The organism is Flavobacterium sp. NPDC079362 (assembly GCF_050267765.1).
GTDB lineage: Bacteria > Bacteroidota > Bacteroidia > Flavobacteriales > Flavobacteriaceae > Flavobacterium > Flavobacterium azizsancarii.
This window is the reverse complement of record NZ_JBNNFM010000007.1, coordinates 115,343-173,013: the sequence shown is the minus strand read 5'-3', so window position 1 is coordinate 173,013 and position 57,671 is coordinate 115,343. Positions and strand designations below refer to the sequence as shown.

At 33.8% G+C, this 57,671-nt stretch carries 52 protein-coding genes and 1 pseudogene (2 of these 53 running past the window's edge); 39 read left to right on the top strand and 14 right to left on the bottom strand.

Features of this window, described 5'->3' with window-relative positions; translation table 11 throughout:
- From gltB to ACQKCJ_RS09280, 11 genes are all read left to right on the top strand, one after another.
- On the top strand, nucleotides 1–1,189 hold the end of the coding sequence (gene gltB / locus ACQKCJ_RS09330) for a glutamate synthase large subunit (protein WP_271335449.1). The gene continues 3,329 nt to the left of window position 1, outside the view; 1,189 of the gene's 4,518 nt are visible here — the last part of the coding sequence; its start codon lies beyond the left edge, outside the window; the stop codon is at nucleotides 1,187–1,189.
- 185 nt (nucleotides 1,190–1,374) lie between these two features.
- Entirely contained in the window at nucleotides 1,375–2,829 is a 1,455-nt protein-coding gene (locus tag ACQKCJ_RS09325; RefSeq protein ID WP_271335450.1) for a glutamate synthase subunit beta, read from the top strand.
- An 814-nt stretch (nucleotides 2,830–3,643) separates the two neighbouring features.
- Nucleotides 3,644–4,867, top strand: coding sequence for a diaminopimelate decarboxylase (gene lysA / locus ACQKCJ_RS09320; protein WP_271335451.1), 1,224 nt, complete (start codon nucleotides 3,644–3,646; stop codon nucleotides 4,865–4,867).
- A gap of 622 nt (nucleotides 4,868–5,489) precedes the next feature.
- Nucleotides 5,490–5,939, top strand: coding sequence for a hypothetical protein (locus ACQKCJ_RS09315; protein ID WP_271335452.1), 450 nt, complete (start codon nucleotides 5,490–5,492; stop codon nucleotides 5,937–5,939).
- 18 nt (nucleotides 5,940–5,957) lie between these two features.
- A complete protein-coding gene (locus ACQKCJ_RS09310; protein WP_271335453.1) occupies nucleotides 5,958–6,119 on the top strand; it encodes a hypothetical protein in 162 nt (53 codons plus the stop codon).
- Between the two features lie 3 nt (nucleotides 6,120–6,122).
- Nucleotides 6,123–6,413, top strand: coding sequence for an RDD family protein (locus ACQKCJ_RS09305; protein ID WP_271335533.1), 291 nt, complete (start codon nucleotides 6,123–6,125; stop codon nucleotides 6,411–6,413).
- A gap of 105 nt (nucleotides 6,414–6,518) precedes the next feature.
- A complete protein-coding gene (locus ACQKCJ_RS09300) occupies nucleotides 6,519–6,887 on the top strand; it encodes a hypothetical protein (protein WP_271335454.1) in 369 nt (122 codons plus the stop codon).
- Nucleotides 6,888–6,910: 23 nt separating this feature from the next.
- The gene (locus ACQKCJ_RS09295; RefSeq protein ID WP_427401901.1) at nucleotides 6,911–7,699 is read left to right on the top strand and encodes a hypothetical protein; all 789 of its coding nucleotides are present in this window, start codon (nucleotides 6,911–6,913) and stop codon (nucleotides 7,697–7,699) included.
- Nucleotides 7,700–7,843: 144 nt separating this feature from the next.
- Nucleotides 7,844–8,563 (top strand): hypothetical protein, encoded by a 720-nt coding sequence (locus ACQKCJ_RS09290; RefSeq protein ID WP_271335456.1) that lies wholly within the window; start codon nucleotides 7,844–7,846, stop codon nucleotides 8,561–8,563.
- Between the two features lie 8 nt (nucleotides 8,564–8,571).
- A complete protein-coding gene (locus tag ACQKCJ_RS09285) occupies nucleotides 8,572–9,291 on the top strand; it encodes a hypothetical protein (protein WP_271335457.1) in 720 nt (239 codons plus the stop codon).
- A 37-nt stretch (nucleotides 9,292–9,328) separates the two neighbouring features.
- On the top strand, nucleotides 9,329–10,414 hold the full coding sequence (locus ACQKCJ_RS09280; protein WP_427401900.1) for a DUF6688 domain-containing protein: 1,086 nt from the start codon (nucleotides 9,329–9,331) through the stop codon (nucleotides 10,412–10,414).
- 118 nt (nucleotides 10,415–10,532) lie between these two features.
- On the opposite strand, the gene ACQKCJ_RS09275 is transcribed toward ACQKCJ_RS09280, so the two are convergent.
- A complete protein-coding gene (locus ACQKCJ_RS09275; RefSeq protein ID WP_271335459.1) occupies nucleotides 10,533–10,838 on the bottom strand; it encodes a MazG nucleotide pyrophosphohydrolase domain-containing protein in 306 nt (101 codons plus the stop codon).
- A gap of 332 nt (nucleotides 10,839–11,170) precedes the next feature.
- Here ACQKCJ_RS09275 and ACQKCJ_RS09270 point away from each other — a divergent pair, with 332 nt between their 5' ends.
- The 12 genes from ACQKCJ_RS09270 to ACQKCJ_RS09215 all read left to right on the top strand — a co-directional run bounded on the left by ACQKCJ_RS09270 (nucleotide 11,171) and on the right by ACQKCJ_RS09215 (nucleotide 19,917).
- The gene (locus ACQKCJ_RS09270; protein ID WP_427401899.1) at nucleotides 11,171–11,728 is read left to right on the top strand and encodes a hypothetical protein; all 558 of its coding nucleotides are present in this window, start codon (nucleotides 11,171–11,173) and stop codon (nucleotides 11,726–11,728) included.
- Between the two features lie 129 nt (nucleotides 11,729–11,857).
- On the top strand, nucleotides 11,858–12,247 hold the full coding sequence (locus ACQKCJ_RS09265; RefSeq protein WP_271335461.1) for a VOC family protein: 390 nt from the start codon (nucleotides 11,858–11,860) through the stop codon (nucleotides 12,245–12,247).
- A 258-nt stretch (nucleotides 12,248–12,505) separates the two neighbouring features.
- On the top strand, nucleotides 12,506–13,693 hold the full coding sequence (locus ACQKCJ_RS09260) for a hypothetical protein (protein WP_427401898.1): 1,188 nt from the start codon (nucleotides 12,506–12,508) through the stop codon (nucleotides 13,691–13,693).
- A gap of 38 nt (nucleotides 13,694–13,731) precedes the next feature.
- On the top strand, nucleotides 13,732–14,220 hold the full coding sequence (locus ACQKCJ_RS09255; RefSeq protein WP_427401897.1) for a YegJ family protein: 489 nt from the start codon (nucleotides 13,732–13,734) through the stop codon (nucleotides 14,218–14,220).
- 75 nt (nucleotides 14,221–14,295) lie between these two features.
- Nucleotides 14,296–15,006, top strand: a complete 711-nt coding sequence (locus ACQKCJ_RS09250; protein ID WP_427401905.1) for a M949_RS01915 family surface polysaccharide biosynthesis protein — start codon at nucleotides 14,296–14,298, stop codon at nucleotides 15,004–15,006.
- Nucleotides 15,007–15,169: 163 nt separating this feature from the next.
- Complete coding sequence (locus tag ACQKCJ_RS09245; protein WP_271335466.1) at nucleotides 15,170–15,496, top strand: ArsR/SmtB family transcription factor; 327 nt, start codon at nucleotides 15,170–15,172, stop codon at nucleotides 15,494–15,496.
- Nucleotides 15,486–15,986 carry an SRPBCC family protein gene (locus tag ACQKCJ_RS09240; protein WP_427401896.1) on the top strand — a complete coding sequence of 167 codons (501 nt, stop codon included), beginning with the start codon at nucleotides 15,486–15,488 and terminating at the stop codon, nucleotides 15,984–15,986. The genes ACQKCJ_RS09245 and ACQKCJ_RS09240 overlap by 11 nt, the downstream gene beginning before the upstream one ends.
- 29 nt (nucleotides 15,987–16,015) lie before the next feature.
- Entirely contained in the window at nucleotides 16,016–16,537 is a 522-nt protein-coding gene (locus ACQKCJ_RS09235; protein WP_427401895.1) for an SRPBCC family protein, read from the top strand.
- 117 nt (nucleotides 16,538–16,654) lie between these two features.
- A complete protein-coding gene (locus ACQKCJ_RS09230) occupies nucleotides 16,655–17,884 on the top strand; it encodes a tRNA modification GTPase (RefSeq protein WP_427401894.1) in 1,230 nt (409 codons plus the stop codon).
- Between the two features lie 184 nt (nucleotides 17,885–18,068).
- Nucleotides 18,069–18,938: an alpha/beta hydrolase gene (locus ACQKCJ_RS09225; protein ID WP_427401893.1), complete on the top strand. Its 870-nt coding sequence runs from the start codon at nucleotides 18,069–18,071 to the stop codon at nucleotides 18,936–18,938.
- A 38-nt stretch (nucleotides 18,939–18,976) separates the two neighbouring features.
- Nucleotides 18,977–19,663 carry a GNAT family N-acetyltransferase gene (locus ACQKCJ_RS09220; protein WP_271335471.1) on the top strand — a complete coding sequence of 229 codons (687 nt, stop codon included), beginning with the start codon at nucleotides 18,977–18,979 and terminating at the stop codon, nucleotides 19,661–19,663.
- Nucleotides 19,664–19,695: 32 nt separating this feature from the next.
- Nucleotides 19,696–19,917, top strand: a complete 222-nt coding sequence (locus ACQKCJ_RS09215; RefSeq protein ID WP_271335472.1) for a hypothetical protein — start codon at nucleotides 19,696–19,698, stop codon at nucleotides 19,915–19,917.
- A 355-nt stretch (nucleotides 19,918–20,272) separates the two neighbouring features.
- Here ACQKCJ_RS09215 and ACQKCJ_RS09210 read toward each other — a convergent pair.
- Nucleotides 20,273–21,366: pseudogene (locus tag ACQKCJ_RS09210) on the bottom strand (YifB family Mg chelatase-like AAA ATPase).
- Between the two features lie 296 nt (nucleotides 21,367–21,662).
- Here ACQKCJ_RS09210 and ACQKCJ_RS09205 point away from each other — a divergent pair.
- The 3 genes from ACQKCJ_RS09205 (at nucleotide 21,663) to ACQKCJ_RS09195 (ending at nucleotide 24,037) form a co-directional block, all read left to right on the top strand.
- The gene (locus ACQKCJ_RS09205; RefSeq protein ID WP_427401892.1) at nucleotides 21,663–22,097 is read left to right on the top strand and encodes a GNAT family N-acetyltransferase; all 435 of its coding nucleotides are present in this window, start codon (nucleotides 21,663–21,665) and stop codon (nucleotides 22,095–22,097) included.
- A 36-nt stretch (nucleotides 22,098–22,133) separates the two neighbouring features.
- A complete protein-coding gene (locus tag ACQKCJ_RS09200) occupies nucleotides 22,134–23,207 on the top strand; it encodes an alanine/ornithine racemase family PLP-dependent enzyme (protein ID WP_271335474.1) in 1,074 nt (357 codons plus the stop codon).
- A 134-nt stretch (nucleotides 23,208–23,341) separates the two neighbouring features.
- Entirely contained in the window at nucleotides 23,342–24,037 is a 696-nt protein-coding gene (locus ACQKCJ_RS09195; RefSeq protein ID WP_427401891.1) for a DUF1963 domain-containing protein, read from the top strand.
- A gap of 13 nt (nucleotides 24,038–24,050) precedes the next feature.
- Here ACQKCJ_RS09195 and ACQKCJ_RS09190 read toward each other — a convergent pair whose 3' ends face one another.
- On the bottom strand, nucleotides 24,051–25,028 hold the full coding sequence (locus tag ACQKCJ_RS09190; RefSeq protein ID WP_427401890.1) for a Gfo/Idh/MocA family protein: 978 nt from the start codon (nucleotides 25,026–25,028) through the stop codon (nucleotides 24,051–24,053).
- A gap of 129 nt (nucleotides 25,029–25,157) precedes the next feature.
- Here ACQKCJ_RS09190 and ACQKCJ_RS09185 point away from each other — a divergent pair, with 129 nt between their 5' ends.
- From ACQKCJ_RS09185 to ACQKCJ_RS09175, 3 genes are all read left to right on the top strand, one after another.
- Nucleotides 25,158–28,154, top strand: a complete 2,997-nt coding sequence (locus ACQKCJ_RS09185; RefSeq protein ID WP_271335477.1) for an amidohydrolase family protein — start codon at nucleotides 25,158–25,160, stop codon at nucleotides 28,152–28,154.
- Between the two features lie 40 nt (nucleotides 28,155–28,194).
- Nucleotides 28,195–29,502 (top strand): amidohydrolase family protein, encoded by a 1,308-nt coding sequence (locus ACQKCJ_RS09180; protein WP_427401889.1) that lies wholly within the window; start codon nucleotides 28,195–28,197, stop codon nucleotides 29,500–29,502.
- 339 nt (nucleotides 29,503–29,841) lie between these two features.
- On the top strand, nucleotides 29,842–31,158 hold the full coding sequence (locus ACQKCJ_RS09175) for an ammonium transporter (protein ID WP_271335479.1): 1,317 nt from the start codon (nucleotides 29,842–29,844) through the stop codon (nucleotides 31,156–31,158).
- 372 nt (nucleotides 31,159–31,530) lie between these two features.
- Here ACQKCJ_RS09175 and ACQKCJ_RS09170 read toward each other — a convergent pair whose 3' ends face one another.
- From ACQKCJ_RS09170 to ACQKCJ_RS09160, 3 genes are all read right to left on the bottom strand, one after another.
- Entirely contained in the window at nucleotides 31,531–33,630 is a 2,100-nt protein-coding gene (locus ACQKCJ_RS09170; RefSeq protein WP_427401888.1) for a cytochrome c biogenesis protein CcdA, read from the bottom strand.
- Entirely contained in the window at nucleotides 33,627–34,940 is a 1,314-nt protein-coding gene (tilS, locus tag ACQKCJ_RS09165; RefSeq protein WP_427401887.1) for a tRNA lysidine(34) synthetase TilS, read from the bottom strand. Before tilS ends, ACQKCJ_RS09170 begins: the two co-directional genes overlap by 4 nt.
- Nucleotides 34,941–35,296: 356 nt before the next feature.
- Nucleotides 35,297–36,583 (bottom strand): anthranilate synthase component I family protein, encoded by a 1,287-nt coding sequence (locus tag ACQKCJ_RS09160; RefSeq protein ID WP_271335484.1) that lies wholly within the window; start codon nucleotides 36,581–36,583, stop codon nucleotides 35,297–35,299.
- 403 nt (nucleotides 36,584–36,986) lie between these two features.
- Between ACQKCJ_RS09160 and ACQKCJ_RS09155 the strand changes: the two genes are divergently transcribed.
- Nucleotides 36,987–37,364, top strand: a complete 378-nt coding sequence (locus tag ACQKCJ_RS09155) for a DoxX family membrane protein (RefSeq protein WP_271335486.1) — start codon at nucleotides 36,987–36,989, stop codon at nucleotides 37,362–37,364.
- Between the two features lie 129 nt (nucleotides 37,365–37,493).
- Here ACQKCJ_RS09155 and ACQKCJ_RS09150 read toward each other — a convergent pair whose 3' ends face one another.
- Nucleotides 37,494–38,036, bottom strand: a complete 543-nt coding sequence (locus ACQKCJ_RS09150; protein WP_271335487.1) for a lipocalin family protein — start codon at nucleotides 38,034–38,036, stop codon at nucleotides 37,494–37,496.
- 144 nt (nucleotides 38,037–38,180) lie between these two features.
- On the opposite strand from ACQKCJ_RS09150, the gene ACQKCJ_RS09145 reads away from it, so the two are divergent.
- Nucleotides 38,181–38,834, top strand: a complete 654-nt coding sequence (locus tag ACQKCJ_RS09145) for a hypothetical protein (RefSeq protein ID WP_271335488.1) — start codon at nucleotides 38,181–38,183, stop codon at nucleotides 38,832–38,834.
- Between the two features lie 62 nt (nucleotides 38,835–38,896).
- On the opposite strand, the gene lpdA is transcribed toward ACQKCJ_RS09145, so the two are convergent.
- Nucleotides 38,897–40,300, bottom strand: a complete 1,404-nt coding sequence (gene lpdA, locus ACQKCJ_RS09140; RefSeq protein ID WP_427401886.1) for a dihydrolipoyl dehydrogenase — start codon at nucleotides 40,298–40,300, stop codon at nucleotides 38,897–38,899.
- Nucleotides 40,301–40,795: 495 nt separating this feature from the next.
- Nucleotides 40,796–41,251 carry an Lrp/AsnC family transcriptional regulator gene (locus ACQKCJ_RS09135; RefSeq protein WP_427401885.1) on the bottom strand — a complete coding sequence of 152 codons (456 nt, stop codon included), beginning with the start codon at nucleotides 41,249–41,251 and terminating at the stop codon, nucleotides 40,796–40,798.
- A gap of 421 nt (nucleotides 41,252–41,672) precedes the next feature.
- On the opposite strand from ACQKCJ_RS09135, the gene ACQKCJ_RS09130 reads away from it, so the two are divergent.
- A complete protein-coding gene (locus tag ACQKCJ_RS09130) occupies nucleotides 41,673–42,875 on the top strand; it encodes an aminotransferase class I/II-fold pyridoxal phosphate-dependent enzyme (protein WP_271335491.1) in 1,203 nt (400 codons plus the stop codon).
- A 204-nt stretch (nucleotides 42,876–43,079) separates the two neighbouring features.
- On the opposite strand, the gene ACQKCJ_RS09125 is transcribed toward ACQKCJ_RS09130, so the two are convergent.
- Both ACQKCJ_RS09125 and ACQKCJ_RS09120 read right to left on the bottom strand, forming a co-directional pair.
- A complete protein-coding gene (locus tag ACQKCJ_RS09125; RefSeq protein WP_427401884.1) occupies nucleotides 43,080–44,174 on the bottom strand; it encodes a DUF695 domain-containing protein in 1,095 nt (364 codons plus the stop codon).
- Nucleotides 44,175–44,453: 279 nt separating this feature from the next.
- Nucleotides 44,454–46,385, bottom strand: coding sequence for an amino acid permease (locus ACQKCJ_RS09120; RefSeq protein WP_271335493.1), 1,932 nt, complete (start codon nucleotides 46,383–46,385; stop codon nucleotides 44,454–44,456).
- A 282-nt stretch (nucleotides 46,386–46,667) separates the two neighbouring features.
- On the opposite strand from ACQKCJ_RS09120, the gene gndA reads away from it, so the two are divergent.
- The 3 genes from gndA (at nucleotide 46,668) to pgl (ending at nucleotide 50,423) form a co-directional block, all read left to right on the top strand.
- Entirely contained in the window at nucleotides 46,668–48,074 is a 1,407-nt protein-coding gene (gene gndA / locus ACQKCJ_RS09115) for an NADP-dependent phosphogluconate dehydrogenase (protein ID WP_271335494.1), read from the top strand.
- A gap of 39 nt (nucleotides 48,075–48,113) precedes the next feature.
- Complete coding sequence (gene zwf / locus ACQKCJ_RS09110; RefSeq protein ID WP_427401883.1) at nucleotides 48,114–49,625, top strand: glucose-6-phosphate dehydrogenase; 1,512 nt, start codon at nucleotides 48,114–48,116, stop codon at nucleotides 49,623–49,625.
- A gap of 78 nt (nucleotides 49,626–49,703) precedes the next feature.
- On the top strand, nucleotides 49,704–50,423 hold the full coding sequence (gene pgl, locus ACQKCJ_RS09105) for a 6-phosphogluconolactonase (protein WP_271335496.1): 720 nt from the start codon (nucleotides 49,704–49,706) through the stop codon (nucleotides 50,421–50,423).
- 491 nt (nucleotides 50,424–50,914) lie between these two features.
- On the opposite strand, the gene ACQKCJ_RS09100 is transcribed toward pgl, so the two are convergent.
- Nucleotides 50,915–53,821: an FAD-binding and (Fe-S)-binding domain-containing protein gene (locus ACQKCJ_RS09100; RefSeq protein ID WP_427401882.1), complete on the bottom strand. Its 2,907-nt coding sequence runs from the start codon at nucleotides 53,819–53,821 to the stop codon at nucleotides 50,915–50,917.
- A 533-nt stretch (nucleotides 53,822–54,354) separates the two neighbouring features.
- On the opposite strand from ACQKCJ_RS09100, the gene ACQKCJ_RS09095 reads away from it, so the two are divergent.
- The 4 genes from ACQKCJ_RS09095 (at nucleotide 54,355) to ACQKCJ_RS09080 (ending at nucleotide 56,497) form a co-directional block, all read left to right on the top strand.
- Nucleotides 54,355–54,495 carry a hypothetical protein gene (locus tag ACQKCJ_RS09095; protein WP_427401881.1) on the top strand — a complete coding sequence of 47 codons (141 nt, stop codon included), beginning with the start codon at nucleotides 54,355–54,357 and terminating at the stop codon, nucleotides 54,493–54,495.
- 65 nt (nucleotides 54,496–54,560) lie between these two features.
- The gene (locus ACQKCJ_RS09090; RefSeq protein ID WP_427401880.1) at nucleotides 54,561–54,701 is read left to right on the top strand and encodes a hypothetical protein; all 141 of its coding nucleotides are present in this window, start codon (nucleotides 54,561–54,563) and stop codon (nucleotides 54,699–54,701) included.
- Nucleotides 54,702–55,069: 368 nt separating this feature from the next.
- Nucleotides 55,070–55,522 (top strand): hypothetical protein, encoded by a 453-nt coding sequence (locus tag ACQKCJ_RS09085; RefSeq protein ID WP_427401879.1) that lies wholly within the window; start codon nucleotides 55,070–55,072, stop codon nucleotides 55,520–55,522.
- A gap of 78 nt (nucleotides 55,523–55,600) precedes the next feature.
- Nucleotides 55,601–56,497 (top strand): hypothetical protein, encoded by an 897-nt coding sequence (locus ACQKCJ_RS09080; RefSeq protein ID WP_427401878.1) that lies wholly within the window; start codon nucleotides 55,601–55,603, stop codon nucleotides 56,495–56,497.
- A 15-nt stretch (nucleotides 56,498–56,512) separates the two neighbouring features.
- Here ACQKCJ_RS09080 and ACQKCJ_RS09075 read toward each other — a convergent pair whose 3' ends face one another.
- Nucleotides 56,513–57,469 (bottom strand): DUF3137 domain-containing protein, encoded by a 957-nt coding sequence (locus ACQKCJ_RS09075; RefSeq protein WP_271335503.1) that lies wholly within the window; start codon nucleotides 57,467–57,469, stop codon nucleotides 56,513–56,515.
- Nucleotides 57,469–57,671, bottom strand: the 3' portion of a protein-coding gene (locus ACQKCJ_RS09070) for a LemA family protein (RefSeq protein WP_271335504.1). It continues 355 nt past the right edge of the window; the window shows 203 of its 558 coding nt (coding positions 356–558); its start codon lies beyond the right edge, outside the window; the stop codon is at nucleotides 57,469–57,471. The genes ACQKCJ_RS09075 and ACQKCJ_RS09070 overlap by 1 nt, the downstream gene beginning before the upstream one ends.

Here is a 57,671-nt window from a genome sequence, read left to right as displayed (position 1 = left end):
AGAATTTGGTTTTGCTACTGCACCGCTTGTTGCATCAGGATGTATCATGATGAGAGCTTGTCACTTAAATACTTGCCCGGTTGGTATTGCAACTCAGGATCCTGAATTGAGAAAAAATTTCAAAGGAACTCCGGAGCACGTTATCAACTTCATGTATTTTATTGCTGAAGAGTTAAGAGGAATCATGGCGCAATTAGGTTTCAGAACCTTAAAAGAAATGGTGGGTCAGTCACAAAAATTAAATGTGAACAAAGCGATCAAACATTATAAAGCAAATGGTTTAGATTTATCATCGATTCTATACAAACCGGAAAAAGCTAAAACAGTTCCAAATCACAATACAACTGAACAAGATCACAATCTTGAAAACGTATTGGATTTCGAAATTATCAAAGAAGCTATTCCTTCTATTTATAGAAAAGAGAAAACAAGAGTTACATTTAAAATTAAAAATACAGACCGTTCTGTAGGTGCTATTTTGAGTAATGAAATCTCAAAAATATATGGCGCACAAGGTTTACCTGAAGACACTATTTTAGTTGATTTTGAAGGTTCTGCCGGACAAAGTTTTGGTGCTTTTGCAACAAACGGATTGTCGTTTAAAATTCACGGAAACTGTAATGATTATTTAGGAAAAGGATTGTCCGGAGGAAAATTGATTATCAAAGTCCCTCCTACTGCAACTTTCAAACCTGAAGAAAATATCATTATTGGTAACGTTGCCCTTTACGGAGCTATTACCGGAGAGGCTTATATTAATGGAATGGCTGGTGAGCGTTTTGGCGTGAGAAATTCTGGAGCAACCGCAGTTGTTGAAGGAATTGGAGATCACGGATGCGAATACATGACCGGTGGTACAGTGGTTGTTTTAGGAAAAACAGGAAGAAACTTCGCAGCTGGTATGAGCGGTGGTGTAGCTTATGTCTACGACCCTAAACAACAATTTGATGCGACATTATGCAACATGGAAATGGTTGCTTTTGATCCTGTCGAAGAAGAAGATGTGACTAAATTGAGAAAACTAATCAAAAATCACTCTTTGTATACCAACAGTCCATTAGCAAAAAGAATTTTAGCAGACTGGGAAAATGAACAAAACAATTTCGTGAAAGTAATGCCAACTGATTACAAGAAAGCATTACAACGAATTGCAGAAGAGAAAAAAATAGAAGAATTAATTGCGGGTTAAATGATTTTAGAATTCTGATTTTAGATTTTCGATTATTGAAATTTTGACCACAAAGCTTTGCGAACTTAAAACACTCAAAAAAGCAAAAACAAAGACCTTGGGCTCTTTGCGGTTAAAAAAATTGGAATTTGGAATTTAAAAAATTGGAATTTAAAATTGATCATTTAAATTTTAATCAAAATGTCATGGGTAAAATAGGCGGATTTAAAGAATATAACAGAGCCGACGAAAGTAATTTAGCAGTTGTAGAACGTGTTTCGAACTACAGCGAATTTACAATACCGTTAGCAGAAGATAAGAAAAAAGAACAAGGTTCAAGATGTATGGATTGTGGTATTCCTTTTTGCCACAGTGCTTGTCCGTTAGGAAATTTAATTCCTGACTTCAACGACATGGTACATCAGGAAGAATGGCAGAGTGCATTAAATATTTTGCAGTCTACTAATAACTTTCCGGAGTTTACAGGTCGATTATGCCCTGCTCCATGTGAGAAATCATGTGTATTAGGAATCATCAAAGAACCGGTTGCTATCGAAAACATCGAGAAAAACATCATCGAAAGAGGTTTTGCTGAAGGATGGATCAAACCACAAGCACCAAAAACCAGAACAGGAAAAACCGTAGCCGTTATTGGTTCAGGTCCTGCAGGTTTGGCAGCAGCTCAACAATTAAACAGAGCCGGTCACACGGTAACTGTTTTTGAAAGAGACAATGCTATTGGAGGTTTATTGCGTTACGGAATTCCGAATTTCAAATTAGAAAAAGGAATCATCGACAGACGTGTTTTAATTCTTGAAGCTGAAGGAATCACTTTTAAAACGAATGTAAATGTTGGTGTTAACTTTAGCGTAGAAGAACTAAATGCTTTTGATTCTATCGTATTATGCGGTGGAGCAACCGAAAGAAGAAGTTTGCCAACTAAAGGAATCGAAAGCAAAGGCGTTGTTCAGGCAATGGATTTCCTTACTCAACAAACAAAAGTTTTATACGGAGAATCGATTCCGGACCAGGTTAAAGCAACTGGAAAAGATGTAATTGTAATTGGTGGTGGTGACACTGGATCTGACTGCGTTGGAACATCAAACAGACACGGAGCAAAATCAGTAACTAATTTTGAAATTTTGCCAAAACCTCCGGTTGGAAGAAGCGAATCTACGCCTTGGCCTTTCTGGCCTTTGCAGTTGAAAACGTCTTCATCTCACGAAGAAGGTTGCAGCAGAAACTGGTTAATAAATACTAAAGAATTCATTTCTAACGACAAAGGAGAATTAACAGGATTAAAAACCGTTGAAGTTCAATGGAAAATGACTCCTGGTCAACGTCCTGAATTAATCGAAAAAGAAGGTTCAGAGAAAATCTGGCCGTGTGATCTCGCCTTATTGGCTTTAGGATTTACAGGTCCGGAGAAAACTTTAAGCGAGCAATTAGGTATTGAACTTGACATGAGAAGCAACTATCAGGCAAAAAATTATCAAACGAATGTACCTCATATTTTCACTGCCGGAGATATGCGTCGTGGACAATCATTAATCGTATGGGCTATTTCAGAAGGTCGCGAAGCAGCAAGAGAAGTAGATTTGTTCTTAATGGGCTCTACTAACTTGCCAACCAAAGGAAACGGAGACTTACCAAGTCTATAATTTTTTAAGGTTCTGAGATACTAAGTTGCTAAGGGACTACGTTTTTTACTTTCTTAAATCTTTAGAACATCAAAAAAATTATAACGTCTTTATTCTTATAAACAACACACAACAAAAAGCCTTGACTAACGTCAGGGCTTTTTAGGTTTAAAGACCAAGAGAAACAAAGGAACAAAGATTTAAAAAACCCAAAAATCTTAATGCATAGCCCGAGGTTTCAACTTTGGAAAACGTATTGTAATCATATATTGCGTTCCCAAGGTTGAAACCTCGGGCTATGGTTTTGAAAAATTTTGAAAAAATATCCTAAATAAAAATTTCGCGAAAATTGGTGTAATTCGTGGCAAAAAACAGCAAACATTCAACAATCTATGCGAAAAACTTAGTACCCAAGGTTAAAACTTCGGGCCATGGTTTTGAAAAGTTCTGAAAAAACAACCAAAATAAAAATTAGCGAAAATTGGTGTAATTCGTGGCAAAAAAAGCAAACATTCGACAAACTATGCAAAAAACTTAGTTCCAAAGGTTGAAACCTCGGGCTATGGTTTTGCAAAGTTTTAAAAAAACAACCAAAATAAAAATTAGCGAAAATTCGTGAAATTCGTGGCAAAAAAAGCAAGCATTCGACAATCTATGCAAAAAACTTAGTAACTTAGAACCTTAGCAACTTAGAGGCTAAAAAGAATTTTATAAAAATCTAAAATAAACGACTTTTTGTTTAAAAACAAACAATTTGTTACAATTTGTTATTTTTCTACAATTAATTTGTCGTTAGTCAAAAGTGTAATAACTTTGCTTAAAATAAGTTAAAAAAATGCAAGCAAAAGATTTACTGCAGTTAGCAGACCAATTTGGAAGTCCATTATATGTTTATGATGCCGAAAAAATCCAATCACAGTACAATAGGTTAACTAAAGCTTTCTCTAAGGTAGAAAACTTAAGAGTTAATTACGCCATGAAGGCATTGTCAAACGTTGCGATTCTTCAGTTATTAAAGAACATGGGGTCTGGTTTAGATACTGTATCAATTCAAGAAGTTTTATTGGGACTTCATGCTGGCTATGAACCTGAAAAAATCTTTTTTACACCAAACGGAGTTTCTCTTGAAGAGATCGAAGAAGTTGCCGCAATGGGTGTACAAATCAATATTGACAACTTATCTATTCTGGAGCAATTCGGGACAAAATATCCACAAATTCCGGTATGTATTCGTATCAATCCGCACGTAATGGCGGGAGGAAATGCAAATATATCAGTAGGACATATCGATAGTAAATTCGGAATCTCTGTTCACCAAATTCCGCATATATTACGAATTGTAGAGAACACAAAAATGAGCATCGTAGGTATTCACATGCACACAGGATCTGATATTCTTGATATCGAAGTATTCTTGTATGCTGCTGAAATCTTGTTTGATACCGCAAAACACTTCAAAGATCTTGAATTTTTAGATTTCGGAAGCGGATTCAAAGTACCTTACAAAAAAGACGATATCGAAACTGACATTGAAGAATTAGGTAAAAAATTATCAAAAAGATTCAACTCTTTCTGTACAGAATATGGTAGAGATTTAACGTTGATTTTCGAACCAGGGAAATTCCTCGTGAGCGAAGCAGGTTTCTTCTTAGCAAAAGTAAACGTAGTAAAACAAACAACTTCAACAGTTTTCGCCGGAGTCGATAGTGGTTTCAACCACTTAATTCGTCCTATGTTTTACGGTTCACAACACCATATCGAAAATATCTCTAACCCAAAAGGAAAAGAGCGTTTTTACTCTGTAGTAGGATACATTTGTGAGACAGATACGTTTGCCAACAACCGTAGAATTTCAGAAATTACTGAGGGTGATATTCTTGCTTTCAGAAATGCCGGTGCATACTGTTTCTCCATGGCATCAAACTACAATTCAAGATACAAACCAGCCGAAGTTTTATGGATGGACGGAAAAGGAATCTTAATTCGCCAACACGAAACATTCGAAGATTTGCTTAAAAATCAAATTCCGTTGCCACAAGAAGTTGCTGCAACAGTTTAAAATAAAAAAAAGAGAATATCAATTGTAGAAATCCCGTTTCATTTTGAAGCGGGATTTTTTTATTTTAGATTGCTGCTTTTATATTTTAGATTGGCAAACGCATGTCAGGCTGAGCGAAGTCGAAGCCCCGCCAAGCAAATCGCCAATACTGAACGCAGATGACGCGGATTTGCTTTGCAAAAACGCGGATTAAAAAGGATTTTTATCATGATATTCCAGACTCAACTTTATCAGACTGGACTGAAGTCCAGCCTTACAAAATAATACGTTCCTCCGGAACTTTTTTAGAGAACCGGAGGTTCGGGACATATTGAAGCGAGGGATTTTAATCCCTTGAAGCGCAAAGTAACCCCAAAGTTTGTCATTTCGACCGAAGGGAGAAATCACATCCAATATCCCGTAATCAGAATCCTCAATCTTTGTCAAGTTTCTTGTGTGATCTCTCCTTCGTCGAGATGACAAGATTGCGGATTCTGATAGAATTATTGATACAGAAATAGTTAATCCTCATTCAAAAATCTCTTAACTTAATGACATTGCAGGCTAACCTGCTAATATTTTTTTCTCTACAAAAACTCAAATAAAAAAACTATTTTAGCAAGCCCAACTAAACCTTAAACCCATGAAAATTACGATTCCCCTATCGCTATTATTTCTGTTACTTACTACCAATATATTCAGTCAAACCATTGCTGATCTAAAACTAAAACCAAAAGAAATCCCTAAAACATATACTTCAAACGACGGTAATATTTGTGTTACTCCTGCCGCTTGTAATTTTTATACTGATATTGAAACCTATAGCACCATTGTTGGAACTTTAAAAAGTAAAGCGATTCAAAGTTTTAAAAGTAAAACCGATCGTGGATCTATCATGTATTTTGAATTTGAACACACTTTTAAAGGGGATAGATTTCTGCAAGGTTTGCTTTGGGGAAAAGACGGTCAGCCAACAGATGAACATCCCGAAGAATATCTTGCAAAAGGAAGATTTCTCGTAATCTGGAGTTTTCATCCGGACAGTGTTCTTAAAGAAAAATCAGAAACTAAAATAGAGACGATTTTAAAATAACTAAATACTACACAACAAATGGAAAAAATTGCTACGAAACCAAATCTTCGAAAAAGAATATTTGCGGGATTAATTGACTATTCGCTAATGTCTGGAATGCTATATATTATGTTCGTCTATTATGGAGAAAAAACTTTAACAGGATACAAACTAGAAGGATTTCCTGCATTAACAACATAATTAATTTGGGGTTTTTATATGATTGGATTCGAATTAAAATTTGGAGGCACTCTTGGTAATCTGGTATTTGATTTAAAAGTTGTTTCCATACGGGATAACAACACTTCAAGTTTAACTTTTGGACAATCCTTTAAAAGACATTTGGTAGATATATTAGACATTTGGTTTTTTGGACTACTGGGAATATTATTGATAAAAAACACAAAATACAATCAAAGACTTGGAGATTTGTGGGCGAAAACAATTGTCATTGATTCTACAGATAGTGAGCAATTTTATAAACGTTTTGTTTAAACTCGAATTTATATCATTTAAATAACAAAAACCGTTTTTTAAATCTACCTTAATTACAGCTTCATTTTTAATTCGTAATTTCGTCAAATTAAAAAAAACATCAAAATGAAACCACAAATAAGAATCCTAATTTACTCCATTCTATTTTTTCTATACCTTTCTACAACTTCACTTTTACTTTCGTTAGGCGAAGTATTAAAAACAGATCCGTATATCACTTTAGGCTGTGGTTTTGCAGTTCTGAACCTGATGTATACTTTCTTCGCCCTCAAGTGGACACTGTTCCTAAATATAATTTGTTCTATTGCTATTGCTGCTTTAAGTTTATTTTTGGCTGTACAATTTGCAAATTTACATCTGCTTGTCAATTATGATCCTTATTTAGTAAAAACAGCAATATTTACAAATGCTATTTTATCTATTTTGTTTTGGGAAATTGTATATCAGATAAAAAGTAGACTAGAATTAAAGTAAAAGCGCTTTATAAATCAATTTCAATGAAGCAAATTCTTCTATCGTTTATATTCCTTTCGTTTATTTCCTGTATCAAGCAAAAGAAGAATGATGCAAATATAAAAACAGCATCTAAAACCGAAATAACATCCGAAAACAAAGCTTCTAAAACAGAAAAAACGGTTCTCGATACTACCAAAAAAACAGATCTTGGCTACGCTGACAAGTACGAAAAACTTCCGAGATTAGCTGTAGACACTATTACCGAAACAGAATTTAACCAACTTAAATCATTTGCTTCTTTAGAAAAAGTCAAAACTGAAAAAAATGGCAATTTTTTCTATATTCAAACTGAACATACAAAACACCAATTTAAAAAATACAAAGATTACGGCGGAGAAGAAAGCTGGAGCGGCTATGATTTATTAGGATATTATACAAACTTGAAATTGTTTGCGATTACCAACAGCTCCACATCTGAATCTCTGGGATTTGGAGAACTCTTTTTATTAGATGATACTAATGATTATGAATACAATATTGTTTCATTTGGCGATAGAAGGGTAGAGTTACCAATTCCGTCTGTAAATAATAAATATCTAGTTTATTATTACAACTCTGCTTACGAAAGTCAAAATTGTGATATTGGAATATTAAAAATAAATGATAAAAAAAAGCCAAAAACGTATCTAACAGAGACTGCGACTTATCACTCAGATGAATTTAAAATAGAAAAAATCATCTGGAAAACAGACCATGTTTTCTATATAAAAGGTTACAAAGAAGTTGATCGTCAAAAGTTATATTCCTACCATAAATTAGCTATTAAATAATAATTTAAAGTTCTGTTTAAAAGCTGTTCTGACGTAAGTTTATTTTTATATTTTAGCAAAACAAAGTTTCGTTAATAAAAAATTTTCGAACGACAGCGAATACTCTTTTTGTAGAGATAAATTCTAACCAACCCACTCTTAGAAATGAAACAATTAATGCTATCACTTTTAGTCCTGATTTTGTTTTCATGTAAAAAAAATGAGGAAACGTCAGATTCTAAAATTTCAAATAAAAAAGAGAAGGATAGTTCAGAAAGAGAAAATGATGGCATTAAAAAGTTAGATACTCTAAAAATCAGTTACTACGAACATAAAAACCTCTTTGATATTCTTACTATTTTGCCAGACAGTACGATGGCAAGCTGGCGATGGAATAAAAATGAGAGAATAGAATTTGTAAAGCAAATACAGAAACTTAGTTATACAACTACACCAGCAGAACATTTTTCTAAAATTTCACTGACACAACCCAATACAATTGAAATTCAAGTTGTTGACGGATATTGGGTCTTATCAATTTATAAAATAAAAACCAATAACTATATCGTAATTACAAATGATGTTGTTGGCGATGGAAAAGATCTTCACGCCTATGAATACTTAAATGGTGAGTTAAAATACATCCCGTTCAAAAGCTTATTTGACAATTTAACAGCATTTTTAATTGACAAAAACGATAAAAACTGTATGGAATTCCTTGAGGACAATCAGATTTTATTTGATTATAACTTCATTGGAACAAAAAAAATACAGATTAGTGATTCTGATTTATTAGAAGACTCAAAAGATTGTTTTAAAGGCAATATTTTGAATTATGAATTTAATCCGGAGCTTAAGAAATTTAATTTAATCAATATAGAATAAGCAAAACAATGAAAAAATGTTTCCTTGCCTTACTATTTTGTTTTCAACTTTCGTTTTCACAACAGGTTGATCATTTAGATACTGTACTCAAACAGCTTAACTTAAAAGAAAGTGACATAAATCAAAATCTTTTTACTCAAAAAATACTACCATACGACAAGGACAAAAGTGTTTTGGTGATCCCTAAATATATTGTCAATGAAGAAGACAATGAAGGTCATTTTTACTTTGAATTAGATGCTTATATCGTGGTAATCGATAATGCAACAGGAAAAATAATCTGCAAATTTATTGAACCCAACGCCTGGACATCTGATGCTTTTGTATTAACCGATATTTCGATTGATACCGGATTGTACCTTCTTAATAAAACTACGAGAGCCTTTGGAGTAAGAGTAGACTTTAATGCCAGCAGTAAACCTAATCCGTTTAGCGAAACCAATTTGTCATTGTACATTATAGAAAAAGGATCTTTGAAGCAAGTGCTGAAGAATTATAAAATTTCACAATCTCATGGAGAATGGGATACTAATTGTGCAGGAGAATTTGAATACAGTAATTCGACCTTCGACATGGGCAAAGTGCAAAACAATAATTTTAGCAATATTATAGTCAAAACTAAAATTGTACAAACAATAAGTACGCCCACAAAAGATGATTGTATCTCTAAGGATACGATTAAAACCGAAACATCGAAATTAGTTTTTAATGGAAAAGAGTATAAATAAAACACCTCTCTAAAAACGAATAAATTCAAAATTATATATGATTTTTTTTTATGCCGGATTAGCCTTTATAGCTATAGTTAGTATTGTGGTTATTATTTTAAAAAAAATTAAAAAGAACAATTCAATTTTAGAGTTGATTGTAACAAACATCTATGTTTTTTCACTCCTTTTTATGTTCGTTGGGTTAGAATCTCATGGCAACGATTACCATATCGCTATTGATCCTGTCGATGGGCAATGTTATATTCCTTTTGGGGGCAAGCATATTCTTAGTTTACTCTTTTATTTTATAGCCTTTATTATTTCAGTTTTATTAATTTGGCTAAAAGACAATAAATTACCTCCCTTAACACAGGTTTTATCCTTGAGTTTTCTTGTAATTGGCAGTATTCTCTCTTTTGTAATTTTACTACAAGTATCACAACACAATACCGAAAGTATTGATATGTATGACAATTCAGAACATATGTATTTTTTTATAGGTGTTCCAATTATAAGTCTGATAATCGCAGTAAGCCTTGTCATTGGCATCCTAAAAACCAAAATGAGGATTGCAAATGAAGAAACATATTCCAATAATTTTTTGAATAAAATCAACCAGTTTTTCGCTCAAAAAAGCAACTTACCTTTGTGGAGTATTATTCTAATAATTCCGCTATTATTGATCATTACGCTTATCCTAGTCTTATTTGGTCAGGATTCTAATTCATTGATAAAAGTTTTTACAGACACAACAACCTGGAGATTTTCGCAACAAATGCATCCGCCAATCCTGGATCATAAAGGACATTATTTATGTACGGTTGCTGCCTCCGGAAATCCTAAAATTGTAAAACCTCTAAGATTAGGAAAAAGAAATGGCAGAACAATAATAGTAAACCGTCAATTGCTTATTGCAAATGCATTTGAAGAAATGGTACAGGATTTCTCTCCTAAATTACATCATTTTATACGCACCAATTATGATAAATACGGATATAATTTATCTCAGAAAATCAATACTAAACCATTATCCAGCTTTACCTATTTAGTAATGAAACCAATAGAATGGGCGTTTTTACTTTGCTTGTATTTGTTTTGCGAAAAACCGGAGGAAAAAATCAATAAACAATATCAAATCTAATCAGCATATGCAAAAAAGAAAAAATGCACAAATATCACTTTTGATCTTTGTGCATTTTTTGCTGTAATTCAGTCGAGTTGTTGTGCGTCTCTACAATCAATAAAACTCTAATATAAATCTATTTCAGGTACGAAAACCATTTATCTTCCATAGCCTTCTCTACATCAATATTGTGATAATTGGCAAATAATAAAATTTGCCCAAGCACATCAGCGACTTCATTCGCAATGTTCTTTTTTAATTCTTCTTGTGTCAGATTTCTGCTTCTTCCTCTCCCTGTATACGAAAGATAATTTTGGGTCAACTCTCCTATTTCTTCCTGCAATTTCAAAATATACCAATCGGCGTCCCTTTTTATATTGCAGTTTTTCTCGTACTGATCAGAAACCATTTCCACTTTTTTTGTTACTGTATTTAAATCCATTAGATTGTACTATGGTTAAGTTTTTAATTGATTGTTCGTCTGTTTTTTTCTTTTCTTAGGTCAGAATTGAAAACAATATCGATTAGCAAAGATATTGCTATTATAATATTTTGTAAATAAAAATTTACAAATTTAAAATTTTTATTACTTTTCAGATTTTGACGATTTATACTTTAATTGTAAGATCTGTAAAAAAAAATAAATAAAATAACAATCTTTGTCTGAACAATTATATTTGTGTTTTGAAATTAGCTGAGTCAAATCTCGACAATAAAGTTTTCAAAATTGCTAACGAAATTATTAATTAATACTTTAACCCTTTTTTATAAATCATGAAAACCACAATTCTAATTCTATCTGCCTTAATACTTATTTCCTGTAAAAAAGATCAAAAAACAGAAACCGAAAAAATACAAGTTTCTGTGCAAGATACTGTGCAAATACCTGAGGAAAAAGAAATTGTAAAAAACAGTTCAGATACTATTGTAATTTCGGCCAAACATAAAAAAAACAAAATTCTATGTGATTTAGATGGCGACGGGAAAAATGAAACTGTCGAAATTGTCAGAAGTACCAATAATAACAAAAGTGGTCTAAGGATCATATTCGGTAACGGAAAACGAACCGACTATCTGGGAATGGGAAATACTGTTTTGAAACAAGGTTTTGACGAAATTGACTGGGTGGGAATTTTCGAAAAAGCGCCAAAAAATGAAGTTTACTGGAATAACATAAGTGACGAAGGCGAAATAATGGGCGATGAAGAAATAAAGGACGAAGATAAAATCAAACTTCCCAATGACGGTATATTTATTCACGCCGAAGAAAGCTGCGGAGGTGGTATCATTTACCTAAAAAACAACAAATACGAATGGATTCAGCGGGAATAATTTTATCACACGTTAGACAAACCGCTGTATATCAACGTTTCTATAATTATTAATTTAAAAATTCATAAATTTATTGTTCGATTATTATTTAATGGTCGAAACTAAGTTCTAATTTTTTAAATCTTTACTATGAAAACTAAAAAAATATGGGCCAATTTGGGTGTAGAAGATCTGGCGCGAACAACCAAATTCTACAGCGAACTAGGTTTTAAACCCAATGGTACCAATACAGAATTGACCAGTTTTACTTTTGGACAGGATGATTTTATAATTCATTTTTTTATAAAAGAAAAGTTTAAGTGGGCTATTAGTAGTGAAGCTGCCGACTTAAAAGTGGGTAATGAAGTTATTTTCTCTCTTTCGGCCGAAAGCGTAGACGAAGTACATCAATGGTTACTGAATGTTAAAAATGCAGGTGGAAAGATTTTCGCTGAACCTCAAAGTATTGAAAAAGGATATTTCTTTGGATTCTCTGATCCGGATGGACACAAATTTAATATTTTGTTCTGGCCTAAATAAAAGGATCTTCAGGTAAATACATAAAGGCGCATCCTATTGCGTCTCAACCCTTATAAAAAACTAAAATTCTAATCTAGCCCCAATAGAGCCCGTATCCTCGAATTCCCGATAATTATCGGTACCAAGCGATAAAGGCGAAAGCGGGACAATTGTTCCTTTTGTGAACTAAAATTCCTGCTCCTGAAATTTAAAATTTACACTATTTGAATTCATCTAAAAACCGATATATTTACACCTTTAAAATCAATCGCCTTTAGAATGAAAAAATTCGGATTACTATTCTCCATATTATTTTTAGCCCTTTCGTCATGTGGCGTAAAAACCACGCAATCATTGCTAAGCGATGGTAATTATGATGGTGCCATAGACCGTGCTGTCGAGGCATTGAGAACCAAAAAAGACGCTAAAGGAAAACAAGATTATGTCTATTTGCTGGAAGAAGCTTTTGCAAAAGCAAAGGACAGGGATTTGCGTGATCTCGATTTGATGATTAAAGAAGCTACACCAACAAATTCTGAACGTGTTTATAATACTTATTTGCAGTTGAATAACCGTCAGGAAAAAATAAGACCGTTATTGCCGTTGCCTTTATTGAAACAGGGAAAAAATGCTTCTTTTGCATTTGATAATTATTCAGATCAGATTGTGAGCAGTAAAATTGCGCTTACGAAATATTTATATGACAAAGCTTCTGTTCTTTTAAAATCAAAAAACAAACTGGATTTCAGACTCGCATATGATGATCTTTTCTATCTTGAAAGTCTTAGTCCGGGCTACAAGAACACGAAAAAAATGATGGATGACGCCCAGTTCAAAGGAACTGATTTCGTTGATGTATATGCCACAAACGAAACTAATATGGTGATCCCAAAAATGCTTCAGGATGATTTACTGGATTTTAAAACTTACGGTTTAAATGATAAATGGACGGTTTATCATAGTGCCAGACAAAAAAATATTACTTACGATTATAGCCTGATAATCAACTTTAGACAAATTAATATTTCGCCGGAGCAAATCAAGGAGAAAGAATTCATTAAAGAAAGACAAGTCAAAGATGGTATAAAAACTCTTCTTGACAGCCGCGGAAGACCTGTAAAAGATAGTCTGGGCAAAGAGATAAAGGTCGACAACTACAGATGGCTTAGAGCAAATATCTACGAATTCAGACAGTTTAAATCCTGCCAGATAACGGCAAAAGTAGATTATGTTGATGTTCGCATAAATGCGCTGTTACAATCATTTCCGGTCACGAGCGAATTTATTTTCGAAAATGTTTACTCTACGTATAAAGGCGACAGAAGTGCTTGTGAGGATAATTATATGAATTATTTTAATAAACGTGCTGTGCCTTTCCCTAATAATGATCAAATGGTTTATGATACCGGCGAAGATCTAAAAGCGAGACTTAAAGATATTATTGTCAGAAATAAATTCAGAGGATAAAATTTCTGACCAAAAAAACAATTTAATACAATCAAAAAATGAAAACCAAAATCCTGATTACTTTAATTCTGTTTTGTTTTATCAGCTGTAAAAATTCTGATAAGGTCGAAAGAAAAGACCAGCCGGATATCTACAATGTTAAAGGCAGTGATACAGATATGAATGAAGCAATAGAAAAAGCGAACCAAACCTTAGCAGATTTTAATACTGCTTTACTTAATCCGGAAATTGAAGTTAAATCTTTGAAAGTTAAATTTCAAAATGAAACCGATGCTGAGCATATCTGGTTAACTAATGTTGAGTTTAAAGATGGCAAATATTCCGGAATTTTAGATAATGAACCTGAATATATTACAGATTATAAAATTGGGGATACCATAAACGTCGACAGTAAAAACATTAGCGACTGGATGTATATTGAAAACGGAAAACTGTTTGGCGGTTACACGATAAAAGTACTAAGAAACAAAATGTCTGAAAGCGAAAGAAAACAATTTGATGCCGAAAGCGGTATGCAAATAGAATAAGCAAAAACATATTACATTTTAAGCGTATTGTATCAAAATCCTATATCCTTTAAAAAAATGTTGATGAATGAACACATGAGAAAAATTGCAATTTTATTAATACTTATTATAGCATTTTCAGGTTGTAAAGAGGAGAAAAAAGAACAGCCAAAAACATCTGATAATACAACGCTAAACGTTTCAAAAAATCAACCTTTAGTTGTAACAAAAATTGATTCGACACAATTTCCCCGTTCAATAAAATACGAAGGTTTTATTAAAAATGCTGTTCGCTGGAAAGATAATTCAGGAGATAATATTGTAATCACAACTGAAACGGGTATTTACAAAAATGAAAAACAGGGACACGAATTTGAAGACAGCAGTGATGCTGAGTTATATGCCTACCATTTTATAATATCGAATAACGAAGCGAAACAAACCTGGAGAGTAAAGGATTTTATTGCCGATTGTCCGGTAGATATTATAGCGGCTTTTGTCAAAAATACTTTTAAAATTACAGACTTAGATAAAAATGGTATCGCTGAAATATGGCTAATGTATAAAACGGTTTGTCATGGAGATGTAAGCCCGTGCGATATGAAGATTATTATGTACGAAGGCAACCAGAAATATGCTATGCGAGGACGCAACAAAGTTGAATTTGGAACTGATGATAACGGAAAAAGATTATTTGAAGGCGGTGAATTTAAATTTGATGACAATTTTAAGAAAGCTCCAAAAGTCTTTAGACAGTTTGCCGAAGACTTGTGGAATAAAAACATAATAGAAAATTGGGACAATTAATAGGCGGTGAACATAAACCCTGACCTTATTTTAATAGAGATGTACAAAATTGTATGTCTCTATTTTTTTTTTACAGAAAATCATAAAATAAAAAAAACATACTACTAATCAAAATGTTATGTATATTTGCAACTGATTAGTTGCGTATTTAAATAAATCAAAAATGAAACGAGATATATTTCAGGCTATTGCCGACCCAACCCGTCGGGCCATCTTAGTATTAGTGGCTACTACTGCTTTAACCCCAAATGCAATTGCAGAGCAGTTTAATACAACGAGACAAGCCGTTTCGAAACATATTAAAATTCTCAACGAATGCGACTTATTAGACGAAAAAAAAATAGGCAGAGAAATCTATTATCAACTTAAAATTGACAAAATGAAAGAAGTTGACAAATGGCTGGAACAGTTTAAGGAAATTTGGGAAAACCGATTCAGTCAACTTGATCATGTGTTAATGAACCTAAAATCTAAAGAAAATGAAATCTAATCTCTTAATGAATTTTTCCGTAAACAAGGAAACTATAACGGTGAATATAAAACGTGAGTTCAACGCATCGCTTGCCAATGTTTGGTCAGCATGGACAGAAGCTGAAATTTTAGATCAATGGTGGGCTCCTGCCCCATTTACATCTAAAACAAAACGCATGGAATTTAGAGCAGGCGGACAAAGATTGTATGCCATGGTTGGTCCTGAAAATCAGGAACGATGGGGACTTATTGATTATACCTCGATTTCTCCAAAAACCAATTTTAAATATTCTGCTACTTTTTGTGATGCTGAAGGCAATCCTGATTCAACTTTTGGAAGTTCTTATTGGAATGTCAATTTTTCCGAACAAGGAAATTACGTAATTGTTGCTATTGAAATTAAACGAGATAGCTTATCTGATTTAGAAAAAATAATTGAAATGGGCTTTAAAGAAGGATTTACAAGCACTATGGAAACGTTGGATAAAATCCTTGAAGTACAAAAGTAAAATAGTAATGAATTTAAAATTTTAAGAAAATGAAATCTAATCTCTTAATGAATTTTACTGTAGACAAAGAAACAAGTACGGTAAATGTAAAACGTGAGTTCAATGCATCTCTTGCCAATGTTTGGTCAGCATGGACAGAACCTGAAATTTTAGATCAATGGTGGGCACCTGCCCCATGGAAATCTAAAACAAAACGTATGGAATTTAAGGAAGGCGGACAAAGACTTTATGCCATGGTTGGTCCTGCTGGAGAAGAACATTGGGCTTTAGCCGATTTTACTTCTATAACTCCAAAGACTAATTTTAAATATCTGGATGCTTTTTCTGACAGCGAAGGAAATTTGAATGCAGCTTTTCCACGCTCTGACTGGAATGTGAGTTTTGCAGAACAAGGAGACAGCACTATTGTTGACATCGCTATTAAGCATGAAAATCTTTCTGATCTGGAAAAAATAATCAAAATGGGATTCAAAGAAGGCTTTACAATTGCCCTGGAAGGCTTGGATGCTGTTTTTACTTCAAATTCATCTAAAAATAAAAAAGATGCGTAAATTTCTTGTGTGTCCTTTTTGCATAAATTAAAACAATTTTTACGGTTTCCCGTAATGAAAACAAATTTTTACCTATTACTTTTGGGCTTTAAGCTATAATTACAATCCCAAATCTTAATGAAAAAACAAATTCTATTCCTTGTTCTTACCCTTGTTCTTAGTATAAATTCTTATTCGCAAATAACTTACGAAAATGGATATTTCATTGATCAAAATAATAAAAAAACAGATTGCCTAATTGAAAATTTAGACTGGAAAAACATACCAACTAGTTTCAAATACAAACTACCTGAAAGTCAAGACATCATTATTGCGGATATTAAGACTATAAAAGAATTTGCAATCTCAGGCGAAAGTAAATACATTAGAACTTCATTAAAAATAGACCGATCTTCAAAATTCATAGAAAATATGAGTACGGATAAAGATCCGGTTTTTAAGGAAGAGACTTTATTGCTAAAAGTACTTATTGAAGGAAAAGCATCTCTTTATATGTATGACGAAGGAAGCTTAACTCGTTTCTTTTATAAAGTTAATGATGCAGAAATAAAACAATTGGTCTACAAACCTTATCTTATAAACGGAAATTCTTCTATTGCCAAAAATAATTATTTCAGAGAACAACTTTTTATTGACCTGAAGTGCGATAATATACTTCAAAGAGATTATGAAAATTTGAGCTACGATCGCCGTGCCTTGCTCAAATTTTTTATAAAATATAATAAATGCAGTGATACAAATTTTACCGAATTTGAGAAAAAAGAAAAAAAAGATTTATTTAATTTAACAGTTAGACCAAGATTAAACAATAGTTCATTATCTATCAGCAATTCAAATACAGATCTTTATAATTTTGAATTTGATTCTAAATCAAGTTTAAGTTTGGGCGTTGAAGCAGAGTTTATTTTGCCATTCAATAGAAATAAATGGTCATTAACCGTAGAGCCTACTTATCAATTTTATAAAGCAGAAAAAACAAATGAAACTACTTCTTTAGTAGGTGGAGAAATTACCGCAAAAGTTGATTACAAGTCTGTTGAATTACCAATAGGTGTCAGACATTACTTTTTTCTTAAAAATGATTCTAAAATATTTATAAATGCATCTTATCTCATTGATTTTGGCTCAAATTCAAAAATCGAATTTTCGCGAAAAGATGGGTCGATAATAAATTCTCTTGATATTAAATCCGGTAGTACTTTCGCTTTAGGAATTGGAGGAAAACTCCACGACAAATACAGCATAGAATTCAGATACTTAATAAACAGAACTATTCTAAAAAATTATCTATTCCTGGATTCTTCTTATTCAACAGCATCCTTAATATTGGGATATTCCTTTTTTTAAAACATTTCATGCCTTTAAACTTCACAAATCCCTATCATTAATTAATGATAGGGATTTGTTTTATAACTTGTTTTAAAATTTCAATTTGATGTTTGTAAAAATTTAGAATGTCTTAAATTTGTATTTTAGTCCACGAATACTCTCATAAAAAGTTCAAAATTCTGAACGATTTAAATACCACCCAATGAACAAAATTATTTCCCTTGCCTTTTTCCTTTTCACCTCAACATTACTTTTTAGTCAAACTACCAAATCTAAATCTACAGATACCAGCAAACCTTTTGTTTTAGGCGTTATAGACGAAATACAATCGAAAGAACTGGGCGAAAAAAGAATCCTGAACATTTATCTTCCCGAAGGTTATAAAGCAGAACACACAACAAAATATCCTGTAATTTATTTATTGGATGGCTCGGCTGACGAAGACTTTATACATATTGCAGGATTAGTACAGTTCAATAGTTTTGAATGGATCAATCAGGTTCCAAAATCAATTGTTGTGGGAATTGCAACTGTAGACAGAAGAAGAGATTTTACTTATCCAACGAATATCGAAAAAGATAAAAAGCGTTTTGCTACTTCAGGACATTCGGATAAATTTATTGCTTTTATCGAAAAAGAATTACAGCCGTTTATTGACAAAAAATACAAAACAACCCATTCTAAAACTATTATTGGCCAATCATTAGGCGGATTATTAGAAACGGAAATTTTATTAAAGAAACCAACTCTTTTTAATAAATATGTTATTGTGAGTCCTAGTATCTGGTGGGATAATGGTTCTTTATTAAACCAGGAAAGCACAATTTTTCAGGAAAATTTTAATCAGCAAACTGATATTTATATCGCTGTTGGTAAAGAAGGACTTACACCAACAGAAATCCCGAGAGTGATGGAAGTAGATGCTAATCTACTGGCTGAAAAAATTAAAGCTACTAAAAGTAAAAACATAAAAGTGTACTTTGATTATTTCCCACAGGAGAATCATGTTACTATTTTGCATCCCGCTGCTTCAAATTCATTTAAATTCTTTTATCCGCAGACAAAAGAATAGAAACGAATATTTTGAAATGAAAACCAAATTTTACAGAAATGAAAAATACAGAAGAAAACAAATTAGACAATCCCGTTTGGTATTCCTTGTCTGAAAGTCATGCAACATTTGCAATTGATTATAATTCAACTAAATTTTACAGTCCTGATCATTGCCCGTTTGGAGGTTTTGTAAATCCGGAAAGCACTTTAGAAGCAGCTAATCAATATTCAGCACTGGCAGAAAGTTTCTTTATTGTTGGAGAAAAACCTAAAATCAGTGACTCTCTAAAAATTGCGAAAGAGTTAGTCTGTCTTCAAATGATTATTTACAACAAAATAGAGCTGCCCATAACTACTGAGATTGTAAAAATTACTGAAGAATACAATGACGAATTAGTTCAATTGGTTAACCTGGTTCAGCCAGGATATTTCAAAAATAAAACAGCTGAATTAGGCAATTATTATGGGATTTTCAAAGACAATCAATTAATAGCTATTACTGGTGAACGAATGAAAATGAACGACTTTACAGAAGTAAGCGCTATTATTACTTATCCTGACCACACCGGAAAAGGTTATGCAAAACAATTGATTGCACATGTTGTGAATAGAATTTTTAATGAGAATAAAACGCCTTACCTTCATGTAGTTGAAAGTAATATTGGAGCAATAGCTTTATACAAAAAACTAGGTTTTGTAACGAGAAGAAAAATGAGTTTTTGGAATATTTCTAAAAATCAGTAAATTTACTTTACAGTACTAATATCATTATCATTATGAAAAAAATATTTTTAATCTTCATTTGTTTAGTTGGTTTCTCTGTAAATGCTCAAACCTCTAAAGAACTTATTGGTAAATGGCAATTGGTAAAGTGGGTAAAGAAAGGCAAGGAAAAAGATATAAAAGACTATTATAAAACGGATCAGGTTTTCCAGGTTTTCAAAGAAAATGGAGATTTTGAAAGTATTGTTGGCGATGAATCACATAAAGCAAAATAGAAATTATCTAAAGATAATTCTGAGCTTACTATTACTCTGGCTATGATGCCCGTAAAGTTTTCAATAGACTATTTTTATGCCAACAAACATATCATTACAACTCCGCAAATAGGAACTTTTGAATACAAAAAGGTTACGGAATAGCTTAAATGGTTTCGCATCTTATATTAAAGATGTAACTTTTTATTCTTATAAAAAATAAACCTCTCACTTAGCCCCGATGGAAACGACATCCTTTTTCTGGCTTCTTTAGACAGAAAAAGATATAGTGTACAACGAGACTGGAGGTTTTATGAAAATTGATTTTCTGCTACTGAGGGTTCAAAATCCAACAATTCAAAATCTGAAATCTATATTACCCCAACCAGCCATCACGATCCAGACTTCTATATTGAATGGCTTCGGCAATGTGTTGCGAAATTACAATTGCCGTGGCATCAAGATCTGCTATTGTTCTCGCCACTTTGAGGATTCTATCGTAGGCACGGGCAGAAAGATTCAATCGTTCCATAGCAGTTTTTAATAATTCTTTTGACTGGTCGTCAAGAGCACAATATTCCCGAATTAGTTTACTGCTCATTTGGGCATTATAATGTATGTTTTCCATTGCTTCGAATCGCTTGGTTTGAATTTCGCGCGCTGCTGTAACCCGCTTTCTGATTTCGACACTGCTTTCGGATTTTCGATCATCGGCTAATTTTTCAAAAGGAACAGGAGTTACCTCTATATGAATATCGATTCTGTCTAATAAAGGTCCGGAAATCTTACTCAGATAACGCTGCATTTCGTGCGGAGATGAGGTATTTGGCATATTGGGATCATTAAAAAAACCACTGGGACTTGGGTTCATACTTGCTACCAACATAAACGAAGAAGGATAAGTCACGGTAAATTTAGCACGCGAAATTGTGACCTCACGATCTTCAAGTGGCTGGCGCATTACTTCTAAAACATCACGTTTGAATTCCGGTAATTCGTCTAAAAACAAAACACCATTGTGCGCCATCAAAATTTCGCCGGGCTGCGGATAACTTCCTCCACCAACAAGCGCTCCATTTGTTGCGTATGTAAAATGTGTGGTATATATTTGACCTATATAATTAAACAAAAGAAATGGGAAAAGTTGCAATATACGCTAGAGACATATTGTGCAATTTCTGGTGCTTTTATTTGATCAGAGGCAACTAAAATTCCCATTGCCAGAGGTAAATCGTAGGCAGAACCTTCTTTTCGCAAATCAGCCGGCGCCATATTGATTGTTATTTTTTTGCCGGGCAAACTATATCCGTTATTTTTAAGAGCAGCAGCAATTCTGTAACTGCTTTCTTTTATTGCATTGTCAGGCAATCCAACTAAGTGATAACCAATCCCTTTATCCATATGAACTTCTACTGTAATCGTAGTAGCTTCAACTCCAAAAACGGCACTTCCATAAACTTTTACTAACATAAGATCCTTTCATTAAATGTTTTTAAATCTAATGAAACTAATTTAATTTAACAATCAAATTATTACAAATAAATACTTTTAGAAATACATATTATAAGGCTTCAGTATTGAAAAAACCAAAAAGGCCTGTTTTGACTGCAATAAAACCATTATTTATGCCTATCTTGCGAAAATATCATCGATTTCTATCGATAATTTCGATTTCTTAATTCTAAGAATCTTACCTGCAATTGACTTTGCATCTTTTACATCTGCTGAAAATTTTCTATCAGCCTAAATAATCTAAAATTTAAAACATGGAATTTAAATTACTTAATCCAACTATTGGATACGACGCTATCTATACACCTGAAATAATTGCTGCTTTTTTACATACGCATTTAGAACAATATGGAGACACTACCCAAGACATACTAAAATCTATTGCTTATGCAATGAATCCTGACAAAGGCGGCAATATTGTCATTGGTCTGGACAACCAAAAAATTGTTGGAGTCGTAATTCTGAATAATACGGGAATGAAAGATTATATTCCGGAAAACATCCTGGTTTATATAGCTGTCGACAATGCTGAAAGAGGAAAAGGTTATGGAAAAAAACTTATGGAAAAAGCCATTTCTGTCGCCGAAGGAAACATTGCTCTTCACGTAGAACCGGACAATCCTGCTAAAAAGCTTTATGAAAAACTGGGTTTTACTAATAAGTATCTTGAAATGCGTCTGATTAAATAAACGCAAATTAATTAATTCAATAAAAAACAAAGCCTAATGGCATTTATAAAATTATATCGAAAAAAATTAAAAGAAAACTATACTTTTCTGAATTCACTTTTCGAATCAAAAAACATTCAATGGGGAGTTGTATCGAAACTTTTATGCGGTAACAAACTGTACTTAAAAGAAATTATCTCGCTGGGAGTCAAAGAAATTCATGATTCGCGTGTGAGTAATCTAAAAAAGATAAAATCGCTTGATCCCACTATTCAAACTGTCTATATAAAACCGCCTGCTAAGCGAAGTATTGTCAATATTGTAAAATATGCCGATGTCAGTTTTAATACTGAATTGTACACGATTCAAATGTTATCTGAAGAGGCAAAAAAGCAAAACAAGATCCATAAAATCATCATTATGATCGAAATGGGAGATTTACGTGAAGGCGTGATGGGCGAAGATTTAATCGAATTTTACGGCACTGTTATTAGTATGCCTAATATTGAGATTCGTGGAATTGGTACAAACTTAAATTGTTTAAGCGGGGTTATGCCAACACAGGATAAACTGATACAATTGAGCTTGTATAAACAACTTATCGAAGCTAAATTCAATATTACAATTCCGTGGGTTTCCGGCGGAACTTCTGTTGCAATCCCGTTACTTCTAAAAAATGCCCGACCAATGGCTGTAAACCACTTTAGAATTGGTGAAGCTTTATTTTTTGGAAAAGATTTGTTTACAGGAGAAACAATTAAAGGCATGCGCAATGACGTCTTTAAACTTTTTGCAGAAGTCATTGAAATAACCGAAAAACCGGATATCCCAATAGGAGAACTAGGCGAAAATGTAGCCGGAAATACTTTTTCTATGCAGGATACCGAGGATTTTAGCGGAACTTCTTTAAGAGCTATTCTAGATATTGGCTTACTCGACATGCAACCTCAATATTTAGAAGCTGTCGATGAAGAAATCACAATTGTAGATGCCAGCTCTGATATGTTGGTAATTGACATTACGAGTTCAACCCAAAAATACAAAGTGGGCGATTTAGTTTCTTTCAATATTAAATATATGGGCGCCTTGTATTTATTAAATTCGAATTATATCGAAAAAAATATAGAGTAGAAAATCAGTATTTTAAGTATAAAAATCTATTCATTTACGATTGCCCATATCTAATCATGAAAAAGGATAAATTTATAACGTTATTATTATAACTATTAAATCTATTTTTAATTCTAGTTTTATAAACTAATACGATGAATGAAGCGCAAATAAAATCAGCACTTGCAAAAAAAGCAACTCAATTTACAACAGGAGGTCTTAAACCAACAAATTCATTTACTGAAAGTTGGATTGGAAGAGTCTATTTATATCACGAAAATGAAGAAATTCCTTTGGATAATGATGGTGAATTGATGCTTCCTCTGTTTCAATTGTGTCTTAATCAATTACCTTTTGTGCCTGAAATTTTAGAACAATCTAAGATTATTACCGTTTTTATTTCTAAAAAATTCCCGATGGACTTAACGCCTAATGAAAATAATTGGGTTCTGCGTGAATATAAAAACTTAGATAATATTGTAATTAAGGATTTAAAAAATGATGCTTCATTTATAAAACCTTTTCCGTTATCCAATACACTAATTGAAAAAGATTATCCGGTTTGGGAAGACCCTGAAATACCAAATGATATATCCAATAATATTAATCAACTTGAGGATTCAGGAATTATTGATTCTTATTACGATATTATCGAAAACAATTATGGTCACAAAATTGGTGGCTATGCAACATATTGCCAATCCGGAATTGATTTTGGAGATGATTTTGAATTTGTTTTTCAGATTGCTTCTGATGAAAAAGCGAATTTAAATATCGTTGACGGTGGAAATATTTATTTAGCAAAAAACAAAACGACTGAAGATTGGGTTTATTATTGTGATTTTTATTAAAATCTAAATCGGATTAAGAAAAACTTAATCTAATTTGTTTTTTTATATCCTCCACCATCTTACTCAAATCCAAACTATTTTGCTGCGACCAAAACTCACTTTCGATTTGACTGTTTCTAATACAATGATGACATTCTAGAATTTCGTACGTATATCCTTTTCCTAGATTAGGCAAACTGTAATTGGTTTCCTTTTGGTCTCTAAATACAGAATATCCGTCAGCTACAAACCACGGAGAATTAAGTTTAATATAGCCTTCTGTTCCACTTATTGTTGCTTTCATATCAGATTCTGAAATTATAGAAGCCTGCAAAACGGCCTGAGCATTTTCATATTGCAAAATCATTGAAGTCTGAAGATCGATTCCGTTTTTATGAAGAATAGATTTTGCAATTATTTCTTTAGGAATTCCCAGAAATATATAGGCGAGAAATAAAGGATAAACGCCAATATCAAAAAGTGCTCCTCCGCCAAGATCCTTATCAAAAAGTCTTCCTCCATTCTTTTCATCAGCATAAAAAGCAAAGTCAGCATTCACGCTTTTTATATCACCAATTATTCCTTCATTTACTTTTGTTAGAACTTCCTGAACCGACGGAATAAAGCGGGTCCAGAAAGCTTCCATAAAAAATTTATTGTACTTTACTGAAGCTTCAGTCATTCGAATGGCATCTTTATAAGACAATGCAATTGGTTTTTCGCATAAGACATGTTTACCATTTTCTAATGCCTTGATCGATAATTCGGCATGCGAATTATGCGGCGTTGCGATGTAAATAATATCAATTTCATCATCCTTACAAAGTGCCTCATAAGAATCATAAACTTTTGGGCAATTGTACTTTTCAGCAAAGTCAATCGCATTATCTCTATTTCTGGAAGCAACCGCAAATAGCGTTGCATCGTTTAGTAGTAATAAATCTGCAGCAAATTGATTTGCAATATTTCCTAAGCCAATAACTCCCCATTTTATTTTATTGTTATTTTTCATACGTTTCTATAAACGCTACTTATCAGGCGTTTAATTAAATTATTATCTAAATAAAGAAAAAACATTTAAAAAAATCAATTTTAAACAACATATATTTCATATTTTTAGCAACAAAATTGCAGATACACTATGAAAAAAGCCCTACTCCTACTCTTTTTGAGCGTTTTTTTAACAAAAACGTATGCTCAAGACTATTTCCCTGTTAATGAAAGTGTGCAGAATAAAAACAAAAATTATACTGTTTTTATGAATGCCACTATTTATGTTACTCCAACCCAAAAAATCGAAAAAGGAACTTTACTGATTCAGGATGGTAAAGTCGTTTCGGTTGGTAATACTGTGGCTATTCCTAAAAATAGCATTATTATCGATCTTGAAGGAAAAACAATCTATCCTTCATTTATTGATATTTATACTAGTTTTGGAGTTGAAAAACCAAAAAGTAACCTCTCTCGCGGGCGTGATCGTAACCCATTATACGATACGAAAAGAGTGGGATATTACTGGAACGAAAGTGTGAAACCGGAAGTAAACACTTATGAGACTTTTAAATACGATCAACCTAAAGCCGAAGAATTGCTAAAAGCAGGTTTTGGTGTTGTAGGTACTCATATTCCTGACGGAATTGCACAGGGAACCGGAATTTTAGTCGCATTAAACAATACTGAAAACAGTAAACAAATTATTGCCAATAAAATCACCAACCACTTTGCATTTACAAAAAGCGCCTTGACAAAACAGGCTTATCCAAGCTCATTAATGGGTATGATGGCATTGTTACGCCAAATGTATCTGGATCTGGATTGGTACAAAAAAGGAAATTCTGAAACTAAAGATTTATCATTAGAAGCACTGGCAAACAATGAAAAACTAATTCAGATTTTTGCCTCCGAAGACAAACTGAATAGTTTAAGAGCTGCAAAAATCGCCAAAGAATTTGGCTTGAACTATATTCTGAAAGGCAGTGGAAATGAGTTTGAAAGAATCGAAGAAATTAAAAGTACAAATGCTAAATATATTATTCCGATCAGTTTCCCGGAAGCATACGATGTCTCAAATCCGTATTTATCAAACCAGATCGAATTGACTGATATGCGTTTCTGGAATCAGGCACCTACCAACTTAAAAGTGCTATCAGAGAACGGAATTGTTTTTGCCCTGACAACGGACAAGTTAAAAAAGACAGAAGATTTTAAACCTAACTTACTGAAAGCCATTAAATATGGTTTTAACAAAACAAAAGCTCTAGAAGCTTTGACTACAATTCCGGCAGCGATTCTAGGGAAAAGCAACGAAATTGGAAGTTTAAAAACGGGCAGTTATGCCAATTTTGTCATTACTTCAGGAGAAATCTTCGATGAGAAAACAGTTTTATACGAAAACTGGGTTCAGGGAAGCAAATATGTGGTGAACGATATTAATGCAAAAGATATTCGTGGAAACTATAACTTAACTGTTGGAAAAGACACTTATAAATGGAAAATTGACGGAACTGTCGATGCACCAAAATCTGAAATTACTACTGCTGATGCCAAAAAATTAAAAACTACTTTTTCAGTTTCTAAAAATTGGATTTCACTCTTGATTAAACCTGCAGATACTATTAAATCTAATTATAGCCGTTTAACAGGATTTATCGAAAAACCGGAAAGTTTATCCGGAAAAGCAGTATTATCAAACGGAGATGAATTGGTTTGGACAGCTTTGAAAACCAGTGCATTTGTTGCTGTTAAAGATACTGTCAAAGCAGATAAACCAAATCCTGTTATTCCTACAACATACCCTAACATTGCTTTTGGTGATACTAAAAAATTGACGGCTCAGACTTTACTATTCAAAAATGCTACGGTTTGGACAAATGAAAAAGAAGGTGTTTTGACTGAAACAGATGTTTTAATTAAAAACGGAAAAATTGCTGCCGTTGGTAAAAACCTTTCGGATGCAACTGCTACTGTTATTGATGCAAAAGGCAAACATATCACAAGCGGAATTATTGATGAACATTCCCATATCGCTATATCAAAAGGGGTTAATGAAATGGGACATAACTCAACTGCCGAAGTTACCATTCAGGATGTAGTAAACTCTGAAGACATTAATATCTACAGAGATCTTGCCGGTGGTGTAACCATTTCTCAGTTATTACACGGATCTGCCAACCCTATTGGTGGCCGTTCTGCGATTGTAAAATGGAAATGGGGTTCGTCTCCAGACGAAATGTTATACAAAAACCAACCTAAGTTTATCAAATTTGCTTTAGGAGAAAATGTAAAACAAGCCAATTGGGGAATTGATAATCCTACTCGTTTTCCGCAAACCAGAATGGGAGTTGAACAAGTTTTTACCGATTATTTTCAGCGTGCAAAAGAGTATGATGAAAGCTGGAAAAAATTCAATGCAAATTCAAAAAAAGGAAAAGCGCCAAGAGTTGACTTAGAATTACAAACTATTGCTGAAATTATCAATAAAGAGCGTTTTATTACCTGCCACTCTTATGTAGAATCAGAGATTTTGATGTTGATGAATGTTACTGAAAAATTTAATTTTAGAGTAAACACTTTCACCCACATTCTTGAAGGTTATAAGGTTGCTGACAAAATGAAAGAACACGGAGCTGGTGCTTCGACCTTCTCTGATTGGTGGGCTTATAAGTTTGAAGTAAATGACGCAATCCCGTTCAACGGACCAATCATGCACAACGAAGGATTAATAGTTGCCTATAATTCTGATGATGCAGAAATGTCAAGAAGATTGAATCAGGAAGCTGCAAAAGCGGTCAAATACGGAAATATTTCTGAAGAAGATGCCTGGAAATTTGTAACCCTGAATCCTGCTAAATTATTGCATATTGATGATAAAGTAGGAAGTCTTAAAGTGGGCAAAGATGCTGACGTTGTCCTATGGAGCGATAATCCTTTGTCTATTTATGCTAAAGCCGAAAAAACAATTATTGATGGTGTGGTTTATTTTGACATTGAAAAAGATGCTGAAAAACAATTGTCTATTTCTAAAGAAAGAAGTGTACTAATTGGACAAATGTTGCAGGAAAAAAACAAGGGAATGAGCATGCAACAGCCTACCAGAAAAGAGAAAACAGAATACCACTGTGATACTTTAGAACAATAATAACGGCTTTAGAAAATTCGTAAAGATAAAAACAGATAATATGATACATAAAAACATATATATAATGTTGATCGCTTTTTGTGCTTCGCTGCAAATAAAAGCGCAACAAATACCGGCACCAAAACAAACCAAATCCATTTTGATTTTAAATGCCACAGCCCATTTAGGCAACGGAACGGTGATTCAGAATAGTGCGATTGGTTTTAAAGACGGAAAAATTACTCTGGTAGCTGATGCAACAACAATCAGACTTGCCGCCAATGCATATGATACGACTATAGATGCCAGCGGAAAACACGTTTATCCCGGATTTATTGTTCCTAACGCAACATTAGGTCTGGTAGAAATTGATGCTGTAAAATCATCAAATGACGAGGAAGAAATAGGAAGTTTTAATCCGAATGTAAGAAGTATTATTGCATACAATTCTGAATCGAAAGTAGTAGAAACAGTTCGTCCAAATGGTGTTTTAATTGCTCAGATAACACCTCGTGGTGGTCGCATCTCAGGAACATCCTCAGTGGTTCAGCTCGATGCCTGGAGTTGGGAAGATGCCATTATAAAAGAGAATGACGGAATTCATCTTAATTTTCCATCTAATTTTAAAAGATCGGGATCCTGGTTTGAACCTGGAATAATTGAAGCTAATAAAGAATATCCTAAACAAGTTGAGGAAATAACTGCTTTTTTAGTCAATGCAAAGGCTTACAACCAAACTGCTTCAAAAGACAGAAACATTGTCCTGGAAGCTACAAAAGGACTTTTTGATGGTACCCAAACGCTTTATGTACACGCAGATGAGGAAAAACAAATTGTAGACGCCATACAATTAGCAGTTGATAACCAGATCAAAAAGATTGTGATTGTAGGAGGATTTGAAGCTTATAAATCAGCTGATGTTTTGCAAAAATACAATGTGGGTGTTTTACTAAGACGTGTTCATGATATACCAACCAGTGATGACGAAGATGTAAACCTGCCTTATAAAATGGCAAAAATACTTACTGATAAAGGTATTGTGGTTGGTCTTGAAAACAGTGGGGATCACGAACGTATGAGTGTAAGAAACCTGCCTTTTTTAGCAGGAACTTGTGCCGCTTTTGGCTTAGACAAAGAAAAAGCTTTACAGCTTATTACTTCTAATACAGCAAAATTGCTAGGAATAGATGCGACCTGCGGTACATTAGAAACCGGTAAAGATGCCACACTCTTTATCTCTGAAGGTGATGCGCTGGATATGCGAACAAACAAATTAACATCAGCTTTTATTCAGGGAAGAACAATTAATTTAGAGACTTTCCAAACCAAGCTGAGCGATAAATTCAAAGCAAAATACAATCAGAAATAGTTAAAAACTCTTTTTATAAAAAAGGCATCATTTGAGAAATCATCTGATGCCTTTTTTATTTAAAATTGGTAACGTTTTATTCTTTTAAGCAACAATTCAACCATAATTACTCTTAAAACATAAAATATTATCTCTGCTTTTTATTAACACAGCTCCAAAAAGGCAAATATTTCGAATTTTAGATTGACAAATTACAAATTTTAAGTTCTTTTTAACAAATACACGCAAAATACAGGGGGTTAAATTTTAAAATTAACAAAAATTAAGCATTAGCCCCTATTTTTTATAGGGATGTCGATTGATTTTATACTTTTATAAAAAATTTAAAACTAAATAACTATGCGAAAAATTATTTTAAGTGTGATTCTTATCACTATTTTGGTACTAACCTTTATATCGAATTTTATCTTAACAGATAACCCTATTCCGGCAGAAGCTGTTAAGTTTGATACAGGAGATACAGCTTGGATGATCGTAGCAACTGCATTTGTATTGCTTATGACACCAGGACTAGGATTTTTCTACGGAGGAATGGTAGGTAAGAAAAATGTTATCAGTACTATGCTGCAAAGTTTTATGGCAATGGTAATTGTAACTATTTTATGGGTTGTTGTTGCTTTTGGATTAGCATTTGGCCCTACTATTGGAGGCATCATTGGAGATCCAACTTCTAACTTGTTTTTTCAGGGTGTTGGTACTAATACCGCATGGAGTCTTGCCCCAACTATTCCGTTTATGTTATTCGCATTATTTCAGGCTAAGTTTGCCATCATTACACCTGCATTAATCACTGGTGCATTTGCAGAGCGTGTACGTTTCTGGGCTTATTTATTATTCATGGTTTTATTTATCTTACTTATATATGCTCCTTTGGCACACATGACTTGGCATCCTGATGGAGTTTTCTTTAAAATGGGAGTATTAGACTTCGCCGGAGGAACTGTGGTACACATGAGTGCTGGTTGGGCTGCGTTAGCCGGAGCGATCTTCTTAGGAAAAAGAAAAATCCAGAAAGTGAATCCTGCCAGAATTACTTATGTATTACTAGGTACAGGTTTACTATGGTTTGGATGGTTTGGTTTCAATGCAGGTTCTGCACTTGGAGCAAACGGATTAGCCGTTCAGGCTTTAGGAACTACAACTGTTGCTGCTGCCGCTGCTGCAATGGCATGGGTTTTCCTTGATAAAATAATTGGACACAAATTATCTGCACTTGGTGCATGTATCGGAGCTGTGGTAGGCCTTGTTGCTATTACACCTGCCGCAGGCTTCGTTAGCATTCCGCATGCAATATTTATAGGCGCTTTTTCTGCCATCGTAAGTAATCTTGTAGTGAGCAAATTCCCTAAAGGAAAAATCGATGATGCTCTTGATGTTTTTGCCTGTCACGGTGTTGGTGGTATGGTAGGAATGTTATTAACTGGTGTTTTTGCTTCTAAAGCAATCAACCCGGCTGTTGGAGATAATCAAGGTTTGATTTTCGGAAGTCCAACTTTATTCATCAACCAATTAACTGCCATGATCATCGTTTCTATCTTCGCTTTTGTAGGTTCATATATCCTATTCTTCGTTGTAAATAAAATTACACCACTAAGAGTTACTGAAGAAAAAGAAGAATTAGGTCTTGACATTTCTCAACACGGAGAATTTTTATAAAAAAACAAACCAAAACCAAATAAACCAAAATTAAAAAAGCACTCTGAGTCTGACTTAGAGTGCTTTTTGCTTTGAAGATTTTAAGAGGGAAGAGAATATAGAGTAAAGAGTCAAGAACAAAGAGTCAAGAGAGTAGATTTAGACGAAAGATTTTTTCTAAATTTTAGGCTGTGGGTAAACCAAATAAAAAAGCACTTTAAGTTATTACCTAAAGTGCTTTTTACTTTGAATTAATTTCAACCTTATTATTGTAATTTGAGAATGCAAATTCTAAATTTATTCTCTATATTTTCTTGTTAGATTGCCCTTATTCTATTCTATCAATTCGACAATCTCTCTCATCTATAATCTTTATTCTATTCTCTTTATTCTCTACTTAAAATTCCCAATTCCTTCTTTTAGCCAATGTAAGTATTCTTCAGCATTTACATAACTAATAGTAGGTTTTGAACTGTTTAAATTATTTCCTTCTAAATCTGTTATGATATACAAAGGCTGTGTATTGGTTTTATATTTTGAAATCATAAAATCAGTCCATTTATCACCAACCGTTATGATTTTATCTCCTGCAGCTGTTACAAATTGTTGCTCTTCTGGCAACTCACGTTTATCATCTACATAAAGAGAAATCAGAACAACATCATTTTTTAAGATTGGCAATATCATTGGTTCAGACCAAACGTTGTTTTCCATTTTTCTGCAATTCACACAAGCATAACCTGTAAAATCAAGCATAATTGGTTTGTTGATTGATTTTGCATAGGCAACACCATCTTCGTAATCATGAAAAACCATAATACCATGAGGACCTAGTTCTGCTCCGTCAGGAAAACCTTTTATAGATTCTGCACTAACATTTGAATTAGACGAACCTCCTACTCCAAACGGGCTTTCGCTATATTGTGGCGGTGGCGGAAAAGCACTAATTAACTTCAATGGTGCTCCCCAAAGTCCCGGAATTAAATATACTGTAAACACAAGAGTAAGTAATCCTAAATACAATCTGCCTACAGAAATATGCTGTAACGGACTATCATGCGGCAATGAAATTTTCCCGAATAAGTACAACGTCAATGCTCCAAAAATAGCGATCCAGATTGCTAGGAAAACTTCTCTCTCTAATAAATGCAATTGTAAAACTAAATCAGCATTTGATAAAAATTTAAATGCTAAAGCCAATTCCAGGAACCCTAAAACTACTTTGACAGTATTCAGCCATCCTCCTGATTTTGGCAGCGAATTCAACCAGCCCGGAAACATAGCAAACAACATAAAAGGCAATGCTAATGCTAACGAAAATCCTAACATTCCAACAACCGGAGCAATTCCACCGTTTGAAGCAGCTTCAACCAATAAAGTCCCAACGATTGGTCCTGTACAAGAGAATGACACAATTGCCAAAGCCAAAGCCATGAACAATATTCCGATTATTCCGCCTCTGTCAGCTTGCTGATCTACTTTATTTCCCCATGAATTTGGAAGCATAATTTCGAAGGCACCCAAAAATGAAGTTGCAAAAATGATCAATATCACAAAGAAGATCAAGTTAAACCAAACATCTGTAGACAACGCATTCAATGCATCTGCACCAAATATTTTAGTAACAATTAATCCTAAAATAACATAAATAGCAATAATAGAGAAACCGTAAATTACAGCATTACGAATTCCTTTTGCCCTGCTTTTACTTTGTTTCGTGAAGAAACTTACCGTCATTGGGATCATCGGGAAAACGCAAGGTGTTAACAACGCTGCAAATCCTGAAATAAAAGCGATAAAAAAGATCGTCCATAAACTTCTTGCAGGAGCCTGCTCAGGCATATCTTCTTTTGCAGGAGTTTCAGTAACTGCTGCTTTTCCTGTTTCAGTTTTAGCATTATTTACGACAGTTTTTGCTGTATCCACAACTAAAGCCGGAACTTTTGTTTCGTCTAATTTCGATTCAGTTACGGCAGCAACCGCATCCATTTTAAAAGTTGATGGAATAGCAATTGAGAACTTTTTATTTGAATTGATACAAACTTCTTTACAAACCTGAAAATCAAATTCAACATCAACCGTTTTTAAATTAGGATTGATAATAGTAATTTCCTGTTCGATATGTGCCTTACCTTCAAAAAAAGTTTCATTAACCCCAAAAACATCATTAAAAGCGGTTCTTGTTTTTCCTTCTTTAGCTTTTCCAACTAAATTATAATTTCCTTTTTGATTTTGAAATGTAATTTCTAACGCAAGCGGTCCACCATCAGGTGTAAATTGCGAATACATATGCCAGTCTTTTTCAATCGTTCCGTCGAAAATTAAAACAGCATTATTACCTTCTTTCTTTTCAATTTTTGAAGTCCATTTTACCGGCTCCAGGATTTGAGCATTACCTTTTGAAAAAGCGAACAAAAAAAACAAGAAAAACACAATAGTTTTATTCCAGATATTTTTTGACATTATTGCTTGATGATGTTGATTAAAGTTCATGATTCTAATTCTATTTTAAGTATTCGATTTGTGGCATTTTCAATTCTAAAACGATCGTCCTGTCTGATTCCAATAACCCATACAATCTGATTATCAGAACACAGAATCCATATTTTTTCTTTTTCGATCAGGGATAATTTTTCATCTTTAAAAAGTTTACTCACTTTTTTAGACTTCCCCTCCATTCCAAAAGGATAAAAAACATCCCCCTCCTTCCATTTACGTAAAATCAAGGGAAATTGGATTTTTTCAGCGTCGACAAATATAGCTTTATTTGCCTCTATTGCTATGTGACTTACGTTACAAAGCTTTAATTTTAAGGGAAAATTAACTTCTTTATCGTTTGCAGTAATTTCAAATTCTTCCTTTTCTGACATTTCAGAAATTGGGCTTAAAATCAAAGTATTTCTATTTTTTAATAAGCGAAATTCAGATGAAAGCACTTGTTTACCTGATTGTCCGTCGACCAAATCATAAATATCGTTCCATGCCAAAAAACCAAATTCATTCAGCCATTGGTACAAATACGATTTATAATTGGGTAATTTTTTAAGCTGCTTCAAGTCGAAATGAATATCATCCCCTTCTTCTTTAGCTACTTGCTGGTAAATCATAATCGAAGCATCTTCGACCATTACCTGCGATTCCTGCAAATACGATTGTGTTTTCTGAAAAGCATTCAAAAAGTTAGGATTGATTTCTTTCAGCATTGGAACCAAATCATGACGAATCTTATTTCTAAGATATTTATTCGACGCATTACTGCTGTCTTCTCGCCACTCAATACCATTCTCTTCAGCATATTTCAGGATTTCATCTCTGGAAAATGGCAATAACGGACGAATAATCCTATCGTTCTCTTCCGGAATCCCTATCAATCCTTCCAATCCTGTTCCACGGGTTAAGTTAATGATAAAAGTTTCGAGATTATCGTCAGCATGATGTGCAGTTAAGATATAATCGAAATTTTCGGTTTCTAAAAGTTCATAAAACCAACTATAACGTAATTCACGTGCTGCAACTTGTGTCGACAATTTATAATCTTTCGCAAAAGCTTCAGTATCAAATTGAGTAATAAATACAGAAATATTATTCTGATCACAATAATCCTGAATAAAACTTTGATCACCAAAACTTTCTAATCCGCGCAGTTGAAAATTGCAATGCAAGACGGCAATTTCATACGGCAATTGCTTTATTAAATGCAATAGGACCATACTGTCTAAACCTCCGCTAACGGCCAGAAATAGTTTTTTATCTTCCAAAAATGGAAACCTTGAAACGATATGATTTTGAAATTTTGAAAACATTTGATAAATGTAAAAAATTAAATTCGTTCTATTTTTAAATGAAATGTTAAGCGTGTATTTTTTGCCACTAATTTTACTATTGCTCTATTTTTTTTGCCATGAATTGCACGAATTATTTTTTAACGCAGATTAAAAAAGATTTCAGCAGATTCACGCAAATCAGTTTTAATAAAAATCTTTTCAAATCTGCTTAAATCTGCAGAATCTGCGTGAAACAAAATCATTATAATCCTTTAATCTGTGGCTATACTTTTTCGCTACGAATTGCACAAATTTTCACTAATTAAATTACATTAAGCTAATAAAAAATTCGCGCTAATTAGTGTAATTCGTGGCTAACTTTTTTTTTAAAAAACTTACTGCAAAACTTCATGCATCGCCTTAGCCTTCAGCAAACATTCTTCGTATTCTTTTTCAGGGATTGATTGTGCTGTAATGGCGCTCCCTACTGAAAACGAAACGTATTTATTTTCCTGATTGTACAAAATACTTCTGATTACGACATTAAAATCAAAATCGCCTTCGGGTGTAAAATAGCCAATAGCTCCGCTGTATAAACCGCGTTTAGTTTCTTCGAGATTTTCGATAATTTTCATTACCGAAATCTTCGGTGCTCCTGTCATGCTACCCATTGGAAAAGTTGTTTTTAAAACATCAATAGGCGAATATTGAGGATCTAACTTTGAAGTTATCGTAGAAATCATTTGATGTACCTGCAAAAACGAATAGATTTTGCAAAGCTCAACCACTTCTACAGAACCTTTTTGTGCGGTGTGAGACAAATCATTCCGAACCAGGTCTGTAATCATAATATTTTCAGCGCGTTCTTTCGAATCTGATGCTAAAAATTGTTTTGATTTTTCATCTTCAATTGGGTCAGAAAACCGCTTTGATGTTCCTTTTATGGGTTGTGAAATCAGAGTCTCTCCTACTTTTTTCAGATAACGTTCCGGAGACGCTGAAAGCAAAAATTGTTTATTATTTTTAAAAAATGCAGAAAACGGGGCTTGTGAAATTGCATTTAATTTTTGAAATTTCTCCAGCGGATTTATGATTGCATTTTCTGCAAAAAACTCCATGCAAAAATTGGCTTCATACATATCTCCTTTATGAATATGTCTGAGCATTGCGCTTACTTTTTCGACATACGATTCTTTCGAAATTCTTTGCTGTACATCGACTTTACTCAGTGTTTCGAAAGTATTAAATTCATTTTGAACAATCTCATCAAAATCATCTTCGACCTCATCATCGCAAAGGAATAAATATTTAATTTCCAGCTGATTTCCTTTCAATACCATTATTTTTTTTGGCTGAAAGAAAAACAAATCAGGAAAATCTAATCCATCAAAATTACTTGATTTTAACTCTTCGACATTATTCTTCAAATCATAAGAAAGATAACCAAAAAGCCAGTCTTTAGTCGTTTGCTGATATTGTTTTAAATCGTCGAAGGCATTATGGAAATCAGTTTTTAACGAAGTAAAAGCATCTACAGCTAACATACAATCAAAACTGGAATATTCTTGCGGATACGAATTGCTGTCTAAAAAAACTACTTCGCGAAATTGTTGCGACCAGCTTAATAGTTGTTGCTTCAAGTGCTCTGGATTTGCAATATGTTTATGAATGGAAACTCTCAAAAATAAATAAATTTTAGATTCCAAAATTACGACAAAAAAAATCCCTCGATAAAAGAATAGTCAAAAATTATTAATTGCCTAAAAGTCGCCGTATTTTCCTGAATCCATCTTTGTATTTCTTATTAATTTATGGCCCTTTATTTTGATTGGCGCAGGTGGATTTATCCTTTACAAGAAATACATAAAGAAATAGCAAAAGTGTTAAAAAAACAGCAATTTAGTAAGTAAAAATTCGTTATATTTGATATAGCATTGTATTAATCCTAAAATAGGTTGAATAGATTGTAAAATTCTCAATAAAAAAGCCTTAAAAATCAAATACCATTTCAATTGAGGATTTAGATTATATCACTTTTCAAAAAATAATTATACTTTTTTAACGTATCTAAAAATCCTAAGTATTATGAAAATTGCTACTATTATTGTCCGCGTTTTAATTGGCCTTTTATTTCTTTTTGCCTCTATTAGTTTTTTCTTTCATTTGATGCCTGCAGAACCAGCTACAAATGATGACTTTAAAGCTTTTAATACTGGTTTACTGGCCTCTACTTATTTAATGCCTTTAGCGAAATCAATCGAATTGCTTTGCGGAATTGCTTTTGTAACTGGCCGCTACGTAACGTTAGCTAATATTTTGATCTTACCGATAACGGTAAATATCTTGTTTATCAATTATTTTCTGACTCCTGAAGGTTTGCCAATTGCGGCATTGCTCTTTCTTGCTAATTTATTTTTGATTTACAGATATTGGGATAATTATAAAACTGTTTTTACGAGATAACTTATTTGTACTTAAAAATACGGAAGCCCGATACTTTTTGAGCATCGGGCTTCTTATTTAATAAAGATTCAACGTTTATAATCTTTATTAATTTATCGTGTCACGGCATTTAACAGTAATCCGTTTTCATTAATTTGCTTTATCATGTTTTACCCAAACTAAATCTGAGATTTCATATCCTATTTCTCTGGCTTTAATTAGAAAATCTGCTTTTATACTTTCGGGGATTGTCGTTTCTCTGGAAAGTATCCACAAGTATTTTAAATTTTCGCCGGCAACAAGTGCATATTTATAGTTGTCTTCAACAGCAATCACATTATATCCGGCATAAAATGGACCAAAGAAGGAAACTTTCAGCATTCCGACATTATCGCTTTTAGCAAACTTAGCTTTACCTATACTTTGCTCCCATTTTTCTTTTTTTTCGTCATAACCTTTATTATCAACTTTGATTGTTCCGTTATCATTGAGAGAATATTCGGCTGTAACATTATTCAGTCCTTTTTCATATTTAAAATCAAGTCTGGCAATTTCGTACCACTTTCCTAAATATTTCGATTTGTCAAAATTAGTAACTGCTTTTGCATTTTTGGGAATTGTAGTACCACAAGAATAAAGTGCGAGAGCTATTCCTGCTCCAACTAAAACGGGAGCTATATATCTATTTTTCATAACGATCTATTTTTGTATAAAGCTACAAATACCGTAAAGCATTTATTTTACACAATTTAAAATAACATTTACAACTTTATTGGTTTTAAGAAAGAAGATTTTCTGCTGAAAATTATATATTTAATCAATCAACAACTCCATTAAATGAAAAAATATATCTTATTAGCTTTCTTATCTTTTTATTATTTTTCTAACGCTCAATCGATACAATCTGTTGATTCATTAACTACTGAAATATGTAAATCATTGATTCAGAATAAAAACCTGAATAATGAAATCAGAATCAATACTATAAACAATTCCCACATTACGCCTTATTTAGCAAAGTTTAATGATAGTCTGGTTCAAAAAAAAGCTTTTGAACTTATATTCTATAGATTACAAAAAAACTGTAATGAATTTGTAGCACTTTTTCCTAATAAGGCAGAAGAAAGGACCTGGTCTATGCAAGAGGAAAAACCTGTCGAGAAAATAGCGAAGGCAAAGTGTAATCAATTCGACAAGACTTCAAAATATTATTATATCGAGAACGATGGCAATAAGGTAGCAGTAACTTTAAAGGATAATTTGTGGACTGAGCAATTTTCTGATAATACTTTTTCAAAACTTCATTATCGAAAAAAAGGCAATTGCGAATTTGAACTGGAATTCATTGAAAGCAATAATATCTCAAGGGGAAATTTAAGTATTAAAGGCGATAAATACCTCTATAAAATATACGATGAAGAAAATGAAACGTATAGTCTTTATACTAAAAACAAAGAAACCTACTATATTTTTAAAATCGTAAAAGAATAAAAAAACCGCTAATTCCAAAACTTCGGAATTAGAGGTTTTTTAAAATTATGATTTAACGTAAATTATACGTGTAATGCTCTATTATCTGTAGCCGCTAATGCTGCTTCTTTTACTGCTTCAGCAAAAGTTGGATGTGCATGACTCATTCTTGAAATATCTTCAGCAGAAGCTTTGAATTCCATAGCAGTAACCGCTTCAGCAATTAAATCTGCAGTACGGGCTCCAATCATGTGAACTCCTAAAACCTCATCTGTTTTAGCATCAGCAATGATTTTTACGAATCCGTCTAAATCTCCACTTGCTCTTGCACGACCTAAAGCTTTAAAAGGAAAACTTCCTACTTTGTATTCAGTTCCAGAAGCTTTAACCTGCTCTTCTGTTTGTCCAACTGCAGCAACTTCCGGCCAGGTATAAACTACACCAGGAATTAAGTTATAATCGATATGTGGTTTTTGACCTGCTAAGATTTCAGCAACCATAGTTCCTTCTTCTTCTGCTTTGTGTGCTAACATTGCTCCACGAACAACATCACCAATTGCATAAATATTAGGAACGTTAGTTTGTAAATGATCGTTTACTTCTACTTGTCCTCTGTCTGAAATTTTAACTCCTGCTTTGTCAGCATTTAATCCGTCTGTGTACGGACGACGACCAACAGAAACTAATGAATAATCTCCTTCTAAAGTGATTGTTTCTCCTTTTGCATTTTCAGCCTGAACGACAACAGCATCACCGTTTCTTTCTACTGATTTTACTTTGTGAGAAACGTAGAATTTCATTCCTTGTTTTTTCAATACTTTAGTCAATTCCTTAGACAAAGAACTATCCATTCCGGGAATGATTCTGTCCATGAATTCTACTACAGAAACTTGTGCTCCTAAACGCAAGTAAACTTGTCCAAGCTCGATTCCGATAACTCCACCACCAATAATTACTAAGTGTTTTGGCACTTCTTTTAAAGCCAATGCTTCAGTAGAAGTGATAATTCTTTCTTTATCAATTTTGATAAATGGCAAAGAAGATGGTTTTGAACCTGTAGCGATTACAGCATATTTTGTTTCGATAGTTTCAGAAGTTCCGTCAGCTTTTGCAACTGCAATGTGCGTTGCGTCTACGAAAGATCCTAAACCGTTGAAAACAGTAATTTTATTTTTATCCATTAGGTAGTTGATTCCACCTACGGTTTGATCTACAACTGCTTGTTTACGAGCAATCATTTTCTCTAAATTGACTTTTACTTCACCCGAAACTTCGATTCCGTGATCTGCAAAATGTGCAATTTCTGCATAATGATGAGAAGATGATAATAATGCTTTTGAAGGAATACAACCTACGTTAAGGCAAGTTCCGCCTAATGAATTATATTTTTCTACAATCGCAGTTTTGAAACCTAATTGTGCGCAACGAATTGCTGATACATATCCTCCAGGACCTGAACCTATAATGACTACGTCAAATGAACTCATAGTTTGTCTATTTTATTTTTAGCGATACAAAATTAAGGAATAAAGTTTTGTTTAAAGTTTAAATCTCAATGTTTTTTGTGTGAAATTTTGGGTGGAGGGTTTTGCTAAGAAGTTTTGTTTTTTTACCACGAAGTCTCGAAGGTACAAAGTTTTTTTTACCGCGAAGTTCGCGAAGAGTTACGCGAAAGCTCGCAAAGTTGTTGTTTTTTAGTCTCGTGAAGAGACGCAAATTTTTTAAATTTTCTTTTTGATTTTGAAAATGAAAAAGAATGTTTCATGCAGATTTTACAGATAAAGCAGTTTTAAAAAAACTTAGAAGTCACATAGTCGCAAAGCTTATACATAAACTTGTCATCCAGAGGAACGAAGGATCACATATGGGGCTCGGCAAAGATTGGCGATTCTGTTTGCGGAATATCTCATGTGATCCTTCGTTCCTCAGGATGACAAAAATGATGAGAAAAACCTTCGTCCCTTTGCCTCTCTGAACCTTCCTCAAAAAATCACCGTCGAATTCTTTACCTCGCTAATCATAAACATACTTTGCGTGCTGCCAATATGCTGTAGCGAAGTCAATTTGGTTACCAGAAATTCTCTGTATTCTTCCATATCTTTTACTAATACTTTCAGGATATAATCATAATCGCCGCTTACGTGATGGCATTCTAAAACTTCGTTGAGTTTGATCACTTCGCTTTCGAATTTGGTGAGGAACTCTTTGGTATGCTGAATGAGTTTTAAGTGGCAGAAAACGACAAATCCTTTGTCGATTTTGGTTTTGTCTACTAATGCTACGTAGTTTTTGATGATTCCTTCGCGCTCTAGCTTTTTGATGCGTTCGTAAACTGCAGTTACTGACAGATTCAGTTTTAAAGATAATTCTTTGGTGGTCTTTTTACTGTCGGTCTGTAGTAAGACTAAGAGTTTTTTATCGTTGGCGTCTAAAGTCATTATAGTTGATGGTTTTTGGTTGATAGTTTGTTACGAAAAGATAGAAAATCTACTGCGTTAGACTTTCTTTATCAAATTTAGATTAAAAATCTTTAAAAATTACTTTTTATAGTTTTAAATTCTAATTATTACTTACTCAATTGATTAATTTTCTAAATAGTCCTTATTTTGAATAGAATTTCTTTTGAATACGAATGTATTAGCCCTGATAGAAGTGGAAATCCTTTTGTGCCGGGGCTCGGCACAAAAGATTGAAACGGATAGCAGGAATAGTTCCTTCCTTCGACTTCGCTCAGGATGACAAATCAAATTCCAAATTTTGAATTCCAATGAAAATGGTTAAAAATTAAAATTTGATAATCGGTTCCAACAACTTGAAACCTAAAACTTAAAACAAATAAAAACTTGAAACTAACTAAAAATGAAAAACTTTAATCCAGCAGATAAAATTCAGGATTTGCAATACTTTGGTGAATTTGGCGGTGTAAACCCTTCTATTTCTGATTCTTCGACATATACGTTTCTTTCGGCTAAAACGATGTTCGACACTTTCGAGGGGAATATGGAGGGCTGCTATTTGTATTCACGTCATTCGTCTCCAAGCAATTTATACTTAGATCAGGCTTTGGCGGCAATGGAAGGAACGGAAACGGCAAATGTTTCGGCTTCGGGAATGGGCGCGATTACACCTACTCTGTTGCAGTTGTGTGGTACGAGCGATCACATTGTTTCGAGCAGAACAATTTATGGCGGAACTTATGCTTTTTTGAAGAATTTCACTCCTAGATTCGGGATCGAAACAAGCTTTGTAGACATTACAAAACTTGATGTTGTAGAGGCTGCAATTACGCCAAAAACGAAAGTTTTGTATTGCGAGACGGTGAGTAATCCGTTATTAGAAGTTGCTGATATTGCAGGTTTGTCCAAAATTGCTAAAAAGCATAATTTGAAATTGGTGGTCGATAATACGTTTTCGCCTTTGTCTGTTTCTCCGGCAAAATTAGGCGCCGATATCGTGATTCATAGTTTGACCAAATACATCAACGGAAGCAGCGATACAGTTGGCGGCGTGACCTGCGCATCGAAAGAATTCATCAATTCGCTTAAAAATGTAAACTCGGGAGCAAGTATGCTTTTGGGTCCAACAATGGACAGTTTGCGATCAGCTTCTGTGATGAAAAACCTTCGTACTTTACATATCCGTATCAAACAACACAGTCATAATGCTCATGTCCTGGCGGATAAATTCGAAAAAGACGGACTCAAAACAGTTTATCCGGGACTGAAAAGTCACCCAAGCCATGAACTTTACAAAACGATGATCAATCCGGAATATGGTTTTGGCGGAATGCTGACAATTGATGTTGGAACTCTGGCAAAAGCGAATGAACTAATGGAATTGATGCAAGCCAGAAATCTAGGTTATCTCGCTGTAAGTTTAGGATTCTACAAAACACTATTTAGTGCTCCCGGAACTTCGACGTCTAGTGAGATTCCGTTAGAAGAACAACACGAAATGGGATTAACGGACGGTTTGATTCGTTTCTCTATTGGGTTGGATAACGATATTGAGCGTACTTATGAAATGATGAAGGCTTGTATGGTGGAGCTTGGCATATTGTAGCCTTGGTTCACAGAGGCTCGCAGTGTTGCACTAAAGTTTTTTCACGCAGATTTTGAAAGATTTAGGCAGATATAAACAGGTCTTATTTATTACTATCTACATTAAATGTGCTGAAATCTGCAAGATCTGCGTGAAAAAAAAACCTTTTTTATCTGTAGCAAAACAAAAAATCCGTTCTGAAATCTATCAGAACGGATTTTTACTTTATTTTGGTTCGTAATGCCTAAAGGATTTCCAATATTTATCTTTATAAATTTCGTAATTTATTTCAAACGTTTTATTGTGTTTTTTTATTAATGCATCTAAAACTTTAGGAGGTTTTCGAAAATCTTTACAGGCAAAAAAGATCTCTCGTTTGTTATTTGCTGTTTCGCGTCCAACATTTAGATAGCCATCTGCATCAGTTAAACTTAACGTTATTTCATCTTCAATTTCATCCAATCGTTTGTAAGTTTCATTATCCGGCAAACCACTTTCGTCAGTTTCCTCATACGGAATTCCAACTATCAAAATCCAGGGATGGGATGCTTTTTTATCCCATTGCAAAAGAGTTGTATTGATTACTGCCAAAACAATTCCACCCTCTTTTGTTTTCCCTTCAAAACTTGCGTAACCATCATGTTCTGTATTATGCCTTGTGCCTTCGTATTTTTCGATGAACTCTTTTTCTCTCCAAATTAAATAATTTTTTAATTTTTCGATTGGAATCAGCTCCTCAGCAACTTCATTGTTGCCAATTACTCTCATATTATCTATCAAAGTAACTGAATGCAATTCGCCCAGGTAATTATCCAGAAAAATATAAATTCCATTCGCTAGTATTCCTTTTTTTTCTTCTGTAAAATGATCGTAAATAATTGTAAGATCAATTTCGTCCGGATAGTTTTTATCGAGATTAGGATAAAATTTTAAATTTTCTTTCTTAAATTCATAATCTTCATAATTAATACTAACGTCTTTAATATTTGATGCCGGTTTAAGAGCTGTAAATTTCCAGCCTTTAATTTGCGGAGCATTATTTACCAACTCTTCAATTACGTAAATATTTTTAATTGCCCCATCCGGTGTTAAAATTAATTCGACAGTCTGATCGTCAAACATACCCGTCAGGAAATAAATCCCAGAGTGCACTTCATTTAACTTTGGAGCAAGTTTATCAAAGAAATCTGTATTTATGTTTTTACGGCTTTGAACAATTTTAAAAAACTCTTTTTCATTTTTTAGAAACCAATTCCAAAAATCGCTACTAGAATTTATCGGAGTATCTTTTTTACCCAGAATATTTTTAAGAAAACTCATTCGTTTAGAATTTAAAAATTACAATCCTCAAACTTAAGAAAACCTTTTAGAAAAACATAAGAATATATTGATAAAAAAAGTCGTTCTGAACTAATTATGGAAGTATTATAAATCTGTTATGAACACGAATTTCACGTCTTAGCACCAAGTTTAATTGCGTAAAACTAGTTTGTAAAATTTATTTCACAAACTAGTTAGTACTGACAATTGATAAAATTCGTGTTTGTAGCGTTCCGAGATTATTTTCAGAGCGGATTTCTATTTATAATTTATAGTTAATTATATTTCAATCGTATTCAGCTTACTGTTTTTTCTACTGTACGTAAAGTAAATAATCAATCCTATTAATAACCAGATGGTAAAGTAGATCCAATTCCAGACGCTTAATTCAGCCATCATATACAGACAACAGATAAGACCTAATAACGGAATTAAAGACAAGTTTTTTCTAAAGGCCCAAACTGCTAATCCAACTAAAACTACTAAAAATATCCACATTGGGATTTTGTGTTTGAATAAGCTGAATCCTGATTCGTATTTTAGAGAATCACTGACTGGCAATCCTTTTACAACGGCAGCATATTTAGCATCATCGTCTTGATACTGGCTTAATAAATGCTCTAAATCTGCGGTTTGTGCAGTTTTATTATGAAGATCGATACTTTCTAAATAATTGAAAACTTTGGTTGATTCTTCTTTATTTAATGATGTGATAATTGTCGTTGCGTCATAAGTCTGCTCTTCATTATTAATAAAAGCCATTGTTGCTTTAGTATTGAAATTGAAAGCATAATACAGTCCGACAATCATAAAAACTGGCAAAATATATTTTGAATTCACATAAGGTGTTTTGAATTTTCCTCTCGGGATATCTTTTTTATCCTGTAAAACCAAAACTCCGGCGCAAACCAAGACAAAGGCAAATAAAGTTCCGATACTGCATAAATCTGTTACCATTGTCAAATTCAAAAACAAAGCTGGAACTGCCACCACAAAACCTGTTACAACAGTAGCAAATGATGGTGTTTTGAATTTTGGGTGCACGGTAGAAAATTTCTTTGGCAATAAACCATCACGGCTCATACTCATCCAGATACGGGGCTGACCCATCTGGAAAACCAACAAAACGCTTGCCATTGCAACTACAGCACTTACGGCTATAATTCCGGACATCCATTTTAAGTTTAATTTATCGAAAACAAACGCCAGAGGATCTCCAACATTTAGTTCGTTATAATTTACCATTCCGGTCAGAACCAAGGCTATGGCGATATATAATATAGTACAAATGATAATCGCCCACATCATTCCGCGTGGTAGATCACGTTGTGGATTTTTACATTCTTCGGCAGTTGTCGAGATTGCATCAAAACCAATATAAGCAAAGAAAACAGCCGAAACTCCTTTTAAAACTCCACTAACCCCATTTGGTGCAAACGGATCCCAATTTGCTGTATCTACATAAAATACACCCACTGCAATTACTAAAAGCACTACGCAAAGTTTTACTACAACCATTAAGTTACTGGCATTACGGGACTCTTTCATTCCTCTGTAAACCAACGCTGTAATCAAAATAATGATAAACAATGCCGGTAAATCAGCAACAAAATGGAAAGATCCAATCGTTGGTGATGTTGTCCAGGCCGTATAAGCTTCCTGTAATCCCCTGCCTAAATTCTCATATGATTTTCCGCCCTGCATTAAAGCCGTGGCATCTTTAAATCCGTTTGAAGCCGTTAGATAATCCATCTGGATCCATTGCGGGAGATGAATTCCGCCACTCTGGAGCAGTCCTGTAAAATAATCACTCCACGATATGGCAACGGTTATATTTCCTACAGCATATTCCATGATTAAAGCCCAACCAATTATCCAGGCAACTATTTCTCCAAAAGCTACATAAGAGTACGTATAAGCACTTCCTGAAACCGGAACCATTGAGGCAAATTCGGCGTAAGCAAAAGCAGCAAAACTACAGGCTAAAGCAGTAAATAAAAACAAGAAAATTACCGCCGGTCCACCATCAGCACTGGCTTTTCCGATGGTACTAAAAATTCCTGCTCCCACAATTGCAGCAATTCCAAACGCAGTTAAATCTCTCGTGGTTAAATGTTTTCCTAATGCATTATGACCATCTGCTTCGTTTTTTGCAACTTGCTTCAGAATATCTTGTACCGTTTTTTTACGGAATAAACCTGATAATGCCATATATGGTTTTGCTTTTAAATTAATTTAAATCGGTGTTTGCTGTTTTATTTTGCAAATAATGCAAAAATTATCCTGATTTCAAATATATAAAACCATTTTGTTTTCTCTTTAGTTATTCTGATAAAATTAAATTTAAACAACATAATTAAGGATTTTTCTTTATAACTTAATTTATCTGAATAACCTCAAAGCTAAAATACCGGATCCTTAATTCGAAATCAGGACTAATCCTTAATAATATAAATTTTAAACCTTATTTTTGATGTTCTAAATGTATAAAAAATGGCAAATAACGATTCTAAAAAATATAAATTAGGAATGATTGGATTAGGCACAATGGGCCGAAACCTTTTATTGAATATGGCAGACAAAGGTTTTTCTGTTACAGGGTATGATAAAGACCAAAAAATGATTACGAAACTTGAAGAGGAAGGTAAGAATCATAACTTGGAAGGATTTGATAATATCGAAAACTTTATTGACAGTCTGCAAACACCCCGCACGCTAATTTTATTAGTGCCTGCCGGACCAATTGTTGATAGTGTTATAGCTGAACTTAAACCGCTTTTGAGCAAAGGCGATATCATTATCGATAGTGGGAACTCTCATTTTAGCGATACGAACCGAAGAGTTGCAGAACTAGAAAATGATGGTTTACATTTCTTTGGTATGGGTATTTCCGGTGGTGAAGAAGGTGCGCGATTTGGTCCTAGTATGATGCCTGGTGGAGACAAAAATGCCTACAATGTCATGAAAGATATTTTTGAAGCCATTGCTGCAAAAGTAAACAACGATCCGTGTGTAACTTATATTGGTCCTGGTGCATCCGGACATTTTGTAAAAATGGTGCATAATGGAATTGAATATGCAATCATGCAGCTTCTTGCCGAAACGTACGGAATTCTTAAAAATGGTTTGGGATACTCGAATCAGGAAATTCACAATGTATTTAAGAAATGGAATGAAGGAAGGCTTCAATCTTTTTTATTAGAAATTACAACAGATATTTTCCCTGTTAAAGATACCGAAACACCAAACGACCTTCTGGACATGATAAAAGATGAAGCGAGATCAAAAGGTACTGGAAAATGGACTTCAGAGGTTTCGATGGAACTGCAATTGCCTGTCCCTACCATTAATGAAGCTGTTACCAATCGTGATTTATCTAAATACAAGGCACTGAGAGTTTCTCTGGAAGATGCTTTTGGCAAAAAAGATTCTAAAATTGATATTTCGCTTGAGGATCTTGAAAATGCATTCTATTTTTCGATGATTTCTGCTTATGCACAAGGTTTGCATTTGCTTGTACAAGCTTCTAAAGAATACAAGTACGAATTGAAATTAAACGAAATTGCTAAAATTTGGCGTGGAGGATGTATCATTAGAGCCAAATTCTTAGAAAATATTTATCAGGCTTATGATAAAAACAACACATTAGAACATTTGTTTGGAGATGCCGGTATTCAGGAAATCATCAAATCTACTTTGGCAGGTACTCGCAAAACAGTTGCTGCTTGTGTAACTTCTGGTGTTGGTATTCCTGCTTTTGCTTCGACTCTTACTTATTTTGACACTATTACAAGTGCCCGAATGCCTTCGAACTTAATTCAGGCACAGAGAGATTTCTTTGGAGCTCATACTTTTGAACGCATTGATAAAGAAGGTGTTTTTCATGCGAAATGGAATTAACCAGCATCAATGTTTTAATACACGAATCACAATATAAATATGAAAACTAAAGCCAAGTTAAACCCCACTATTTTTGTAATTTTTGGAGGAACAGGTGATTTAAATAAAAGAAAATTAGCGCCGGCACTTTATAATTTGTTTATCGAAGGTTATATGCCTGATCAATTTGCTATCATTGGCACAGGGAGAACAGAATATACTGATCAAGGCTATAAAGATGCACTGGAAGACGCTGTTTGCGCATTCTCGCGCACCGGAAAAGTCAAGGAAAAATGGGATCGTTTTGGTAATACCTTACATTATTGTGCAACGGATTTTGATCAGCCTCAAACTTTTGAAAATTTAAAAGCCTGTATCGAAAAATACCAACAGGAATATGGAGAAGATACACAGGTAATTTTTTACTTAGCTGTAGCACCTAGTTTTTTTCCTGTAATTGCCGAAAGCTTAAAAAAATACAAATTAACTGAAGACGAAGATAATAGCCGAATTATAATCGAAAAGCCTTTTGGCTACGATTTAGAAACTGCAAAAGATTTAAACTCGCTGTTAAGCAGCATTTTTACTGAAAAGCAAATCTATCGTATCGATCACTATTTAGGAAAAGAAACAGTGCAAAACATGATGGCCTTCCGTTTTGCAAATGCTATGTTTGAGCCTTTATGGAACAGGCAATATATTGATCATGTCCAAATTTCGGTAACGGAACAATTGGGCGTACAAGATCGCGGTGGCTATTATGAAGGAGCCGGAGCATTAAGAGACATGATTCAAAATCACCTTTTGCAATTGCTTTGTTTAGTTGGAATGGAAGCTCCTATAAGTTTTGATGCGACTGAAATTAGAAATCGTAAAGTAGAAGTTCTAAAAGCTGTTCGTCCGTTTTCTCAGGAAGACATTCGTTTTAACACCGTAAGAGGACAATATAGCAAAGGTTGGGTCGAGGGCAAAGAAGTACTTGGATATCGCCAGGAAAAAAGTGTTGACCCGGAATCTAATACAGAAACTTTTGCAGCGGCTAAATTTCATATCGACAACTGGAGATGGCAAGGCGTTCCTTTCTATTTAAGAACAGGAAAACGTTTAAACCAAACTTCGTCTTTAATCACTATTCAATTTAAGGACGTACCTCATCAGATTTTTTCCGGAAGCGCGACCGAAAACTGGCAGCAAAACCGATTAATAATCAGTATTCAGCCAGAGATGAGTATTCGAATGCAAGTATTGGCTAAAAGACCGGGGCTGAATATGGTCCTAAATCCTGTAGACATGATTTTTGATTATAAAGGCACTTATAAAAATGACAGTCCGGAAGCTTACGAAACATTGCTGCTAGATGCCATAATGGGCGATCAAACGTTATTTATGCGTGGCGATCAGGTAGAAGCTGCCTGGGAATTGGTGATGCCAATCCTGAACTCGTGGGAAGGCAAAAAATCGATTAACTTCCCTAATTATCAAGCTGACAGCTGGGGACCTGAAAAAGCTGAAGCATTGATTGCCAGAGATGGTTTTCATTGGTTTAATCTACCATTAAAAGAAAAAGAATAATACAAACGTAATTGAACGAAGTACAAATCAATTAAAAAATTATTTGTGCTTCGTTATTACTTATTTAGAATAAAAAACATGAACTTACGTATATACAAAACAACCGAAGAATTAACGCTGGATTTAGCCAATTACATTATTGAGATTGCACAAACAGCAATAGAAAAAAACGACCGTTTTAATTTTGTGCTTACCGGAGGAAATTCACCTAAAGCACTTTATACTTTTCTAGCTACTGAATACAGAAACAAAATCGACTGGAACAAGGTATTTTTCTTTTTTGGCGACGAACGTACTGTTCCTGCAAACGATGAAAACTATAACGGCTTAATGGCTAAAAGATCTTTTTTTGATATCTTAGAAACATCCGAAAATCATATTTTTTATGTCAATACTACTTTAGATCCTGAAGCCGCAGCCGCTGATTATAAAAGCAGAATCGACAAACATTTTGACAACAATGATCTTGTTTTTGATTTAATTCTTTTAGGCATGGGAGATGATGCACACACAGCTTCTATTTTCCCGCATACTACTTTGGTTGCTGATACAGAAGCTACTGTAGCATCAGTATTTGTAGAAAAATTAAATACACATCGTATTAGCTTAACAGCTCCGTTAATCAATAAAGCGCTAAATGTGGCATTTTTAGTTTTTGGAGCAAACAAGGCCGAAGCACTAAAACACGTAATTAAAGACGAGCAAAAAGAGGTGAACAACTACCCTTCTCAATTGATACAGCCTATCGACGGAAAATTGACCTGGTTTGTTGATGAAGCAGCTTCCAGCTTGCTATAAGGCGAGGTATCTCACAGAGATTCCCGGAGAGCTTTTTTGCCCACGGATTTTACGGACAAAACAGATTGACGCCGGTTTCTTTTTAATCTTTGTCAAAAAAAATCTGATAAATCTGCGAGAGAAAAAATTAGCCATAGATTCTTTTAATAAAAATTTCTCGCAGATTTAAAAAGATTTAAGCAGATAAGCGCAGATTATTTAATAAAAATCTAAAATTAAATCTGCTATAATCTGCTCCCGATAGCTATCGGGACTGCGCGCAACAAAATCATTTTAATATTAATAGTCTTTGGCTGAACATTTCTTTACTTAGATTTTTTTGCCACAAATTTCACAAATTAGCACAAATTATTTCTCACGCTCCCTATAGCTATCGGGACTGCGTGAAAGAATCTTTTTAATGAGTGGCTAAAACTTAAGATAAAACATAAAAATCCGCGCTTATCCGCGTTTTCACGTAGTGAATCCGTATCATCCGTGGGCATACTATCTCAACGCAAGCAATTCCTTAAAATGCTTACCGGATGCTGTGCTTCCCTACTCGTTCCGTCAAAAATTTGATGGCGGCAGCTCGTTCCTGCGGCGGCGATTTTTACGTTTTCGGCAGTAGCACGGACTTTAGGGAATAAGGCATCCTCTCCCATTTGCATACTTACCTGATAATGTTCTTTTTCGTAGCCAAATGATCCTGCCATTCCGCAACAGCCCGAATTATAGATAGTAACCGTATTATTCGTTGGCAAATTCAGCATTGCGAAAGTCGCTTCTACCGAACTCAACGATTTCTGATGGCAATGCCCGTGAATTTTGATTTCCTTCTTTTCTTCTGAAAAAGAATCAGGTTTGATCTTACCGTCTATAATTTCTTTTTTAAAGAATTCTTCGATCGTAAAAGCACTTTGTGCTACTTTCTGAGCGCTTTCTTTATCATCTGCCAAACGTAAATATTCGTCCCTAAAAGTCAAAATTGCCGATGGTTCTATACCTATCAAAGGTGCTTTCGCAGAAATTAAATCCTTGAAAATATTGACATTGATATTCGCGATCTTCTTTGCTTCTTCCAGAAATCCTTTCGACAAATAGGTTCTTCCGCTTTCTTCGTGATTTACAACCAAAACTTCGTAACCCAATTTGGTTAATAATTCGAAAGCATCGATTCCGATATTGACATCGTAATAATTCGTAAATTCATCATTAAACAAATACACTTGTCCGTTCGGGAAATTATTTTGTTGTGGCTTATGGTTTTCATACCATTTTTTAAACGTCTTTTTGGCTAGCAACGGAACTTGTCTTTCCGGTGCAATTCCCATACTTTTCTTCACCAGGGATTGATTCGAAATAAAATTCGTAATCGACGGAAACAAACTTCCCATTTTATTCAGTTTTGCATTGTGTGCAAAAATCTTATTTCGGGTCGAAAATCCGTTTGCTTTTTGATATTGGTATAAAAATTCTGCTTTTAAGGTTGCAACATCCACATTACTAGGACATTCACTTGCGCAAGCTTTACAGCTCACACACAACTCAAAAACTTCGTATAACTCCTTCTGATCGAATTTGTTTTCTTTCTCAGAATACGTTAAATATTCACGCAACGCATTCGCTCTCGCACGCGTTGTTTCTTTTTCGTTTTTTGTCGCACGATAACTCGGACACATTGATCCTCCTGCCGATGGTAATTTTCTGCAATCTCCTGATCCGTTACATTTTTCGGCAGCACGCAAAATCCCTAAACTGTCTGAGAAATCCTGAAACGTCTTTATATCCGGTTCTGTCCTGCCTGAAATCACACGATGGTTTTCGTCCATCTTTAAAGCGTTGACAATCTTCCCGATATTCAAAACCGAATTCGGATCAAACGTCAATTTGATTCTTTTCAGCAACTCATAATTGGTTTCGCCAATCATAAACGGAATAAATTCTCCGCGCACAATTCCGTCGCCGTGTTCACCGCTTAGCGAACCTCTGTATTTCTTTACCAAAATGGCCACATCGGTCGCAATGGTTCTAAAGAGTTTTAAATCTGATGTTTTCTTTAAATTCAAAACCGGACGCAAGTGCAGTTCTCCCGCTCCGGCATGTGCGTAATAAATAGCGTCTTGTCCGTGGCGTAGCATCATGGCCGAAAACTCTGCAATATAAGCAGGTAAATCACTCAATTGAACTGCCGTATCCTCAATAGAATCAGCTGCTTTGTCATCGCCAACAATACTTCCTAAAAGTCCGAGACCGGCTTTTCTAAGTTCGTTTACTTTATCAATATCAGCACCGTATATTTTTACGAGCGCGTAACCAAAGTTATTTTTTTCTAAATCGGCCACTAAAGCATTTGCTTGATTTTCGGCATCTGCCGCATCATGTGAAGCGACTTCAAACATCATAATCGCTTTAGGTTCTCCAACCAGAAAAAATCTGTTTTTAATGTGTTCGCGACTTGTTTTTGTACAATCTAAAATTGTATCGTCGATCATTTCGCAAGTATACAAATGATGTTTCATTGCTACTACGACAGATTCCAGCGATTCCTGAATACTATGATAATGCGCCACGACCATAATATTATTCGCTGGCGGTAAATCATCAACTTTTAAAGTAATTTCGGTTGTAAAAACCAGCGTTCCCTCGCTTCCGCAAAGTAATTTCCCTACGTTTATTGTGGGTTCAGTTCCGCCAAACAAATCCGATTTTAATAGAATATCAACGGCATAACCTGTATTTCGTCTGTGAATTTCCGGTTTTGGAAACTCCTTGATAATTTCGTCCTGCGTTGCTTTTTTCGAAAGTTCCTCATAAAGACTTTTATATATTTTATTTTCTAAAGTATCTCCTTTGGTTTTTGCAATAAATTCCGCCGAAGTCAACTCGTTAAAAACCACCTGAGAACCATCGCTTAAAAGTCCTTTGATTTCGACAATTTTATCGCGCGTCACACCATAACGAATCGAAGTCGTTCCCGAAGAATTATTGCCCACCATTCCGCCAATCATACAACGGTTTGTGGTTGAAGTGTTAGGTCCGAAAAAAACGCCATGTGGTTTCAGAAATAAATTCAGTTCATCACGAATTACACCGGGCTGAACTGTAACCGTTTTTTTAATGGGGTCGAAATTCAGGATTTTGGTAAAGTTTTTCGAAACATCGACCACAATTCCGTCACCAACCGTTTGTCCGGCAAGTGAAGTTCCTGCCGTTCTGGGCGTAATCGAAATATGATGCTGCGCCGCAAACCGAATCACTTTACTGATATCTTCGATAGTTTTAGGAACAGAAACCGCTTTTGGTCGAATTCTGTACACCGAAGCATCGGTCGAATAAAGCGTTTTATGAAGATCATCGTATAAAAGTGTTCCTTCTAATGACGTTGCTAATTGTTCTAACTCCTTATTTATTGACATTATCGCTGAATTTATGGCTTTTCTTTCAGTTACAAAAATAGTTATTTTTTAAGGTTCAGAGGTGCAAAGTGCCAAAGGTTCAGAGATTTTCTTTTCTTTGGCTTTCCTGAGTTCTAATTTAGAATTTACACACCCAATTGTCAACCTGAGCGATTCCGAGGCATCGGGAAAAGGCTTATGAAAACTGAATTTCAGCAGGTAAAATGGGAATTTGTTTTTTCATTAAAATTTTAATTCGAAGCTATTCCTGCTATCCGTTTCAATCTTTTGCTTTTTAAAGGAAAAAGCAAAAGGATTTCCACTTTTATCAAGGCTAGGCATTTGGTTTTATCAGAAGATTTATTGGAATCGACAGATTCAGTCTGTGCTATTTTAACAGTATTTTTCTTCTTTTAACTTTTTAGACATCTGTTTTTTATTATATTTGCCGTTCTTAAACTTCACATTGAGAATTAAATAAATTTGCCCTTGCGGTATGATGGTATATTGTAATCAACAATAATGTTCTTAAAGACATATAACATCTTATTTACATGGGTTTTACATTCAAAAAAATATCAAGTTATGAGTACAAAAAACCTTTCGAAAGAAGCCGAATTCAGGCTTATGTCTTTTTTCAACAACACCATCGCGCCAGATCAAATGGCGAAAGCACTAAGGCAGGTAAATTTTAGTTATTTACATTTCACTAAAAATGATTTTATTTTGATAGGGTTAGAAAATAGAAATTTTAATATGAATGGGAACTATCTTTAGTTATCTTCTAATTAAGATGGATCAAAATCAACTAATAGGTTTCTGGCTTTTTTATAATAGCTTCTATGACGCAAGAGTTTTTGCAGATTTTGATAGTGATGGTGAATTAGATTATTTAGATTAGGGTGTCAGAAAAATAAGATAAGTTTTTATAATATCGAAAAAGATTCATTAAAAGAGAGTACGAATAAACTTATATTTGTTTTACCAACTAAAGGACAGACTGAATATGAAGATACTCATGGTATAAGTAATGAATGGTATTCTATAGTTGACAAAAGTAGATCAAACTGGTTTTTTAAATTTTGATCACAATAAATCGTTATCCGAAATAATAAAATTTGATGATAGCACAAAGAAAAGCATGAGAGAAATTAAGAATGAACAGAACAAAAAAAAATGAGTTGATAAATTGCTTAGATCTTTTGAAGTCTGGTAAAACTATTCATAAAAAACAGAGATAAAATAAAAAAAACATTAACATTAAAACAAATGAATAATTTAAAAAATAATACAACTCTTGCTATTTGCTCATTAGTAATTATCATTGTTATGAATGCTTGCTCTTCAAAGTATATTAAACTTGTAAGTCCAGATACAAAAACTGAGTTCGGTATTACTCTAACCTCACCTTCAAGAGGTGTTTTTTTTGTAGAAAATCAGAAAATTCCAGCTTCAAAAAACAAAATTGAAATCCATACGAAAGTAGCAAACTCTCTTTACAATAATTATGGCCCAGCAACTGATAATAGATTCATAGGAAGAACAAATGCCCGACAATTAAAATTTGTAACTAACAATAAAACCTATCTAATAGATATTACAAAGCTTCAGAAAAGAACAGCAATGGTTATTTTTGATGGAAAAAATAAACCTATTATAAAATACAATAGTAAAAGATACAATGCCAGCATCGAAAAGTATTTCATTGGTAAATCCAAATAAAACAAGGAAAACATTTAAATTTCACATAAACACACGCACTATATTAGCTTACAATTTTTAAATATTTATTGAAATAAAATGGCAACAGACGGAATAAAAATAATTGACGGAGACTTAGCACGAGATACCTACGAGCAAATAATGGATTTATATGATAGTGATGCAAGTACTGAAACCATTAAAAAAGAAATTCCTTTTATTAAAGAAGATTACGGAAAGGAAACCGATTTTTATCACGAAATATTTGTGACTTCTTACGCACTTGCATTTTGGGAAATTGGAGAAATGACAGAAGATATTATTGAAGAAGTAAAACGAGTGATTGAATTAAAAGCCGGCGTTAAAGTATGGACAGAGGAATGTGATACAAACGAAGGTAAAAAAAGACAAAAAGAACTTGATAAACTTATAAAGAAGATTAGTCAACCCAATTTGAAAATTAGGAAAAGGAAAAAATACAGATTAATTAAAAACCTTTATTTTCAACCTGACGACTTATTAACGTTTCAACTTTCAGACCAAAATTATTATGCCATAATCTGTGCAAAAATAACGCAACATAGAGGACAATGCACGTATGATTTAGTTGCTACAACCTATAAAGGAAAAAATAAACCAACTGTTGAGGATTTGAAATCTTGCTTTATTGCAGGACAGAAAATTGGATCTGGTTATGACTGGAAAACAACTTTACTACAACAGCCAAACGTTGATGAAATTTGGGAATATGTGAATCGAGACAATTTTTTCTTCGGACTTTCTTATAGTTTGGTTACTCATAGAGATATGATTTCGTTCAAAAATAAGTTTGAAATTGTTGGTAAACTCAAAATAAAAGAGAGTTTTAAAAGAGATGCTGGATACGGATACGAATCTTCTTTTGATCGATTTGAAAAAATTTTTATAGACCTTGACAATCATATTACCATATTCAGAGAACAAAAATATCCCGTGTCTTTACTTTGTGAATTTTGATTTTTATAAATTACCCTACTCCTTCCCCCAAATCCTGGTATTCAAATCCAGCTCATGAACAATATCATGCATAAACTGAACAATCGAAAGATCATCTGTAAGTAAATCAGGAACTAAAAGCGAAGTATGAATAGGCGCTTCGAAGTAATTAGTGCTTAACGGGAAAGCGATATACATTTTTGAACTTATAAACGAGATCGAAATTGTTTCCTTGGATTTGTTGTTTAGGTTCAGAATTCTTTCCATCATGGCGGGCGTTAAGATATATCTTGCCTCGATTTGATTTCTCGAATACGTAACAAACTGATTATCAAAATCGGAATTTTCTAACTGTACAATTTCGGTATTTCCAAAACTAAAAACATTTTTAGAGAACCATGCGCCAACCGTATTCCCAAAACTTTTTGGACGAACGACTGTAGAAACCGTAAAATTTTTATTAAAATCAGCTACAAAAATAATTCCTTTAAAGATGTTATGCCATTCCGTGCGTGTTCCATTTTTGGTTTGTGTTTCGGTTTTATATTCGGCATGCACTTCGGCAAATGAGAAAGAAGTTTTATCGACAGTTCCGGTTATTAAATCCTGCGTTTTATAGCGATCCGGTTCTGTTGTAAAAAGATCCGAATTTATAAATTCATTTTCAGGAAGTCCGCTTTGAGGTATAAAAGTGAGGCTTTCGTTGATGTTTTTTAATGCCGTTGCCACAACATTCGTTTTATAAGAGACTTTGTATTTTCGCGCATCACCATCGATCTGAAAAAGCATTACAATCCCAACAATTATAGGAATCAAACTTAATATAAAAGCAACACTAGCAGCTCCCACAAGTAGGCCGCCCACGATAAGTACTACCGCAATCCCAAATACAGTATAACAAACAGTATAAGTCGACGCGATTTTTTTTCTGTCGACCTCTAATGTATTCAAAATCTCTTGTAAGGCTGGATTATTAGTGATTTCTGAATCCATTAATTATTAAAAAGTTCTTTTGCACTAATATTTTTACGTTCTTCTTCTGCCGTTGCCAAAACTTGAATTGGAGTATAACTCAGCATTCCTGCAAATAAATTGCCTGGAAACATCATAATAGCGTTATTAAAATCTGTAACTACAGCATTGTAAGTTCTTCTGGCTGCCGCAATTTGTTCTTCGCTTTCTGTCCAGGTCGTTT

Excerpts from the sequence above, each read along its gene's own strand:
- ACQKCJ_RS09325 (WP_271335450.1), top strand. The coding sequence starts at position 1,375 with ATGGGTAAAATAGGCGGATTTAAAGAATATAACAGAGCCGACGAAAGT.
- lysA (WP_271335451.1), top strand. The coding sequence starts at position 3,644 with ATGCAAGCAAAAGATTTACTGCAGTTAGCAGACCAATTTGGAAGTCCA.
- ACQKCJ_RS09315 (WP_271335452.1), top strand. The coding sequence starts at position 5,490 with ATGAAAATTACGATTCCCCTATCGCTATTATTTCTGTTACTTACTACC.
- ACQKCJ_RS09310 (WP_271335453.1), top strand. The coding sequence starts at position 5,958 with ATGGAAAAAATTGCTACGAAACCAAATCTTCGAAAAAGAATATTTGCG.
- ACQKCJ_RS09300 (WP_271335454.1), top strand. The coding sequence starts at position 6,519 with ATGAAACCACAAATAAGAATCCTAATTTACTCCATTCTATTTTTTCTA.
- ACQKCJ_RS09295 (WP_427401901.1), top strand. The coding sequence starts at position 6,911 with ATGAAGCAAATTCTTCTATCGTTTATATTCCTTTCGTTTATTTCCTGT.
- ACQKCJ_RS09290 (WP_271335456.1), top strand. The coding sequence starts at position 7,844 with ATGAAACAATTAATGCTATCACTTTTAGTCCTGATTTTGTTTTCATGT.
- ACQKCJ_RS09285 (WP_271335457.1), top strand. The coding sequence starts at position 8,572 with ATGAAAAAATGTTTCCTTGCCTTACTATTTTGTTTTCAACTTTCGTTT.
- ACQKCJ_RS09280 (WP_427401900.1), top strand. The coding sequence starts at position 9,329 with ATGATTTTTTTTTATGCCGGATTAGCCTTTATAGCTATAGTTAGTATT.
- ACQKCJ_RS09275 (WP_271335459.1), bottom strand. The coding sequence starts at position 10,838 with ATGGATTTAAATACAGTAACAAAAAAAGTGGAAATGGTTTCTGATCAG.
- ACQKCJ_RS09270 (WP_427401899.1), top strand. The coding sequence starts at position 11,171 with ATGAAAACCACAATTCTAATTCTATCTGCCTTAATACTTATTTCCTGT.
- ACQKCJ_RS09265 (WP_271335461.1), top strand. The coding sequence starts at position 11,858 with ATGAAAACTAAAAAAATATGGGCCAATTTGGGTGTAGAAGATCTGGCG.
- ACQKCJ_RS09260 (WP_427401898.1), top strand. The coding sequence starts at position 12,506 with ATGAAAAAATTCGGATTACTATTCTCCATATTATTTTTAGCCCTTTCG.
- ACQKCJ_RS09255 (WP_427401897.1), top strand. The coding sequence starts at position 13,732 with ATGAAAACCAAAATCCTGATTACTTTAATTCTGTTTTGTTTTATCAGC.
- ACQKCJ_RS09250 (WP_427401905.1), top strand. The coding sequence starts at position 14,296 with ATGAGAAAAATTGCAATTTTATTAATACTTATTATAGCATTTTCAGGT.
- ACQKCJ_RS09245 (WP_271335466.1), top strand. The coding sequence starts at position 15,170 with ATGAAACGAGATATATTTCAGGCTATTGCCGACCCAACCCGTCGGGCC.
- ACQKCJ_RS09240 (WP_427401896.1), top strand. The coding sequence starts at position 15,486 with ATGAAATCTAATCTCTTAATGAATTTTTCCGTAAACAAGGAAACTATA.
- ACQKCJ_RS09235 (WP_427401895.1), top strand. The coding sequence starts at position 16,016 with ATGAAATCTAATCTCTTAATGAATTTTACTGTAGACAAAGAAACAAGT.
- ACQKCJ_RS09230 (WP_427401894.1), top strand. The coding sequence starts at position 16,655 with ATGAAAAAACAAATTCTATTCCTTGTTCTTACCCTTGTTCTTAGTATA.
- ACQKCJ_RS09225 (WP_427401893.1), top strand. The coding sequence starts at position 18,069 with ATGAACAAAATTATTTCCCTTGCCTTTTTCCTTTTCACCTCAACATTA.
- ACQKCJ_RS09220 (WP_271335471.1), top strand. The coding sequence starts at position 18,977 with ATGAAAAATACAGAAGAAAACAAATTAGACAATCCCGTTTGGTATTCC.
- ACQKCJ_RS09215 (WP_271335472.1), top strand. The coding sequence starts at position 19,696 with ATGAAAAAAATATTTTTAATCTTCATTTGTTTAGTTGGTTTCTCTGTA.
- ACQKCJ_RS09205 (WP_427401892.1), top strand. The coding sequence starts at position 21,663 with ATGGAATTTAAATTACTTAATCCAACTATTGGATACGACGCTATCTAT.
- ACQKCJ_RS09200 (WP_271335474.1), top strand. The coding sequence starts at position 22,134 with ATGGCATTTATAAAATTATATCGAAAAAAATTAAAAGAAAACTATACT.
- ACQKCJ_RS09195 (WP_427401891.1), top strand. The coding sequence starts at position 23,342 with ATGAATGAAGCGCAAATAAAATCAGCACTTGCAAAAAAAGCAACTCAA.
- ACQKCJ_RS09190 (WP_427401890.1), bottom strand. The coding sequence starts at position 25,028 with ATGAAAAATAACAATAAAATAAAATGGGGAGTTATTGGCTTAGGAAAT.
- ACQKCJ_RS09185 (WP_271335477.1), top strand. The coding sequence starts at position 25,158 with ATGAAAAAAGCCCTACTCCTACTCTTTTTGAGCGTTTTTTTAACAAAA.
- ACQKCJ_RS09180 (WP_427401889.1), top strand. The coding sequence starts at position 28,195 with ATGATACATAAAAACATATATATAATGTTGATCGCTTTTTGTGCTTCG.
- ACQKCJ_RS09175 (WP_271335479.1), top strand. The coding sequence starts at position 29,842 with ATGCGAAAAATTATTTTAAGTGTGATTCTTATCACTATTTTGGTACTA.
- ACQKCJ_RS09170 (WP_427401888.1), bottom strand. The coding sequence starts at position 33,630 with ATGAACTTTAATCAACATCATCAAGCAATAATGTCAAAAAATATCTGG.
- tilS (WP_427401887.1), bottom strand. The coding sequence starts at position 34,940 with ATGTTTTCAAAATTTCAAAATCATATCGTTTCAAGGTTTCCATTTTTG.
- ACQKCJ_RS09155 (WP_271335486.1), top strand. The coding sequence starts at position 36,987 with ATGAAAATTGCTACTATTATTGTCCGCGTTTTAATTGGCCTTTTATTT.
- ACQKCJ_RS09150 (WP_271335487.1), bottom strand. The coding sequence starts at position 38,036 with ATGAAAAATAGATATATAGCTCCCGTTTTAGTTGGAGCAGGAATAGCT.
- ACQKCJ_RS09145 (WP_271335488.1), top strand. The coding sequence starts at position 38,181 with ATGAAAAAATATATCTTATTAGCTTTCTTATCTTTTTATTATTTTTCT.
- lpdA (WP_427401886.1), bottom strand. The coding sequence starts at position 40,300 with ATGAGTTCATTTGACGTAGTCATTATAGGTTCAGGTCCTGGAGGATAT.
- ACQKCJ_RS09135 (WP_427401885.1), bottom strand. The coding sequence starts at position 41,251 with ATGACTTTAGACGCCAACGATAAAAAACTCTTAGTCTTACTACAGACC.
- ACQKCJ_RS09130 (WP_271335491.1), top strand. The coding sequence starts at position 41,673 with ATGAAAAACTTTAATCCAGCAGATAAAATTCAGGATTTGCAATACTTT.
- ACQKCJ_RS09125 (WP_427401884.1), bottom strand. The coding sequence starts at position 44,174 with ATGAGTTTTCTTAAAAATATTCTGGGTAAAAAAGATACTCCGATAAAT.
- ACQKCJ_RS09120 (WP_271335493.1), bottom strand. The coding sequence starts at position 46,385 with ATGGCATTATCAGGTTTATTCCGTAAAAAAACGGTACAAGATATTCTG.
- gndA (WP_271335494.1), top strand. The coding sequence starts at position 46,668 with ATGGCAAATAACGATTCTAAAAAATATAAATTAGGAATGATTGGATTA.
- zwf (WP_427401883.1), top strand. The coding sequence starts at position 48,114 with ATGAAAACTAAAGCCAAGTTAAACCCCACTATTTTTGTAATTTTTGGA.
- pgl (WP_271335496.1), top strand. The coding sequence starts at position 49,704 with ATGAACTTACGTATATACAAAACAACCGAAGAATTAACGCTGGATTTA.
- ACQKCJ_RS09100 (WP_427401882.1), bottom strand. The coding sequence starts at position 53,821 with ATGTCAATAAATAAGGAGTTAGAACAATTAGCAACGTCATTAGAAGGA.
- ACQKCJ_RS09095 (WP_427401881.1), top strand. The coding sequence starts at position 54,355 with ATGGGTTTTACATTCAAAAAAATATCAAGTTATGAGTACAAAAAACCT.
- ACQKCJ_RS09090 (WP_427401880.1), top strand. The coding sequence starts at position 54,561 with ATGGGAACTATCTTTAGTTATCTTCTAATTAAGATGGATCAAAATCAA.
- ACQKCJ_RS09085 (WP_427401879.1), top strand. The coding sequence starts at position 55,070 with ATGAATAATTTAAAAAATAATACAACTCTTGCTATTTGCTCATTAGTA.
- ACQKCJ_RS09080 (WP_427401878.1), top strand. The coding sequence starts at position 55,601 with ATGGCAACAGACGGAATAAAAATAATTGACGGAGACTTAGCACGAGAT.
- ACQKCJ_RS09075 (WP_271335503.1), bottom strand. The coding sequence starts at position 57,469 with ATGGATTCAGAAATCACTAATAATCCAGCCTTACAAGAGATTTTGAAT.